The organism is Klebsiella sp. 141240, from assembly GCF_050600805.1.
GTDB lineage: Bacteria > Pseudomonadota > Gammaproteobacteria > Enterobacterales > Enterobacteriaceae > Klebsiella > Klebsiella aerogenes.
On record NZ_JAQIRK010000013.1, the window covers coordinates 57,406 to 114,413 of the forward strand.

Here is a 57,008-nt window from a genome sequence, read left to right on the forward strand (position 1 = left end):
AAATCTCAGATAGACTGCAATCGTTTTCGCAGCTGGCGCTGCAAAAAACGGAAATGGTCATTCATGAATCCGAGCAGGCGCGCGAAAAAGCCATGCAGTTTACCGGGTTAATGTGTTCCCCTCAGCATCAGCAGTACATGTTGAATATTGTTCGCGGACTACTGTACGTTGATGACCTGATTTACGCGAGCGGTAACACTTTCCTTTGTTCCACAGCGGTCCATCCCGAAGAGGGCTGGAGAATATCCGCGGCGAATTATACTCGAAATCCCGACATCTCCATCTACTACTATCGCGATACGCCGTTTTATCCCGGCTATGATATGAATTATATGCAGCGCGGGCATTATGCCGTGGTGGTTAACCCCCTCTCTTATAGTTCAGTCATTTCCAGTGATAAAGATTTAGCCTACGGCGTCTTCGACACCAAAACGAACATGTTTTTCTCCGTGAGTAAAAACGTTGATGCCAGGGAGCTTCATCGTCTTATTCGCCACGAAGACGCTTTTTTTAATCAGGATGGCCGGGTTTATACCGTCGCCCATTCGTCGATTCGGCCGATTGCGGTCATCATGTCCACCTCGCGCGCCAGCTATTATGCCAGCCTGTACGATCAGGTTACTTTGACCCTGCCGTTAGGAATTATTTGCAGCATATTGATTCTGATGGTCTGGTCGCGAAGCCGTCAGCAGTATCATTCGCCGCGCAATAAGCTGCAGCGAGCGTTAAGCCACCGCCAGCTTTGTCTGCATTACCAACCTATTATCGACATCAAGAATAACCGCTGCGTCGGCGCCGAGGCGCTGCTACGCTGGCCGGGATTTGACGGTCCGGTGATGAGCCCGGCGGAGTTTATTCCGTTGGCGGAAAACTCAGGCATGATTGCTCAGGTAACAGATTACGTGGTTGACGAGTTGTTCAACGATCTTGGTGAATACCTGGCCAGGCATCCGCAGCTCTATATCGCGATTAATCTTTCGGCATCCGACTTCCATTCCGCGCGGTTAATTGCGCAGATTACTGAGAAAGCGCGCAGCTATGCGGTTTGCGTGAAGCAAATCAAAATTGAAGTCACCGAAAGGGGATTTATCGATGTGCCGAAAACCACGCCGGTGATTCAGGCTTTCCGCGAGGCGGGCTACGAGATAGCTATTGATGATTTCGGCACCGGTTATTCCAACCTGCATAACCTCTATTCGCTCAACGTCGATATTCTGAAGATTGATAAATCCTTTATCGATACGCTGACCACCAACAGCACCAGTCATCTGATTGCTGAACATATCATCGATATGGCGCGTAGCCTGCGTCTAAAAACCATCGCCGAAGGGGTAGAAACGCTGGATCAGGTGGATTGGTTACTTAAGCGCGGCGTACAGTTTTGTCAGGGATGGCATTTTGCGAGGGCAATGCCGCCGCAGGAGTTTATGCAGTGGCTGGCCAAGTCCCCGATCTTACTGCGTACGCCGCACGACGGTCGTCAGGCGGAAATCTGATGACGGTAGTCGCTGGGAGTGCGATCGAACTCCCGGCGGAACACCCGCGAGAACGTCTGCTGCGAGACGTATCCCAAATCCATCGCAATATCAAAAATAGGACGCTGCGTGGTTCTCAGCGCTTCAGCAGCGAGCAGTAGCCGGCGCTGACGAATGTAATCACCCAGCGTTTGGTGGGTAACGGTACGGAACATCCGCTGCAGATACCATTTCGAGTATCCCGATTTTTTAGCGACTACATCAATGTTAAGTGGTTGATCGATATGTTCATCAATCCATTCAATAAGCGTTTGGATAATATCCTGATGGGACATAAAGCGGCCTCTCTCAATTCTCGATTCGTCGTTTTGTCTGTCGGCGAGTATAATTCCTCAAGTTAACTTGAGGTAAAGAGCTTTATGGAAAAGAAATCAGCCCGTATCAAAATGCTGCTTTCTCCTGGAGAAGTGGCTAAACGAACCGGCGTCGCCGTCTCGGCGCTGCACTTTTATGAAAGTAAAGGGCTTATCCGCAGCCAGCGTAATGCCGGCAATCAGCGGCGATATCGCCGTGATGTACTGCGAGCGGTCGCCATTATCAAGATTGCGCAACGTATTGGCATTCCGTTGGCGACCATCGGCGAGGCATTTGGCGTCCTGCCGGAAGGACATAATCTGAGCGCCAAAGAGTGGAAACAGCTGTCGTCGCAATGGCGGGAGGAGCTGGACCGGCGTATTCACACCCTGACTGCGCTGCGTGATCAACTCGACGGCTGCATCGGCTGTGGTTGTTTATCGCGCCGCGATTGCCCATTACGCAACCCAGGAGATAAGTTGGGTGAAGAGGGGACCGGCGCACGCCTGCTGGAAGAGGATTAATTGTGATACCTGCAAAAAACTAAAGCGCCACAACAGGGCGCTTTAGTTGTTTTCCGGTCTTTGTCTTTCGCATTATCCCGCTGGCTCACGGGAGGGTTTCCCCCGACGTCGACTCCCCTCAGGTATTGCGCAATGTGTTGAAGGAGGTTCCGGATTGCGTCGACAATGTAATTGTGGCACAGCCTGCTGATTTTGCCTGTTGGTGTTGCCGAAATTTTTCCGTCATTGGCCGCCTGTTCCTATAGTTAATTTGAACGAACAACAGGAGAGCGCCATGTTGACGGTCCATCACCTCAACCAATCCCGCTCGCAGCGCGTGCTGTGGGCGTTGGAAGAACTGCAATTGTCCTATCAGGTCGTCTGCTACCAGCGTGAAAAAAACATGCAGGCGCCGCCGAAGCTGAAAAAAATTCACCCGTTGGGTAAATCGCCGGTGCTTGAGGATCAGGGCGTAGTGCTGGCGGAGTCCGGCGCCATTCTGGAATATCTGCAGGAGACCTACGATAGCGCCCAGCAGCTGAAGCCGCAGGGGCGGGAAGATAAACTGCAATATCGCTTTTGGCTCCATTATGCCGAGGGATCGTTAATGCCCTTGTTGTTGATGAAGCTTATCTTCGCCAGCCTCGGCAAACCGCCGGTGCCGCTTGGCATGCGCACGCTGGGCGGGGCGTTGGGCAAAGGGGTGCAAAAGGCGTGGCTGGATAGACAGCTGGCGACCCATGCGGCATATATTGAACAGCATCTGGCTGGCCAGCCGTGGTTTGCCGGCGGCGCGCTGAGCATGGCGGATATTCAGATGAGCTTTCCGGTGATGGCGTTACTGGCGCGCGGCGGCATTCAAGACCTGCCGCACACCCGCCGCTGGCAGCAACAGGTTGAATCGCGACCGGGCTGGCTGAATGCTATCGAGCGCGGCGGGCCGTTTACCCTACCTGGCGGTTAATGCGCCTGAAAGCGGATTAAAACATATAAAAATGTTAATGCTTTGCGCATTGACGATAACGTTTGCGCATCGTTTGTCTATTTCCTGAGCTTTGGCGGCGAAATTTGGCAAAATACGACAAACTTCAGTTGAAAAGGGCCGTCTAAAGACAGGATAATCGTTTGCCTTTTTACTTTGCTCATTTTTTCCCCTGCTGATAGGGGGAGCAAAGACATTCCATACATCGCATTGTATGTGCGGAGTTAAACGTTTGCTTTTTCTCAGCCTCCCTCCTGGCGCCGGGAAACAGCACAAGGAGATGGCGTTTAACTGGCAGTGGATGGTCCATCACGCATGCAAGCGAACGATCAAAATTTTCAGGGGAAGTTTTCTATGTCTACGCCTTCAGCGCGTACCGGCGGTTCTTTAGACGCCTGGTTTAAAATTTCAGCTCGCGGCAGCTCCGTACGTCAGGAAATCGTTGCCGGATTAACCACCTTCCTGGCGATGGTGTACTCCGTCATCGTAGTGCCGGGAATGTTAGGCAAAGCCGGTTTTCCGCCGGCAGCGGTGTTCGTCTCGACCTGCCTGGTGGCGGGCGTCGGTTCATTAGTGATGGGTCTGTGGGCTAACCTGCCGCTGGCTATCGGCTGTGCGATTTCGCTGACTGCCTTTACCGCTTTCAGCCTGGTGCTGGGACAACACATCAGCATTCCGGTGGCATTAGGCGCCGTGTTCCTGATGGGGGTATTGTTCACCATTATCTCCGCCACCGGTATTCGTAGCTGGATCCTGCGCAATCTGCCGCAAGGCGTGGCGCACGGAACCGGCATCGGTATCGGCCTGTTCCTGCTGCTGATTGCCGCCAACGGCGTCGGCCTGGTAATTAAAAACCCGCTGGACGGCCTGCCGGTGGCGCTGGGCAATTTCGATAGCTTCCCGGTGATGATGTCGCTGATTGGCCTGGCGGTGATTATCGGCCTGGAAAAACTGAAAGTGCCGGGCGGTATTCTGCTGACCATTATCGGGGTCTCCATTATCGGGCTGATTTTCGATCCCAACGTCCACTTCTCCGGGATTTTCGCCATGCCGTCGCTGAGCGATGACAAAGGCAATTCGCTGATTGGCAGCCTCGATATCATCGGCGCGCTGAACCCGGTGGTGCTGCCAAGCGTGCTGGCGCTGGTTATGACCGCGGTATTCGACGCCACCGGCACCATTCGCGCGGTCGCCGGCCAGGCTAACCTGCTGGATAAAGACGGGCAGATCATCAACGGCGGCAAAGCGCTGACTACCGACTCCCTGAGCAGCGTGTTCTCCGGCGTGGTGGGCGCAGCCCCTGCTGCGGTGTATATCGAATCGGCGGCCGGTACGGCGGCGGGCGGTAAAACCGGCCTGACGGCAGTCACCGTTGGCGTGCTGTTTCTGCTTATCCTGTTCCTTTCCCCGCTCTCCTATCTGGTTCCGGCCTATGCGACCGCGCCAGCGCTGATGTACGTTGGCCTGCTGATGCTGAGCAACGTGGCGAAAATCGACTTCAATGACTTCGTGGATGCGATGGCGGGGCTGATTACCGCGGTGTTCATCGTGCTGACCTGCAACATCGTAACCGGCATCATGATCGGTTTTGCGTCGCTGGTGATTGGCCGCGTGGTATCCGGCGAGTGGCGTAAGCTCAATGCGGGCACCGTGATCATCGCGGCGGCGCTGGTCATCTTCTACGCTGGTGGGTGGGCGATTTAACTTTTCCTGCTAACGACGGGCGGCTTTGGCCGCCCGTTTAATTTTTCAGCCACATCCTGTTTCCTTTTGCGTTAATCTGAGTAGCGTATCATTTCGAGACATGACGCCTCGGATGTAAAAAAAGAAAACGCAGCAAACAGGGAACACATGGAAATATTCTTCACCATACTCATCATGACCCTCGTGGTCTCTCTCTCCGGGGTGGTTACACGCGTACTGCCCTTTCAGGTTCCATTACCGTTAATGCAAATCGCCATCGGCGCGCTGTTGGCCTGGCCGACCTTTGGTCTGCACGTCGAGTTCGACCCTGAACTCTTCCTCGTTTTGTTTATCCCGCCGCTGCTGTTTGCCGACGGCTGGAAAACGCCGACCCGCGAGTTTATCGAGCACGGGCGAGAAATCTTCGGCCTGGCGCTGGCGCTGGTGGTGGTCACCGTGGTCGGTATCGGCTTCCTGATTTACTGGATTGTGCCGGGGATCCCGCTGGTTCCGGCATTCGCCCTTGCGGCGGTGCTGTCGCCGACCGATGCCGTGGCGTTGTCCGGTATTGTCGGCGAAGGGCGGATACCGAAGAAAATCATGGGCATTCTGCAGGGCGAAGCGCTGATGAACGACGCTTCGGGCCTGGTGTCGTTAAAATTTGCCGTTGCCGTGGCAATGGGCACGATGGTGTTCACCATTGGCGGCGCCACCGTTGAGTTCCTGAAGGTGGCGATTGGCGGCATCCTGGCCGGTTTCGTGGTCAGTTGGCTGTATGGCCGCTCAATGCGTTTCCTCAGCCGCTGGGGCGGCGATGAACCGGCAACGCAAATTGTGCTGCTGTTCCTGCTGCCGTTCGCTTCCTACCTGATTGCCGAACATATCGGTTTCTCCGGGATCCTGGCGGCGGTGGCCGCAGGGATGACCATCACCCGTTCCGGGGTGATGCGTACCGCGCCGCTGGCTATGCGCCTGCGCGCCAACAGCACCTGGGCAATGCTGGAGTTCGTGTTTAACGGCATGGTGTTCCTGCTGTTGGGTCTGCAGCTACCGGATATCCTGTCGAGTTCGCTGGTGGCGGCAGAAGCCGATCCTAACGTTGAAACCTGGATGCTGTTCACCGATATCGTGCTGATTTACGCCGCGCTGATGCTGGTGCGTTTCGGTTGGCTGTGGACGATGCGTAAGCTTAGCCAGCGCTTCCTGAAGAAGAAGCCGATGGAGTTTGGCTCCTGGACCACCCGTGAGCTGCTGATCTCCTCCGTCGCCGGGGTGCGCGGGGCGATTACTCTCGCCGGTGTGCTGTCGATTCCGCTACTGCTGCCGGACGGCAACGTCTTCCCGGCGCGTTACGAGCTTATCTTCCTGGCCGCCGGGGTGATTCTTTTCTCCCTGTTCGTCGGGGTCATCGCGTTGCCGATTTTGCTGCGGCGTATTGAGTCTACCGACCACGTACAGCAGCGCAAAGAAGAGCGTCTGGCGCGCGCCGCGACGGCGGATGTGGCGATTGTCGCGATTCAGAAAATGGAAGAACGCCTGGCGGCGGATACCAAAGAGAATATCGACAACCAGCTGTTGACCGAGGTAAGTTCGCGCGTCATCGGTAACCTGCGTCGCCGTGTGGATGGGCGTAACGATGTCGAAACCTCGATGCTGGAAGAGAGCCTTGAGCGCCGTTTCCGTCTGGCGGCGCTACGTTCGGAGCGCGGTGAGCTGTACCACCTGCGCGCGACGCGGCAAATCAGCAACGAGACGTTGCAGAAGCTGCTGCACGATCTCGACCTGTTAGAAGCGCTGTTAATCGAAGATCAGTAACCTTAAGTCCCGGTAAGCGCGACGCTTATCGGGACTACTCGCGGTGCCGTTTTTTGTCGGGTGGCGGCTAACGCCTTACCCGACCTACAGTATATATGTAGCCCCGGTAAGCGTTAGCGCCACCGGGGTGTTACTCCAGCCAAAATGACTTACTGCACTCCAGCCACGCCTGGGCGCTACGCGACATATATACGCCTTCCCGCCAGATCATCCCTAATTCCCAACGTAATTCGCTCTCCAGTGGGATCCAGTAAAAATCCTCGGCATCCAGCCGCTGGCAAATCGGCTCCGGCAAAATCGCTACGCCAATGCCCGCCTGCACCATTGCCGCCAGAAAATCCCACTGGCCGCTGCGCACGGCGATACGCGGCTTCACGTCATGCTCGGCAAACAGGCGCATCAGCTGCTGGCTGAGGGCAAAATCTTCGTTGTAGATAACCAACGGATGCTGCGCCAGCTTCTGCGGCGAGATCGAGGTGATATCCTGCCACTGCGCCGTCTTTGGCACGAGGACGCAGAGCGGATGGCTAAAGAGCGACAGCGTGGTCAGACCGCTGGCCTCATCGACCGGTAGCGCGGTCATCGCCAGATCGAGCTCGCCGTTGCTAACCGCCTGCTGTACCGTCAGCCCGCCGAACTCGGAAATTTTCAGCTCCACGCCGGGATAACGCAGGCGAAACCGACTGATGGGCTCAGCCATCAACATGCCGACCATCGGCGGGATCCCCAGCCGCAGCACGCCTTTATTCAGATGGTTGATATCGCTGAGCTCGGCTTTTAACTGGCTGAATTCGCCGAGTATCGCCTGCCCGCGTTCGAAAACTACCCGGCCGGTATCGGTTAATAACAGCTTACGGCCATCACGGATAAGCAGAGTGCAGTTGAGCTCGTCTTCCAGATTTTTGAGCATCTTGCTGATGGTGGGCTGCGTGACGAAGAGCTTCTCCGCCGCGCGGGTAAAGCTTTGCTGGCGGACGACTTCGACAAAATATCGCAACGTACGTATATCCATGATTATTCCCTGAGACTATACCTGTGATGATTTTAATTCATTTCTGTCAGTAAGGGCGGCTCTCTATACTTCACGTCTGTCTTATTTTTAGGGAATTCCGCTCATGGCCTTCGCGCCAGCACGTGTTGCGCCTTTCGTGGCGCGACGTCTTCAGGTACCGGTTCAGGTACTGCTCTATGCCGGGCTGTTTGTCTGCGCTGAATATCTGGTTAATTGGCTTCATCTCCCGCTTCCGGCCAATCTTGTCGGCATGTTGATGCTGCTGATGCTTATCGTCTGCCGGGTGATACCGCTGAACTGGGTGCGCGCAGGCGCGCGCTGGCTGCTGGCGGAGATGCTGCTATTTTTCGTCCCGGCGGTGGTTGCCGTCGTTAACTATGCGCAACTGCTGATGGTGGACGGCTGGCGTATCTTCCTCGTCATCGCGCTAAGCACCACTCTGGTATTGGGCGCCACGGCGTGGGTAGTGGATAAGGTTTATCGCTACGAAGTGAGCAGGTTGAAAGATGAGTGATTTTACCCTGAGCGTGTTGTGTCTGGCGGTCACCCTCGTGCTCTATTTTGCCAATAAGCGTCTCTATCGCCGCTTCCACAAACTGCCGTTGATGCCGCTGGTGCTGACGCCGGTATTGTTGGTGCTGATCCTCGTCTTTGGTCATATTTCCTACCAGAGCTATATGGGCGAGTCGCACTGGCTATTGTGGCTATTGGGGCCAGCCACCATCGCCTTCGCCGTGCCGGTCTATGACAACATGGCGATTATCAAGCGTCACTGGATGTCGTTGACTGCCGGGGTGGTGACGGCTTCGCTGGTGGCGGTAACCACTTCCGTCTGGCTGGCGCGTCTGTTTACTCTTTCAGATGAGATCCAGCGAAGCCTGGCGGTGCGCTCGGTGACCACGCCGTTTGCGCTGGCGGCAGCGAAACCGCTCGGCGGTCAACCCGACTTAGTGGCGCTGTTTGTGGTGGTTACCGGAGTCTTTGGCATGGCGATTGGCGACGTGCTGTTCTTACGCTTGTCGATAAGCGCCGGCATGGCGAAAGGAGCCGGCTTTGGCGCGGCGTCCCACGGCGCCGGGACCGCCCGTTCTTACGAGCTCGGGCAGCAGGAGGGCGTGGTCGCCAGCCTGGTAATGATGCTTTCCGGCGTAGTGATGGTACTGGCGGCGCCTTTGGTGCGCTGGGCGATATTTTGAACTTCAGCAGTTTTACCCCGAAGTACAGCGGGTAAGGCTGCTGATATTAGAATGAGTTAAGAAACTACGTATATATAAGATGTTTGGCGTAATTAATATTTAAAGTGTTTAGGCTTTATTCCGAATCCATCAGGATACATTAATTTTCTTTCTGATTGAGTGTATATCTAATTTGTTGATGTTTATGATTTTATGCTTTGTGATGCCTGATGATAAATTTCTGCTAATAAGTGATGTTAGCTCTTCTTATTGAAAAATATTTTCTGCACGATATTCTTTTTCCGTGGGATATTATTATTGAATGGATTCAATGAGTGACCACGTGGTGAAGTATGACGGGTATAAATTGATCTTATCATTATTTGCATGACGCATTTGTAATGCGAATATTGAATTCCATTCTCTAATATACCTGCATGAAGCAATTGACGGATTGATTGTCATTTTACAATGGATATGGGAATTCATATGAAAATCAGTAAAAAATATTTATTCAGCGCGCTGGCGATTTCCGCCTCCTGTATGTTGTCTACTATTACGCAAGCGGCGCCGAATACCATTACCTTCACCGGTACCGTTTCAGATACAACCTGCACCGCAACCATTGACGGCGGCGTAACTGCGATTGCCATGGGGACCGCATCGGTTGCAGATTTAAAAGCCTATACCTACGGTGCGGCGAAAAACTTTTCCTTTAAGCTGGCTGATTGCCCAACCACTGAAGAGGGAGGGAGCACTATCGCTCGCGTAACATTTGGTGGTGAAGCAGACAGCGCTAATAGCGATTATTTTAAAAACCAGGCAGGCTCGGAAGCGGCATCAGGCGTTGCCGTTGCTATCTTCGACAATGCGGGAAATTTACTCAAAAATAACGTTGAGGGCGCCGATGTTGATATCTCCTCTGGTGAGGCGACCATCCCTTTTACGGTAAAAATGGCTAAATCAGGAAGCGCTGACCCAACTAAAGGCGCAGTACAAACCACTGTGACTTATAACGTGACTTACTATTAATATTATTCATGGAGCAAGGGGAATCTATCCTGATTCCCCTGGAATAAAATCAGATGAGATATTTTCTGTTATTTTTCGGGTTATTATCTATCACCAGCGCGCAAGCGAGCGTAGTGGTTGGCGCAACTCGCGTGATATTTGACGGTGCAAAAAATAATGCCGAAGTAGCTGTAGAGAATAAAGATAATAGCTCTGATATTGTTCAGTCGTGGGTCTCATTGGTGGATGCCACATCTCCGGCGAAAGACTCATTTATCATTACCCCTCCGCTTTTTCGCTTAAAAGCGGGAGAAAAAGGTTTCGTGCGAATAGTGCGTTCCGGTAAGCCTCTGGCCGCCGACCGTGAATCCATGTTTTGGCTTAACATTAAAGGTATTCCGGCAATGAATAATATGCCTGATACTAATATGGTTCAGTTTGCTATCAATTCAAAGATAAAACTTATCTATCGTCCCGCTGAGCTTAAAAACAGTTCGCCAGAAATGTATGCCGGGAAATTACAATGGCAGCGCCTGGGAAGCTTTATTAGTGTAAAGAACAACTCACCACTTTATATGAACTTCTCGCAGATTGGCATTAACGGTAGGAATATTTCTGGCGGATGGTTTGCCGCCCCGTTTACGACGTTAAAAATACCAGCTGAAAGTAATTTATCCTCGACAGGGAAACAATCGATCACATGGAGCGTGATTAATGATTATGGTATGTCAGGAAAGAAATACACTGCGATCGTACAATAGTTCGAAGTTAATATACTGCCGTATTATTTTAATCCTGTCCGCTGCCGCGTTGAGCGTTAGCGTACAGGCGAGTGAATATTTTAATCCCCATCTCCTTGAGGTTACGGAAAGCCAATCAACTGCTGTCGATTTATCCTATTTTTCTCAGGAAGCGGTGCCGCCGGGCCGCTATAGCCTGGATGTTTATATAAATGATAAATTTGTTTCTTCTGAATCTATTGATTTTAAAAAACATTCCGGCGATGCCGCGATGGCGGTTCAACCTTGCATTCGGCTTGAGCTTCTTAAAACGTGGTTAATTAATACCGAGAGTTACCCGCAGCTTGCTGCCGCGGGAACGGAATGCGCTCGCCTGTCTGCCATTCCGGGGCTGGAGTACACCGTCGAACTCGCCCAGCAGCGGATTAATTTTTCGATTCCACAGGCCGCGTTACTGAATCGGCCAAGAGACTATGTGCCGGAAAATCAGTGGCAGCAAGGCATCAATGCCGGTGTACTCAATTACAGCCTATCCGGCCAGCGTAGCATTCCGCGTCATGGCGGCGCCGCGACGGAGAGTCAGTTTGTCAGCCTGCAGCCAGGTATTAATTGGGGAGCGTGGCGTATACGCAACTACAGCACGCTTAACCATAGCGATGATGGCAGCCGGTGGGAATCGATTTATAGCTATCTTGCGCGAGATATTCATCGGCTGAAAAGCCAGTTGGTGATGGGCAATACCTATACCGCCTCGGATATTTACGACAGTTTGAACTTCACTGGTCTACAGCTAAGTTCGGACAAAGAAATGCTACCAGATAGCCTGCATGGTTTTGCGCCGACGATTAAGGGAATTGCGCGGACAACGGCCGAAGTCTCTGTTTATCAAAACGGCTATAGTATTTATAAAACGACGGTTGCCCCCGGCGCCTTTGAGATAAAAGATCTGTACTCTACCGGTAGCGCTGGCGATTTGTACGTCAATATTAAAGAGTCAGATGGCAGTCAGCAAAGTTTCGTCGTTCCTTACGCATCATTGGCGATTTTGCAGCGCGAAGGGCAGTTGGATTACACGTTTAGCAGCGGTAAGACCCGCTCGGCCAATTCAGGCGGTAAAGAATATAATTTTGTCCAGTCAACTTTGGCTTACGGGCTTTCCAGCAACGCCACGCTCTATACCGGGTTTCAGCAAGCTGAAGATCGGTATACGAATATACTCGTAGGTACCGGGTTCAATCTCGGTGTTGTTGGCGCTCTTTCTCTGGATGCTTCCGGCTCTTTGGCTGAGATGAAAAATAACGATAACTCGCTCTTTGCAACTAAAGAGAAAGGGCAATCCTATCGCCTGCGTTTTAATAAAAGTTTTATGCAATCGGGGACCAGTTTTTCCGTCGCGGGTTATCGCTATTCCACTTCCGGATATTATTCTTTTGCCGACTTTATTGATGAGACTACCGCTGATAGTGACCGCACTTCATTAACCGGTCGCAAAAAAGGTCGTTTTGATGCGTCAATTTCGCAAACGCTATCTGGCTACGGCTCACTGTCGCTTTCACTGGTCAATGAAACGTATTGGGATAACTCAAGAATGGCCTCCTTAGGCGTTGGTTATAGCGGTACTATCGGCAAAGTGTCTTACTTTGTTAATTACTCATACAACCGTAATGTCCAAAGTACAGACGATAGCGGGGAGAGCAATCCAGACAGCGACACTATCGTATCACTCACGCTGAGTGTGCCGCTCGGCGAAACGATGTCAGCCAATTACAGTATGAGCGCGGGCCGTAAAAGCGATACCACGCACAGTGTCGGTCTTAACGGGATGATGCTTGCCGATCGTTCGCTGAACTGGAACGTTCAGCAAGGCTATGACGCCAGTGATAAAAGTATCTCCGGAAATATTGGCGTGGGTTATCAAGGATCAAGGGGCGAAGTGACCGCCGGATATGGTTACGATCGCTATAGCAACCGCTACAACTATACGCTGCGTGGCGGCATGGTTGCTCATTCAGGTGGCCTTACGTTTTCTCGTTTTCTGGGGGAAAGCTCGGCGCTGGTTGAAACGCCAGGCGTCAGCGATGTGACGGTGCGCGGTCAAACGAACGTCAGCACCGATTCGGCGGGTTACGCTATTGTGCCTTATATCCGCCCTTATCATAGCAACAACTTGTCATTAGATGAGCAGCAGGTCACTGGCGCCGAAGTGGATAACGTGGTGAGAACCGTGGTGCCGACGCGCAACGCCATCGTGAAAGTAAAATACGATACCTATATTGGCTATAAGGCAATGATTACCTTAAAAACGAAGTCTGGAATTGTTCCATTTGGCGCCATCGTGTCTCTGGATAATAATAATGGACGAGCCAATGATATCCGCAGCAATATTGTTGGTGATGGCGGGCAGGTATATGTAACGGGTCTCCAGAAAAAAGGTGCGCTGCTTGTGAAATGGGGCAGCGGTAGCAATGAGCAGTGTCGGGCAGTTTATGACTTTAGCGGCCAGGTTTCGGACCAGGATATCATTTTCTATCAGGCTGTTTGTTATTAACTTATCACGCTGAGAGTAATCAATGAGTAAAGTTAAAAAAATAACTTCGATATTAACTTGCGCCCTTGTTTTATTGCCCGGCAGCTTTTTTATCGCGCCTTGCGCGCTGGCATATGATGAGTCGAGTACGCTTAATATTAACGTCACGGGAAGTATCGAGGAGCCCTCCTGCGAGGTGGCGGTTAAACCGTCAACCACCATCGACTTAGGCACGGTGTCCTATCAAACTCTGACGGGGAAAGCAGGATCCCATGGGCAAAGTACGCCGGTTAAATTAGAGTTTACTAACTGTGCTGCGGGCTTAACGTCGGTCACGCTGTCATTCAGTGGTTCATCTTTTGATGATACTTATCCTTCAATCTACAAAAGTAATCAAACAGGCAGTAATGGCGCCAGCGGCGTCGGAATGCAATTGCTTAGCCAAACCGACCAACAAACCTTAGGCCCCAGCGAACGCTATCTCTATACCTTTGATAACACTGATACGCATACTTTTAATATGCTTGCTCGAATTTATTCACCCTATGGAAAAATAAGCGCTGGCGTAGTGGGTTTTACGGCCACGTTTGATGTGGCCTATAAATGATATTTATGCAGGGAAGAGTATGAAAAAATACATTTTACTGTTACTGGTTATTATCTTTCCTGTTTATGGTTGGGCCTGTGATGGGATTAACTATGGCAGCGTCTCTATGACCAATTTGCCGGAGAAAATCCTCGTCAATGCCGGTAGCTATTCGGCTGGTACTATTTTATATGACTCCGGCAAAATTACGCGCGCGCAGACAACGTTATTAAATTGTGAAGGTGAAACCTACGCGCTTTTTAAGTGGGCATCAGACAATGCGGGTACGCTAATTGGCGATAATATCTATACCACCTCGGTTTCAGGCGTTGGTATTCGTGTGAAAGTCTGGCTAAATATCACTGGTGAGTACGGTGGCGATACCAATGATTTTAGCAGTGATTATCAAACGCATTATATTGGCGATGCGAACTATTATCTGGGCAAGCCTACGGGATTTGGTGATAGCTTCGCGACAACCAATTACTCGCCCGCGTATCAACTACAGTTGGTCGCCACCGGCGGGCCTATCGCCAGCAATAGTACTTTAACGTTTGGCGATCCGATTTCCAGGGTATCGGTTCAGGATAATATCGGCACCACCAGTATTTCTCCCTTGCATATCAGCGGCACCACCACGATTCAACTGATCCCGATGGGCTGCGTGACCAACAGCTCGGGGCTCAACTTCGCGATGGGGACGGTCAGCGCCTCGGCGTTTAATACCGCGACGAAAGTGGGCGCCGCCCAGCAATCTGTCACGCTCTCCTGCGAACCCGGGACCAACGTATCGATGCGGGTGACGGCGACGGAAGCGGGCGGTGATAACCCGGATAACACGGTGATGGCGCTGACCACAGATAGCAATGTCGCCACCGGCGTTGGCGTACAGCTTAATCTGAATGGCGAGGCTCTACCGCTGAATACGGATATCAGCTTGTATTCTTCAAGCCGCACCACGGTGACCAATAGCGATGCGGATGCCGGTTATACCGTCTTTACTAATCCTGATAGCCCCGGTGGCGCCTATGCCATACAGTCGTTGCAGTTTTCCGCCAATTATTACAAAACAGGGGCGACGGTGACGGCGGGCTCGGCAAATGCGGCCGGGGTGATAACTTTTACCTATAACTAAACTGCAGCCTCTTCCTCAATGCGAGGAAGAGGCTGATACGCTTAGTGCGCCTGACCGCGTTCGATACCGATACCGGTTTGCGAACGGATGAACTGAGCGCGGAACTGCTCGCGCTCGCGCATCCCTTCGGCGGAGTTATCGGTAATCGAGAACAGCCAGATGCCGATGAACGCGATGGCGATGGAGAACAGCGCCGGGTATTCATACGGGAAGACGGCTTTCTCGTGTCCGAGGATCTGCACCCATATGGTCGGGCCGAGGATCATTAGAATCACCGCGGTCAGCAGGCCGAGCCAGCCGCCAATCATCGCGCCGCGGGTGGTCAGTTTCGACCAGTACATCGACAGCAGGATAATCGGGAAGTTACAGCTGGCGGCGATAGAGAACGCCAGGCCGACCATGAAGGCGATATTCTGGTTTTCGAACAAAATCCCCAGCAGGATCGCCACCACGCCAAGGATCAGCACGGTGATTTTCGATACTTTCAGCTCCTGACGTTCGGTTGCGCCTTTACGGAACACGTTAGCGTAAAGATCGTGAGAGACCGCCGATGCCCCCGCCAGCGTCAGCCCGGCGACTACCGCCAGAATTGTGGCGAACGCCACCGCCGAGATAAAGCCGAGGAACAGGTTACCGCCGACGGCATCCGCCAGATGTACCGCCGCCATGTTGTTGCCGCCGATAAGCTGTCCGGCCGCGTCTTTAAACGCCGGATTCGCCCCCACCAGCATGATCGCGCCAAAGCCGATGATAAAGGTCAGGATATAGAAGTAACCCATGAAACCGGTGGCGTAGAACACGCTCTTACGCGCTTCTTTGGCGTCGCTGACGGTGAAGAAACGCATCAGAATATGCGGCAGGCCCGCGGTACCGAACATCAAGCCGAGACCGAGCGACAGCGCCGATATCGGGTCTTTCACCAGCCCGCCAGGGCTCATGATCGCCGCCCCTTTCGGGTGGACCGCCATCGCTTCAGTGAACAGATTATTGAAACTGAACCCGACGTGCTTCATCACCATAAAGGCCATAAAGCTGGCGCCGAACAGCAGCAGGACCGCTTTGATAATCTGCACCCAAGTGGTGGCAAGCATGCCGCCGAACAGCACGTACAACACCATCAGCACGCCGACCAGCACCACCGCCACGTGGTAGTTGAGGCCGAACAGCAGCTGGATGAGCTTACCGGCGCCAACCATCTGCGCGATCAGATACAGCGCCACCACCACCAGCGAACCGCAGGCGGAGAGGGTGCGGATCGGCCCCTGCTTCAGGCGATAAGACGCCACGTCGGCAAAGGTATAACGGCCGAGGTTACGCAGGCGTTCGGCGATCAGGAACAGAATAATCGGCCAGCCGACAAGGAAGCCGAGCGAGTAGATCAGACCGTCGTAGCCGGAAGTGTAAACCAACGCGGAAATGCCGAGGAACGAGGCCGCGGACATAAAGTCGCCGGCAATCGCCAGACCATTCTGGAAACCGGTGATATTGCCGCCTGCGGTGTAGTAATCGCTACGCGAACGTACGCGTTTTGACGCCCAGTAAGTGATATACAGCGTCAAGGCGACGAAAATCACGAACATGATAATCGCCTGCCAGTTGGTCGGCTGACGCTGCACCGCGCCGGTAATGGCATCGGCGGCGTTGGCGGCGAAAGGGAGCGTGGCGGCAAGCGCCGTCAGGACTTTTTTCATGATGCTTGCACCTCGCTAATCACGCTTTTGGTCAACTTGTCGTATTCGCCGTTTGCCCGCCAGACGTAAATCCCGGTCAGAACGAAGGAGATGATAATGACGCCGATGCCAATAGGGATGCCGCGGGTGACGCTGGTGCCTTCATGCAGCGGCGTTCCCAGCCAGCCTGGCGCGAAGGCGATAAGCAAAATAAAACCTACGTAAATGACCAGCATAATGACTGACAGAATGGCGGCAAACCGTTGCCGTGATGCTACTAACTCCCTGAAATGCGCACTATTTTCTATCCGCTGACAAATTTGTTCATTCATCTTAGCGTCTCCAGAGGTAACCCTTATGTCATCCATCGGCTATCCGTCGGCAACAGTGACCCGCCCGACGTTATTACGTCGAGTAGCCGCTGGTTTACCGCTTTCCTGCTGAACAGAATCCTTGGGGGGAGTTTATGTTTTTAACCTCTCCCTCCTAAGAGGGAGAGGGGGGTAGGTATCGTGTTAAGAAGGCATCGCAATGGCCTGCTTCTCTTCGAGCAGTTTGTCCACTACGCCCGGATCGGCCAGCGTCGAGGTATCCCCGAGATTACTGGTATCGCCAGCGGCAATCTTACGCAGAATACGGCGCATGATTTTGCCGGAGCGGGTTTTCGGCAACGAGTCGGTCCAGTGCAGTACATCCGGCGTCGCCAGCGGGCCAATCTCTTTGCGCACCCAGTTACGTACTTCGGCATACAGTTCCGGCGTCGGCTCTTCACCGTGATTCAGCGTCACGTAAGCGTAGATGGCCTGGCCTTTGATGTTATGCGGAATGCCGACCACCGCCGCTTCGGCGATTTTCGGATGCGAAACCAGCGCGGATTCAATTTCCGCGGTGCCCAGACGGTGGCCGGAGACGTTCAGTACGTCATCGACGCGACCGGTTATCCAGTAGTAACCATCTTCGTCGCGACGGGCGCCGTCGCCGCTAAAGTACATATTTTTAAAGGTCGAGAAGTAGGTCTGCTCGAAGCGTTCATGATCGCCAAACAGGGTACGCGCCTGGCCAGGCCAGGAGTCGGCGATCGCCAGGTTGCCCTCGGTCGCGCCTTCCAGCGGCGTCCCTTCGTTGTCCACCAGCACCGGCTGGACGCCGAAGAATGGACGCGTGGCGGAACCGGCTTTCAGCTCGGTGGCGCCCGGTAGCGGGGTAATCATGAAGCCGCCGGTTTCGGTCTGCCACCAGGTGTCCATCACCGGGCACTTCTCGTTGCCGATCTTCTTCCAGTACCACTCCCAGGCTTCCGGGTTAATCGGCTCGCCGACCGAGCCGAGAATGCGCAGTGAGGAACGATCGGTACCTTCGATAGCTTTGTCGCCTTCCGCCATCAGCGCGCGGATCGCCGTCGGCGCGGTGTACAGAATATTGACCTGATGTTTGTCCACCACCTGGCACATGCGCGCCGGGGTCGGCCAGTTTGGCACGCCTTCAAACATCAGCGTGGTGGCGCCGCAGGCCAACGGGCCGTACAGCAGGTAGCTGTGACCGGTGACCCAGCCCACATCGGCGGTGCACCAGTAGATATCGCCCGGATGATAATCAAAGACGTATTTGAAGGTGGTCGCCGCATACACCAGATAGCCGCCGGTGGTGTGCAGTACGCCTTTCGGCTTGCCCGTTGAACCGGAGGTATAGAGGATAAAGAGCGGGTCTTCGGCGTTCATTTCCACCGCTTCATGCTGGTCATCCGCTTTTTCAATCAGATCGCTCCACCACAGATCGCGACCTTCCTGCCAGTCGATTTTGCCACCGGTGCGTTTGAGTACCACCACGTGCTCGATGCTGGTGACGTGCGGATTTTTCAGCGCATCGTCGACGTTTTTCTTCAGCGGGATGGCGCGACCGGCGCGTAATCCTTCGTCAGAGGTGATCACCAGGCGAGCGCTGGAGTCGATAATACGACCGGCAACCGCTTCCGGCGAAAAGCCGCCGAAGATTACCGAGTGGATGGCGCCGATGCGCGCGCAGGCCAGCATGGCGACGGCGGCTTCCGGCACCATCGGCATATAGATAGCGACAACATCGCCCTTTTTAATGCCCAGATCGAGCAATACGTTGGCAAAACGGCAAACATCGCGATGGAGCTGACGATAAGTGATGTTTTTGCTCTGGCTGGCGTCGTCGCCTTCCCAGATGATCGCGGTCTGGTCGCCGCGCTCGTGCAGATGACGGTCGAGACAGTTGGCCGCGAGGTTCAGGGTGCCATCTTCATACCATTTAATGGAGATGTTTCCCGGGGCGAAAGAGGTATTTTTCACCTGCGTGTAGGGCTTAATCCAATCGAGGATTTTGCCTTGCTCACCCCAGAAGGCATCTGGGTTGCTGATGGATTGTTGGTAGTTCACCTGGTACTGTTGCGGATTCATCAGGCAATGTTCCGCAATCTCTGCGGGAATAGGGTGTTTATGTATTTGGCTCATGGCTTTTTTTCTCCTTTAACTTGTTAAATATATGTCAAATAACCGTTAAGAATAGGGGCTTTATGAGCTTTGTTTACTATTTGGGGGGCAGATCACGCATTGATTAAACTGAATGAAATTCAATCAAATGAAACTTTGAAGTGAAATAATTCATTTACTGTATTTATAGAAACTGAATGTGTTAAATATTTTTTATAACAAATACTTATGCAATGTAATGCGCTGAAATGGGCGGATTTATGCAGAAAACCAGAGGAAAGCGCTGTTCTTAAAGGCTTGCGCAGCATGCCGTGCAAATGATACTGATATTGCGCGTTAAATAACCCCATAAAGCAACGCAACACAATTCATACCCCTTTCAGTGGGTGCCATTACCTCCCGGAATGGTGCCTTTCATTGAGGAAGTCAGTAGTGATGAAAAAAACAAAAGTCAGCCTGGCCTGGCAGATTTTGCTAGCCCTGGTGCTTGGCATACTTCTGGGCAGCTACCTGCATTACCACGCCGAAAGCCGTGATTGGTTAATCTCAAACCTCCTGACCCCGGCGGGCGATATCTTTATCCACCTGATTAAAATGATTGTCGTCCCGATTGTCATCTCGACGCTGGTGGTGGGCATTGCGGGTGTAGGCGACGCCAAGCAACTGGGCCGCATCGGCGCCAAGACCATTATCTATTTTGAAGTGATCACCACGGTGGCGATTGTGCTGGGGATCACCCTGGCGAACGTCTTCCAACCGGGCAGCGGCATTGATATGTCGCAGCTGGCGGCGGTCGATATCTCGAAATATCAGAACACCACCGCAGAGGTGCAGAGCCACGCTCACGGCCTGATGGGGACTATCCTGTCGCTGGTGCCGACCAATATCGTCGCCTCGATGGCGAAAGGCGATATGCTGCCGATTATCTTCTTCTCGGTGCTGTTCGGTCTGGGGCTTTCTTCCCTGCCGTCTACTCACCGCGAACCGCTGGTGACCGTGTTCCGCTCCATCTCCGAAACCATGTTTAAAGTGACGCACATGGTAATGCGCTATGCGCCGGTCGGGGTCTTTGCCCTGATCTCGGTGACCGTCGCCACCTTCGGCTTCGCTTCGCTGTGGCCGCTGGCTAAGCTGGTTATCCTGGTTTACTTCGCGATTCTGTTCTTCGCGCTGGTGGTGCTGGGTATCGTGGCGCGGGTATGTGGGCTGAGCATCTGGATCCTGATTCGCATCCTCAAAGATGAGCTGATTCTGGCTTACTCCACGGCGAGCTCCGAGAGCGTGCTGCCGCGTATCATTGAGAAAATGGAAGCCTACGGCGCGCCGGCCTCAATCACCAGCTTCGTGGTGCCGACCGGCTACTCCTTTAACCTCGATGGTTCGACGCTATATCAGAGCATCGCGGCGATCTTCATCGCCCAGCTGTACGGTATCGACCTCTCCCTGTGGCAGGAAATCACTCTCGTGCTGACGTTGATGGTGACTTCAAAAGGCATCGCGGGCGTACCGGGCGTCTCCTTCGTGGTGCTGCTGGCGACCCTGGGTAGCGTGGGGATCCCGCTGGAAGGGCTGGCGTTTATTGCCGGCGTCGACCGTATCCTCGATATGGCGCGTACCGCGCTGAACGTGGTCGGCAACGCGCTGGCGGTGCTGGTTATCGCTAAGTGGGAACATAAGTTTGATCGCAAGAAAGCGCTGGCGTATGAACGCGAAGTGCTGGGCAAGTTTGATAAAACCGCCCAATAAGACGTCAGAGCCCGGCCATTCGCGCCGGGCTTTTTTTAGCCTTTGGTTATCCTGTCGAACTCTTCACATCCGGTATCAAACCCCTCCTGACAGCTGACGTTAAGCCAATGCAGCGCTTTTTGCGGGTTTGGTTCGATAAAACCTTTCTCTCCCTGCTGGAACATCATCCCAGCCCAGTATTCGGCATAGCCGGTGCGCGAAAGCGCCGAGCTGCCTTTGAAGTACTGCGCGGCCTTGAGGTCATCTTCCGGCGGCAGCACGCCGCTGGCGTAGATAAGCCCCAGCAGCATCTGCGCATCGACGGCAGAGTCGCTCTCTTCATCTTTGGCCGCATCCTGCAGCAGCCTGATGGCGTGCGCATAATCGGTGGGGCCAGCCTGCTGATTGACCAGCACGCGGGCGAGGATAATCTCGCCGGCCTTGCTGCCGGCCTGCACGGATTTTTCCGCTAGCTGTCGGGCCTGTTGATAGTCGGCCTGCTGCGGATTACGGATTTTAAGCTGAGCCAGCAGCGCCAGCGCGTCGCCATCGCCCTGCGCCGCCGCTTTCTGCGCCCAGTATTCAGCCTGTTGATAGTTGCCGGAGCTAACCCAGGTATCCGCCAGATAAAACTGCGCGCGCGGGTCGCCAGCTTCGGCCTGCTGTTGGTATTGGCTGCCCGGATCTGCAGCGTCTGCGGCGAAGCTTGTCAGCGCCAGCAGTAAATAGAGGTATTTCATTTTTTTATTATCAGTAAGGAAGACCCCCGCAGTATAAAGGGAGGCGGAAAAGAAGAAAATGGCGGGAATTAGCGGGGTGAATACCCGGATAGCGGCGCGTAGCGCCTTATCCGGGCTACGGTTCGGTATTCGGTTGGTAGCCCCGGTAAGCGTAAGCGCCACCGGGGAGGGTTCCCGGATATCGGGTATGGCCGCTGAACCTTAACCCATCGCGCTTTCGCGCAGCCGGGCTTTCAGCTTGTTGTACTCGTCGATCACGTACTGCTCCGCCGCGCGCTGATCGGCAATCCGCTCAACGTTAACCGCGCAGTACTTGTACTCCGGCGTTTTGGTTATCGGGCTCAGGTTCTCCGACACCAGCTCGTTACAGGCGCCGATCCACCACTGGTAGGTCATGTACACCGCGCCTTTATTCGGTCGATCGCTGACCTGCGCGCGGGTGATGATGCGCCCCTTACGCGAATTGACCCACACCAGCGCTTCATCCTCGATGCCTAACCGTTCGGCGTCGGCGGTGTTGATTTGCGCATAGCCCGGTTCATCCGCCAGCGCCGCCAGCGCCGCACAGTTGCCGGTCATCGAACGGCAGGAGTAGTGACCGACTTCGCGTACCGTTGAGAGCACCATCGGGTACTCGTCGGTGAGCTTATCGATCGGCGCGACCCAGTCGCAGGTGAAGAACTGCGCCAGCCCGTTCGGGGTATCGAACTTCTCTTTAAACAGATACGACGTCCCCTGGTCGGCGTCGGACTCATCGCGGCATGGCCACATGACATAGCCGAGCTCGCCCATTTTTTCATAGGTAGCGCCGTAGAAGTCCGGGCACAGATGCCGCAACTCATCCCAGATCTCCTGGGTGTTGTTGTAGTGCATCGGATAGCCCATCCGGGTGGCGATTTCGCTGATGATCTGCCAGTCGGTTTTCAGGTCCCACTTCGGCTCCACCGCTTTAAAGAAGCGCTGGAAGCCGCGGTCCGCTGCGGTATACACGCCTTCGTGCTCGCCCCACGAGGTGGACGGCAGGATGACGTCGGCCGCGGCGGCGGTTTTGGTCATGAAAATATCCTGAACGATAACCAGTTCCAGCTGTTCAAACGCCTTGCGCACCGCGGAAAGCTCGGCATCGGTCTGCAGCGGATCCTCGCCCATAATGTACGCCGCGCGGACTTCACCGTGTTCGGCGCGGTGCGGCAGCTCGCTGATGCGATAGCCGGTATGTTCCGGCAGGCTGTCGACGCCCCAGGCTCTGGCGAACTTCTCGCGGTTTTCCGGGAACTTAACGTACTGGTAGCCCGGATAGGTATCCGGTAGCGCGCCCATATCGCAGGCGCCCTGGACGTTGTTCTGCCCGCGTACCGGGTTGACGCCGACGCTCGGCTTGCCGAGGTTGCCGGTAAGGATCGCGAGGCTGGTCAGCGAGCGCACGGTCTCCACGCCCTGGTAGAACTGGGTGACGCCCATGCCCCACAGGATGGCGGCGGATTTGGCGCTGGCGTACATCCGGGCGCAGGCGCGGATCTCCTGAGCGCTGACGCCGGTTATCTCTTCCACCGACTCCGGCGTGTAGCCTTCGACGATTTTGCGATACTCCTCGAAGCCTTCGGAACGGCTGGCAACGAAGGATTTATCGTACAGATCCTCTTCAATAATGACGTGGCCAATGGCGTTGAGCAGCGCGATATTCGAGCCGTTCTTCAGCGCGATGTGCATGTCGGCGATGCGCGCGGTTTCAATTTTGCGCGGGTCGCAGACGATGATTTTCGCCCCGTTGCGTTTGGCGTTAATGACGTGATTCGCCACGATAGGGTGGGAATCCGCCGGGTTGTAACCGAATATAAACACCAGATCGGTGTTATCAATCTCCGTGATGGCATTACTCATGGCGCCGTTACCGACCGACTGGTGCAGACCTGCAACCGAAGGGCCGTGTCAGACGCGAGCGCAGCAGTCGACGTTATTGGTGCCAATAACGGCGCGCGCGAATTTTTGCATCACGTAGTTGGTTTCATTACCGGTCCCGCGGGAGGAGCCGGTGGTCTGGATCGCGTCCGGGCCATATTTTTCTTTAATGGCGCCAAGGCGGGTGGCGACGTAATCGAGCGCCTCATCCCAGGAGACGGCTTCCAGTTTGCCGCCACGCTGGCGACGGATCATGGGGGTTTTGAGACGCGGGGTCAGGATCTGGGTATCGTTAATGAAGTCCCAGCCATAATAGCCTTTCAGACACAGGGTTCCCTGATTGGTTTTCCCCTGCGCCGCCTCAGCCCGGACGATTTTGCCGTTATCGACCACCAGGTTGATTTTGCAACCTGATGCGCAATACGGGCAAACCGTGACGACTTTTTTCATCGGTTTTGCTCCAGTTAATCAATTAGCGCTGACGCGCAATCGACCGTCACTATGCATCTTCTATGCCATGTTTTCATTGTGGGTATTGACGGATAGTACGCGGCTTTTTTGGGCGAAATGCTGACGAAAAACAGGTCATCGTCAGTTTTGACGTGACGAAAAGCCCGGAGATGTGACGCCGATTATAAAAACGGCAGCGAAAAATGGATTTGTCGTCGCCTGCTTGCACAATCGACCAGACTGACACTATTCCCGCCAGGCAGAGGTAAACCATGAAACCGGTCATTTTAGTGATTGATGATGACGCTGCGATCTGCGAGCTGCTGAGCGACGTGCTCGGCGCCCACGCGTTCGAGGTGGTGGCCTGCCAGAACGGCGGCGAAGCGCTGGCGACGGTCGCCCGGCGCGCAGATATTGCGCTGGCGCTGCTGGATATGATCTTGCCGGATACCAATGGATTGCTGGTGTTGCAACAGCTGCAGCGCACGCGGTCTGAGCTACCGGTGATAATGCTTTCCGGCCTGGGAAGCGAATCGGATGTGGTGGTCGGGCTGGAAATGGGCGCCGACGATTACATCGCCAAGCCGTTCAACGCGCGGGTAGTGGTGGCGCGCGTCAAGGCGGTGCTGCGGCGCAGCGGGGCGATCGGCACGGAAAGCCTCGTACTGGGCGGAGATCATGGCCTGTTGTTTAACGGCTGGCGGCTGGATACCCGCCGTTGTGAGCTGTTTAATCCCCAGCAGCAGAGCGTGGCGTTAACCCAGGGGGAATATGGATTGTTGCTGGCGCTGGCGCAAAACGCCCGCCGGGTTCTGAACCGTGAACAGCTGCTGGCGCTGACCCATAATGAGAGCATGGAGGTATTCGACCGCACGATCGATGTGCTGATCATGCGCCTGCGGCGTAAAATTGAGGTCAATCCGCACCAGCCCACGTTGATTAAAACCCTGCGCGGGCTGGGCTACGTTTTCTCCGCTGACGTTATCCATAACGACAAAGCGGCCTAAGGGGAGACCCGTCAGCCGCTTTGCAGCGTTATTTCACCGTCCAGCCCTTATAGCTGCTGACGTTATTTTTATCGATCATCTTCACCGGGATCAGCACCGGCGCGGTCGGCGCGGGCTTGCCCTGCAAAATGTCATAACCGATTTCCACCGCCTTCGCCGCCATGACCTGCGGGTCCTGCGCCGGCGTGGCGACGAATAGCGAATTCTTACGCTTCAGCGCCTCTTCGCCGTCCGGGCTGCCGTCGACGCCCACGATAAAGAACTCGCTGCGTTGCGCCTGTTTCGCCGCCAGATCGGCGCCAATCGCCGTCGGATCGTTAATCGCGAACACGCCGTCAATCTTCGGATTTGCCGCCAGCAGCGACGTCATCACCTCCAGTCCGCCTTCGCGGCTGCCTTTAGCGTTCTGGTTGGCGGAGAGGATTTTGATATCCGGATGTTTTTTGAATTCGGTTTCGCAGCCTTCGACGCGGTTCTGCACGGCGGAAACCGGCGGCCCGTTAATAATCACCACGTTGCCTTTGTTGTTCAGGCGATCGCTAATGTATTTACAGGCCATAGCGCCCGCTTGGGTGTTATCGGAGGTGATGGTGGCATCCGCGCCTTCGGCGGCGACGTCAACCGCCACCACCACGATCCCGGCCTCTTTCGCCCGTTTCACCGCCGGGCCGATACCTTTTGAATCAGCGGCGTTGAGGATGATCATATCGACTTTGGCGGCGATAAAGTTATCTATCTGCGCCACCTGCTGTCCCAGGTCGTAGCCGCTCGACACCAGCGTGACCTTCACTTTATCCCCCGCCAGCTTGCGCGCTTCCAGCTCGGCCCCCTTGGTAATTTGCACGAAGAACGGGTTGGCGAGGTCGCCTACCGTCACGCCTATCGCTTGTAGATCTTTGGCCGACGCAAAAGGGGAGGCGGCCAGCAGCGCGCCGGCACACAGCGCGGTCACTATCGGTTTTAAACGCATTCGCTTTTCCTCGCAGGTAAGATGTTGTTGTTATGCACTTTGGTGGTGTCGGGTACGGTATTTGTCGATCAGCACCGCTATGATGATCACCGCCCCTTTGATCACCAATTGCCAGAAGTAGGAGACGCCCATCAGCGTCATGCCGTTGTTGAGGGTGGCGATAATCAGTGCCCCCACCAGCGTACCGGTGATGGTGCCGATACCGCCGACGAAACTGGTACCGCCGAGGATCACCGCGGCAATGGCGTCCAGCTCATAGCCGACGCCGAGGTTGCCGTTGGCGCTGTACAGCCGGGAGGCGCTCATCACCCCGCCGAGCCCGGAAAGCAGCCCGCTCATGCCGTAGACGAACAGCAGTACCAGCCAGACTTTAATCCCCGTCAGCCGCGCCGCCTGCATATTGCCGCCGACGGCGTAAATATGAATACCGAGGGTGGTGCGGCGCAGGATAAACCAGCACACCGCCACGACCGCCAGCGCAATCACCACCAGCCACGGCACCGGGCCGAGATAGTTATTGCCGATCCATTCAAAACTAATATCGGAGTTGATCACCGTGGTGCCGTCGGCTAGCAGATAGGCGGCGCCGCGCAGCGCGGTGTAGGTGCCAAGGGTGACAATAAACGGCGGTAGTCCGGCGAAGGCCACCAGCGCGCCGTTGAACAGCCCGAGCAGCAGGCCGAGCATCAGGGCCGCCGGAATCGACAGCATCGCGAATTGTGGGATGAGCGATACCACCATCGCCGCAACCGCGGTGGTGCCGAGAATTGACCCCACCGACAGATCGATACCGCCGGTCAGAATAATAAAGGTCATCCCCGCCGCCAGCACGATGTTGATGGAGGACTGGCGGGTAATATTCAGCAGGTTGCTTTCAGTAAAGAAATTCGGCGCGACGAAGCCGAACACCGCGACGATCAGGATTAAAATCGGCAGGATGCCGACGGTTTGCATCAGGTCGCCCATCAGCATTTTTTTTGCCGAGGCGGATTTCGCCGCCGGCGCGGAGGTCTCTTTCGGTATGCTCATGCTTGTCCTGCCTTAAGGTGAGAATCGTTCACGCCGGTCGCCAGCGTCATAATGCTTTCCTGACTAATCTCGCCAACCTGCAACTCGCCGGCGATAGCGCCTTCGCGCATCACGTATACCCGGTCGCTCATGCCTACGATTTCCGGCAATTCGCTGGAGATCATTAAAATGGCGACGCCCTGGCGGGCCATCTGATTCATGATGCGGTAAATCTCGCTTTTGGCGCCGACGTCAACGCCGCGGGTCGGCTCATCCAGAATGAGAATGCGCGGGCCGATCGCCACCCAGCGTGAAATCAGCAGCTTTTGCTGATTGCCGCCGGAAAGCCCGCCGGCGCGTACCTGGGCATGTGGGACGCGGATGTTCAGCAGCTGGATGGCGTCATCGGAGATGGTTTGCGCCTTCTTACGGTCGAGCATCCCCCAATTGGCGTCGCGCTCAAGCGTCGCCATGGTGATGTTCTCCTGCGCCGCCAGTTCGAGAAATAGACCCTGTTCCTTACGGTTTTCGGTCAGAAAGCCGATCCCGAGGTCGATCGCTTCGCGCGGCGAGTGAATAACAACCGGTTCGCCGTCGATTTCAATCACCCCGCCCGTCGCTTTGCGGACGCCGAAAATCAGCTGCGCCAGCTCGGAACGCCCGGCGCCGACCAGCCCGGCCAGGCCAACGATTTCCCCGGCGTGCACCACCAGGCTGCTGGGATGCACTTTGCCGCCGTCGCTGAGATCCTGCACCCGCAGGCGCGGCTGGCCGCGCGGGATATCGCGCTCTTTATTGAACAGATCGCTGAGCGGACGGCCAACCATCATGCGTACTAATTCGGGGGCGCTAAGGTGGTCGCGGGTGAGGCTGCCGACATACTGGCCATCGCGCAGCACGCTGACCCGGTCGGAGAGTTCATACACCTCCGCCATGCGGTGGCTGATGTAGATGATTGCCATCCCTTCATCGCGCAGGCGCAAAATCAGCTCAAACAGGCGCTGCGTTTCCCGCGAGGAGAGGGCGGCGGTAGGTTCATCCATCACCAGAATGCGGCTGTTGCGATGCAGCGCGCGGGCGATTTCCACCTGCTGCTGTTCGGCGATAGTCAGCTTCATCACCCGGTCGCTGGCTTTGAACTGCGCGCCGAGCCGGTCGATAACCGCCTGCGCCTGGGACTCCATCTCTTTACGTTGTACCAGACCGCCGCGGGAAAGCTCGCTGCCGAGGAAAATGTTTTCCGCGACGGTGAGGTTAGGCGCCAGCTGCATCTCCTGATAGATCAAGGTGATCCCTGCCGCCAGCGCATCCTTCGGGCCTCTGATCGTCTGTGGTTGTCCGTCGATCAGGATCTCGCCGCTGGAGGCGGTATAGGCGCCGGCGAGGATCTTCATCAACGTGCTTTTTCCCGCGCCGTTTTCGCCCATCAGCGCGTGGATCTCGCCGGGCCAGACCGTCAGATCCACCCCTTTCAGCGCATAAAACTTGCCGAAAACTTTGGCGATGTTGCGCATGGATAGCACCGGTGTTCCCTGCATGCCTGCTCTCCTGGCTGCGTTGTCGATGTCGGCACTTCATCACCGCAACGTAAATGAGTGATGTCATCGGCCATTCATAATTGTCATATTTTTGAATAGTTAATACAGATCACAATTACGCCGAGAAATTTTCTTCACCTTCGGCGATAGTCCGGGAATGATGGGAGAAAACGCCTGACCGGAGTCGCCATGTCTTCTCGCCATCCGTACTTTTTCGTTAGCGCCCGCGGTCGCCTGCTGTCATTTAACTTGTTGATGGTGGCGGTGACGTTAATGGTCGCCGGAGTGGCGATTTTCGGTTTTCGCCATGCCAGTCAGTTGCAGGAGCAGGTGCAGCTGCAAACGCTTACCGACATGAGCGGCAGTATGAATCTGGCGCGTGATACCGCGAACGTCGCCACCGCGGCGGTACGGCTGTCGCAGGTAGTAGGCGCGCTGGAGTATAAAAGCGAAGCGGAACGGCTGCTGGAAACCCAACAGGCGCTGAAGCATTCTCTTGGACAACTGGCCTCGGCGCCGCTGGCACGGCAGGAACAGACGCTGGTGGCGAGCATTATTCGCCGCAGCAACGAGCTGCAGCAGAGCGTCGGCGGCATGCTGGAGCGCGGGCAGCGTCGCCATCTGCAGCGCAATGAACTGCTGAGCGCGCTGTATCAAAACCAGAGCTATTTGCGTCATTTGCAGGATCTCAACGATCGCGAGGGTAAACCGGCGATCGATCCTCAGCGTTTAAACGAGATGGACCGGCTGATCGTCGCCGCGATACACACTGCGACGCCGCGTTCAATCGTCCTGCAGCTCGATGACATCAGACGCTTTTTACCGCGCAACGATAGCGATTCAGAGCGGGCGTTTATCCTGCCGGATTTCAACGCCGAGTTGGCGCGGCTGGCGCCGCTATCGGCGCAGCTTGAAGAGAGCGATCTGGCGATAGGCTGGTATATGTTTCATATCAAAGCGCTGGTTGCGCTGCTTAATGATGATATTAATCAGTACGTTGCCAGAGTAGCCCAGGCATCTGAGGCACGGGCGGCGCAAAGCCACCAGCAGTTGCGCTCCATCAGCACATTTATCCTGCTGGCCGCGCTGCTGGCGCTGGCGATTACCGGCTGCGCCGGTTGGTATATTTATCGTAATCTCGGCCTTAATCTGAACGCGATATCCGGCGCGATGTCGCGGCTGGCGCACGGCGAGCAGAATGTGACGGTGCCGGCTCTGCAGCGGCGCGATGAGCTTGGCGAACTGGCGCGCGCCTTTAACGTTTTCGCCCGTAATACCGCTTCCCTTGAGCACACCACCCGCCTGCTGCGGGAGAAAACCACCCAGATGGAAATTGACCGCATTGAGCGACAGGGGCTGGAAGAGGCGCTGCTGCATAGCCAAAAAATGAAAGCCGTCGGCCAACTGACCGGCGGCCTGGCGCACGATTTTAACAACCTGCTGGCGGTTATTATCGGCAGCCTCGAACTGGTACAGCCGGATGAGCGCGATGCGCCGCGGATATCGCGGGCGCTGAAGGCCGCCGAACGCGGCGCCTTACTTACTCAGCGGCTGCTGGCCTTTTCGCGTAAACAGGCGCTGAACCCGCAGGCGGTGGCGCTACAGCCATTGCTGGAGAACGTCTGTGAACTGATGCGCCATTCGCTCCCCGCATCGTTGCGTCTCGAAATTGAAGCGCAGTCTCCCGCCTGGCCGGCGTGGATCGATGTCGGGCAACTGGAAAACGCGATTATCAACTTGGTGATGAACGCCCGCGACGCCATGGAGGGACGGCCAGGCGTTATCGCGCTGCGCACCTGGAACCAGCGGGTTACCCGTAGCGATGGACGACGTCAGGATATGGTGGCGCTGGAGGTGATTGATCACGGCTGCGGCATGTCGCAGGAGATAAAAACGCAGGTCTTCGAGCCCTTCTTTACCACCAAACAGACCGGTAGCGGCAGCGGGCTTGGGCTGTCGATGGTGTACGGTTTTGTGCGCCAGTCGGGCGGGCGTGTGGCGATTGAAAGCGCGCCGGGGCAGGGCACCACCGTACGTTTACAACTGCCGCGAGCCACGTCAGCGGCGGAGGATGAACGAGCACCGTTGGATAGCGAACCGATAACGAGCGGCGAGCGGCTGGCTTTGGTGCTTGAGGATGAAGCCGATGTGCGCCAGACGTTATGCGAGCAGTTGCATCAGCTGGGCTGGCTGACGCTGGAGGCGCAAAGCGGCGAGCAGGCGCTGCAGATGCTGGCGGCCTCCAGGGATATCGCGTTGTTGATTAGCGATTTAATGCTCCCCGGCGGGCTGAGCGGCGCCGAGGTGATTCACGAAGCGCAACGCCGTTTCCCGGCGGTGGCGCTGCTATTGATTAGCGGCCAGGATTTGCGCCCGGCGCATAACCCGGCGTTGCCGGAGGTGGAACGGCTGCGCAAGCCTTTTACCCGTACGCAGCTGGCGCAGGCGTTGCGTGCGGCGATGGCGCGGATTTGAGATTCCTCCGCTACACGCCGCACATACGGTTGATTAAGGTACCGCCAGTACCCTGATGAGACTGGCCCCGATGAAACGTTACGCAACCGCTCTGTTTTTTTGCACGCTGGCGCTGAGCAGCCAATTGGCCCACGCCGATATTATTGATGACGCTATTGGTAATATTCAGCAAGCCATCAACGATGCCTACAATCCGGGCAGCAGCCGTTCCGACGACGACGACGGGCGCTATGACGACGGACGCTACGATGACGGCAGCTATCAGGGCAGCCGCCAGCAGCGTAGGGATAATCAGCAGCAATATAACGATCGCCAGCGCCAGCTTGACGACCGCCGTCGCCAGCTGGATGAGCGCCAGCGCCAGCTCGATAGCGATCGCCGCCAGTTGGAAAGCGATCAGCGCCGTCTCGACAACGATTACTGATTTTCCATTGCCATGACGCCGGTTACTCCAGCACGATCTCCATGCCGTCGTATCCCGCCTCGAAACCTTTCGGCAGCGGGTTAGTCATCATCCAGCGGTCGAACTGATGGCTGATATGGGTGAGGATCACCCGCGGGCAGCCAAGTACCTGGTTCAGTGCGCGCACGGTATTCAAGTCGCTGTGGTTGCGCGGCGTCTGCGCCCTGGGCTCGTAGCTGCAATCGATGACAATCACCTGCGGCTGATTATTAAGTAAAAACTTCAGCGTCTTCTCCGGCAGCCCGGCGGTATCCGCAAGCCATGCCACCCGGCTGTGCGCCGACTTCAGCAGATAGCCGTAGGTCAGCTTCGAATGGATTAACGGCAGCGGCGTGACCTGTAGCCCCTGTAGTTCAAATACCGTGAAGGGGGTAACGGCGTGGCTAAAATCGAGGATGCCGGGATGTTTAAACAGATCGTCGCAGCCGATGTCATCCGGCGGGCCGTACACCGCAATCGGATCGCCCACGCCCCAGCGCAGGGGGAACAGCCCCTGTACGTGGTCCATATGGTAATGCGTCAATAAAATCTGCTGGAAGCTGCCCGCGGGCTGGCGTTCCGCCAGATCCGCCAGCCCGGCGTCGAGCAGCGTGACCGCATGGTTAAAGCGCACCACCGCGCTGCAGGGGCGGCGGCGATAGCGCGCATCGACGCGAGCGCGCTGGCAGGCGGCGCAGTCGCAGCCGAAGACCGGCACCTGCTGGGCGCCGCCGGTGCCGGTCAGGCGGATCGTCAGGCTCATCGTATTACCTTATCCTCAGGCATGCTGATTCTCTTCACGCCCGGCGTGCTGGCGCAACAGCTGGAAGAAACGCTCTACCGATTGCCCGAGGCTGCCGTCGTTATTCAACGTCAGGCAGTCGGCCGGTTTATAACGCGCGGCGCGTTGCAGGCGTTGGGCGATTTCCACGGCATTTTCCCGGCCGCGCTGTTCAAGCCGCTGGCGCAATACCTGTGGCGAGACTTCGAGACAAATTGGTACCAGTACGTCATCGTAACGTTCCCGTGCCTGCGCCAGATGCGCGCGCGAGCCGTTGGCGACGACATCAAAACCGGCATGCAGCCAGAGGTCGATCTCCACGCCGACGCCATAGTAATTATTGTTGGCATGCCAGCTTAGCGCGAAAAGATTACGCTCGGCGCGGGTGAAAAACTCATGCTCGCTCAGCGCAATATGGTTCTCGCAGCCCGCCTGGTGCGGGCGGGTGATGTAGCGATGCGCGACCAGCAGTTGCGGATGCTCACGCTGGCGCAGCGCGGCCAGCAGGCTATCTTTTCCCGACCCGGAGGGGCCGACCAGCCAAATCAGTTTTCCAGGCATTAAAAGACCCTCTTTCCCTGACGCCAGACGTGGTCGATATGGACGTGCTCGCCGCGGCGGTGCGCCAGCACCAGATCGGCGCGTTTGCCTTCGGCGATGACGCCGCGGTCATGCAGACCCAGCGCCTGCGCCGGATGTTTGCTGACCAAACGGACAGCCTGCGCCAGCGTAAAAGCGTTGTCGTCGCTATCGGCGATGCGGAAAGCGGCATCAAGCAGGCTGGCGGGGTAGTAGTCGGAAGAGAGAATATCTAACAGGCCGCTGGCGGCCAGTTTATGCGCGGCGACATTGCCGGAATGAGAGCCGCCGCGCACGATATTTGGCGCCCCCATCAACACATTCATTCCATGCTGGCGCGAAGCCTGCGCGGCGGCCAATGTGGTGGGAAACTCGGCGATCACGCTGCCAAGCAGGTGGGATTCGGCGACATGTTCATGAGTGGCGTCGTCGTGGCTGGCGAGAGCGATTTGGCGCTCCCGGCACATCGCGGCGATAGCCTGGCGATTAGGCTGCGACCAGGCCGCCGCCAGCGCCATTTGCTCCTCTTCGAAGCGTAGCATCTGCTCGCTGCTGAGCTGATATTTACCCTGATAATATTCGCGATATTTTTCGCGGTTGGCGAACTGGCGTTGACCTGGCGAGTGATCCATCAGCGACACCAGAGTGACCGGCTCGCGGTCGACCAGCTTTTCAAACAGCGGCAGAGTGGTGTGGTGCGGCAGTTCACAGCGCAGATGCAGGCGATGCTCGGCGCGGTTAAGCCCGCGCTTTTGCGTCTCTTCCACCGCGTTGATCATCTTTTCCAGATTCTCAAGGCGGTCGCCGCCGTCGCGCACGTCGCCAATCGCCACGGCGTCGAGTACGGTGGTGATGCCGCTGGCGACCATCAAAGCATCGTGGCTGCTCATCGCCGAGTGTGCAGGCCAGTCAACCTTTGGCCGCGGGGTGAAGAATTTATCCAGGTTATCGGTATGGAGTTCGATAAGCCCCGGCAGCAGCCAGCCGCCTTCGCCATCGAGGGCGCCGGGCAGCCGGCTCTGGCTTTCGGCAAAGGCGTAAATCCGCCCCTCCTGCACTTCCAGCGAACCGTCGATGGTTTCGTCTTCCAGTACCAGCTTTACGTTATTGATTATCATACTGTGATACCCATTGGGTGCAGGCGGTCGGCGACCTGACCGCGTACCGTTTCATCATGGAAAATACCGACGATGGCCGCGCCGCGGGCTTTAGCCTGCTGGATCAGCGCCACCACCGCGGCGCTGTTGTTGGCATCCAGCGAGGCGGTGGGTTCATCAAGGAGTAAAATCGGATAGTCGACCGCAAAACCGCGGGCGATGTTGACCCGCTGCTGTTCGCCGCCGGAAAAGGTGGATGGCGCCAGATGCCACAAACGCTCCGGCACGTTGAGATGGCTCAGCAGACGGGCGGCTTTAGCGGCGCTCTCTTCGCGCGGTGTACCTAGGTCGAGCAGCGGCTGCATGACGACTTCCAGCGCGGATATCCGCGGGATCACCCGCAAAAATTGGCTGACCCAGCCGATGGTGGTTTTACGCACTTCCAGCACCTTGCGCGGCGTGGCGGTCACCAGATCTACCCATTCGTCGCCGTGGCGGATATGAATATGACCGCTGTCCGGCAGATAGTTAGCGTACAGCGAGCGCAGCAGCGTCGATTTACCGCTGCCGGAATGGCCGTGCAGCACCACGCATTCCCCGGCGTTAACGGTGAGCGAAGCGTCGGCGAGCACCGGCAGACGTACGCCGTGCTGTTGGTGCAGAACAAAGGTTTTATGGATGTTTTCAACGCGGATCATTTTAGCCCTCTCGGGGTTGGAGTGCCGGGTGGCGCTTCGCTTACCCGGCCTACGAATAACGCACCTGTAGGCCGGATTAAGGCGCAGCCGCCATCCGGCAAAACAGCATCAATTCTGCAACACCGACGACACCAGCAGCTGGGTGTAAGGATGATGCGGATCGTCGAGCACCCGGTCGGTTAAGCCACTTTCCACCACCTGTCCTTGTTTCATCACCAGAAGACGGTTCGCTAGCAGGCGGGCGACGCCGAGATCGTGGGTGACGATCACCGCCGCCAGCCCTAACTCCACCACCAGCCCGCGCAGGAGATCGAGCAGGCGCGCCTGTACCGAGACGTCCAGCCCGCCGGTGGGTTCATCCATAAACACCAGTTTCGGCTGCGTCACGAGGTTGCGGGCGATTTGCAAGCGCTGCTGCATGCCGCCGGAAAAGGTGGTCGGCAGGTCGTCGATGCGGGAAGGCGGGATCTCCACCTCCTGCAGCCAGCGTTCGGCGGTGGCGCGAATGTCGCCGTAGTGGCGGGCGCCGGTCGCCATCAGCCGTTCGCCGATGTTGCCGCCCGCCGAGACCTGGCGACGCAGGCCGTCCATTGGGTGCTGATGCACGACGCCCCATTCGGTGCGCAGCAGGCGGCGGCGTTCGGCTTCGCTCATGGCGTACAGGGAGCGCTGTTGATACCGCACTTCACCCTGTTGCGGCGCCAGACGAGCGGAAATCGCTTTCAGCAGCGTGGTTTTACCGGAGCCGGATTCGCCCACGATGCCGAGCACTTCGCCCGGCCACAGCTCGAAAGAGACATCGCTAAAACCTTTGCCCGGCGCATAGAGATGGGTCAGGTGATTGACTGCAAGTAACGGCTGGCTCATTTTTTCTGCGCCTCGCTCTGTTGGCGGCAATAGTCGGTATCGGAGCAGACAAACATCCGCTGGCCGCTGTCATCCAGCACCACTTCGTCAAGATAGCTGTGACGCGAACCGCAAATGGCGCAGGGTTCATCCCACTCCTGCACGCTAAACGGGTGATCGTCGAAATCGAGGCTTTCGACTGCGGTATAGGGCGGCACCGCGTAGATACGTTTTTCGCGCCCGGCGCCGAACAGCTGCAGCGCCGGCATCATGTGCATTTTGGGGTTATCGAATTTCGGGATCGGCGAAGGGTCCATCACGTAGCGGCCGTTCACCTTCACCGGATAGGCGTAGGTGGTGGCGATATGGCCGAAGCGAGCGATATCCTCATACAGCTTCACCTGCATTACGCCGTACTCTTCCAGCGCGTGCATGGTGCGGGTTTCGGTTTCGCGCGGTTCGATAAAGCGCAGCGGCTCCGGGATCGGCACCTGATAGATCAGGATCTGATCTTCCACCAGCGGCGTTTCCGGGATCCGGTGGCGGGTCTGGATCAGGGTGGCGTCTTCGGTGCGTTCGGTGGTGGCGACGCCGGTTACGCGTTTAAAGAACTGGCGGATCGACACCGCGTTGGTGGTGTCATCGGCGCCCTGATCGATGACCTTCAGTACGTCGTTCTCGCCGATAACGCTGGCGGTCAGTTGGATCCCGCCGGTACCCCAACCGTAGGGCATCGGCATTTCGCGGCCGCCGAAGGGCACCTGATAGCCGGGAATGGCCACCGCTTTCAGTATCGCCCGGCGGATCATGCGCTTGGTTTGCTCATCAAGATAAGCAAAGTTATAGCCAGTCAGTGGGTTAGCCACGTTCGTTCTCCCGTTGCAGGCGTTTCAACAGCGCCAGTTCGGCCTGGAAATCGACATAGTGCGGCAGTTTCAGATGCGAGACGAAGCCGGCGGCTTCAACGTTATCGGCGTGCGCCAGCACGAACTCTTCGTCCTGGGCCGGGCCGCTTATCTCTTCGCCGTATTCCGGCGCCTGAAGGGCGCGGTCGACCAGCGCCATGGCCATCGCTTTACGCTCGCTCATGCCAAACGTCAGGCCGTAGCCGCGGGTGAAGTGCGGCGGCTCATCCTTTGGATCGACAAAGCCGTTGACCATTTCGCATTCGGTCAGCAACAGCTCGCCAATATTGACGCTAAAGCCCAGCTCTTCCGGCACGATTTCCACCTGTACGTAGCCGCTGCGGATCTCGCCGGCAAACGGATGGTTGCGGCCATAGCCGCGCTGGGTTGAGTAGGCCAGCGCCAGCAAATAGCCTTCATCGCCGCGTACCAGTTGCTGCAGCCTTGAGGAGCGCGAGCAGGGATAGACCGGCGGGGTGCGGGTGATATCGTCAGGCGGCGCGCCGCAGTCTGCTTCCGCTTTTGCCAGCCCCTGCTGCGCCAGCAGGTTGAAGACGTGCGGCGTCGGCTGCGTTTCGCTACCGGCTTTCTGCACCGACGGCGGTTCGCCGTTGGCCAGCAGGGCAAAATCGAGCAGGCGGTGGGTATAGTCGTAAGTGGGGCCCAGCAACTGGCCGCCGGGGATATCTTTGTACACCGCGGAGATCCGGCGCTCGAGGCGCATCCCGGCGGTATCAACCGGTTCGCTGACCGCCAGCCGCGGCAGGGTGGTGCGGTAGGCGCGCAGCAGGAAAATGGCTTCGACGTTATCGCCGCTGGCCTGCTTCAGCGCCAGCGCCGCCAGTTCGCGGTCGGCAATACCGCCTTCGGTCATCACCCGGTCCACCGCCAGGCTGAGCTGTTCGCTTATCTGGTCAACGCTCAGTTCGGGAAGCCGTCCATCGCCCCGTCGTTTCTGCTCTTGCAAAGCGTGAGCGGCGCTAATCGCCTTCTCGCCGCCTTTGACGGCAACATACATTTAGCACACCTCCACGTGGGTGGTACGCGGGATAGCCAGCAGGCGCTCGCCGCAGGTCAGGATCAGGTCAATGCCCAGTGGGAACGGGTGCGGGCGTTCGGTTAATTCGTCGATGATGCAGTCTGGCAGCTGTGGGGCGATCATTCGCTCCTCGGCAATGCCCGCGCCGGTCAGGCGCAGCATGCGTCCGCCGCTCAGGCTGGCTAGTTGAACAATCAGCGTGACGCCGGTTTCCGGCGCCGCCACGGTACCGGCGGAAAGGGCATTAAGCTGTTCGGCGCTGATGGTGTCGCAGGCGACGGCAAATACCGCCTGCTGCGGCTGTTCCACCAGCGTCGCGCCGGTATGGAAGCGCAGATTTTGGCTGACCAGATCGTTATGCAGCGCGGCGGCCATCCATACCGGGGTGTCGTGATCGGCCAGCGTCAGCAGCAAGCTGGTGGAGGCGATATTCAATGGCTGCCAGCCGTGCTGAAGCTGCTGCAGAGAGACAATCACTCCCGGCTCGCTCATTGCTTTCAGCAGGCGGCGGAAACTGTGTTGGGCATCCTGCACCGGTAGGGTAAAGGCGGTTTGTAATGTCATGCGTTATCTCCGCGAACCAGAGTAAAGAAGTCGACCCGGCTGGCGTTGACTTCGGCGCGGCGAGCATCAAGGCGCGCGCTGCGTTGTGCTTCCAGCGGGGTAATGAGGGTTTCCATTAAGGTGTGAAAATAGTGAGGCGATTGCAGCAGGCCGTCGATCGCCGCGCAGCGCTCGGCGTGTGGGCGATTGCGGCCTAAAATCCAGCTGTAGCCGAGGGTGCCATCGGCCAGGCGTACGGCGGCGCGGGTCAGGGTGGCGTCGCCGGCAAAGAAGCGATCGCCGATGCCGCCCATGCGCGCCTGGAGCTGTACCAGTCCGGTTTCCGGGGCGCGAATTAATTCATACTCCGGCGCCAGCCGCAGCGATTGCATGCGCGCCAGAAGGTCCTGCGGTTCACTGTGGGCCAGCACGGACATCCAGCGCTGGCGGGTGGCGGTATCGAAGTGCATTCAGTGCTCCATGGTGAATTCAATCATGTCGGCGCGGGTCAGGCTGACGGAGTACTCCGTCGTGACTGTCTCGCCCTCGCGGCTATTGAGCGTACGTACGCACAGCAGCGGCGCCATATTGGGGATTTCCAGCAGCTTGCTCTCTTTCGCCTGCGCGCGGCGGGCGCTGATTTTGGTGCGCACGCGGGTCAGTTCGACGGCGAGTTGGTCGCGCAGCAGGTCGTGTAGCGAACCGTGGGTGAAGGTTTGCAGCACCGGCCAGAAGCGCAGGTCGGCGAAGTAGTGGTCAATCAAACACAGCGCCACGCCGTTGACCCGGCGCAGGGTGCGCAGATGAATGACGGTTTCACCTTCGGCAATGCCAAAGGCTTCGGCGACATGGCTGCTGGCCGGGCGCAGCACCGACAGCAGTTTCTCGCTGGTCGGGTGGCTGCCTTGTTCCAGCAGATTCTGGCTGAAACGCGCCTGGGCGTTGAGCGGGTAGTCGATGGGGCGCATCAATACCAGCACGCCGACGCCCTGGCGGCGCTGGACCCAGCCGCGTTCCACCAGCTGATCGATGGCGCGACGTAGGGTGTGGCGGTTGACTTCAAAGCGCGCCGCCAGCTGCTGTTCCGCAGGCAAATAATCGCCGCAGCGATAGTGATGGCGCAGCTCCTGTTCAAGCCTGGCGGCAATTTCCTGATACCGGGTGGGGTAACTGGTCGGATGTCTGGATAAGTACATGGTTATCGAGCCTCACTAAGCACCTTGGGGATCCCCGTTGAGCGTGGGCCGATACTGACGCGTTTTTGTTACATTTCTGTTAAGTCACGATGACCGCAGGATGAAGAGTTGATGCCGGTGAGATGACAGGGCGGAGAAGCCGCCCTGTGGAGAAGATTAGGGTTGTTTGACGACGTTAACCATCCACGGCACGCCGAAGCGATCGACCACTTTGCCGAAACCGTGGGCCCAGAAGGTCTCCTGCCACGCCATTTCGATGCGCCCGCCATCGGCCAGCGCCTCAAACCAGTGTTTGCCTTCAGCAATATCTTTTGGCTCCAGCACGAGGACGAATCCCGCGTAATGTTCCATGTCGCTACTGGGGCTATCGCTCAACATCAAAATACTGTCGGCGACCTGCAGGCTGGCGTGGGCGATGCAGTCGGCGGCAAGATGTTGCCCGGAGGCGCAACCATCTTCGGCATCCTGGGCGCTCTGCGGCATCTCGCCGTAGGTGATTTGGTGGATAAGCTGCGCCCCCAGCGCCTGCTGATAGAAGGCGATGGCGGCAGCGCAGTTGCCGCTAAAAGCAATGTAAGGACTCAGGGACATAACCATGACCTCAGATAATCAATGACCCATAAAGCGTAGTTGGTGACGGGCAAAAGAAGCCAGGCGGCAAAGCAGGGTGAATTTTTCTGAAAATGCGTCGCCGCGTGGCGGGAAGGCAGAGACGAAATGAGAATTGATCGCGCGGTTTGGCTGGAAGGATTCGGGAATAATTTTCGTGAAATTAGCAAAATAACTTCGCCGCGATCCGCCGCTGATATTCGGACGCGCCGGCGAGGTTGCCGCCAGCGCCGGAAAAATAATGGCGCTGGCGTAAAAAAAATTAATTAGTTCTTTTTGACGAATTCAGATTTCAGCTTCATCGGACCAAAACCGTCAATTTTGCAGTCGATGTTGTGATCGCCTTCGACCAGACGGATATTCTTCACTTTGGTGCCGATTTTCAGCATAGAAGAACTGCCTTTTACCTTCAGATCTTTCACCACGGTCACGCTGTCGCCATCGGCAAGTAAGTTGCCGTTAGCGTCTTTTACGATCAGCGCGTCGGTGTCGTCGGCCGGCTCGGCATTGTTCCACTCGTGGGCGCATTCCGGGCAGATGTACATGCCGTTATCTTCATATGTGTATTCAGAATGGCATTTTGGGCAGTGTGGAAGTTGCATGGCGTTCCTCGTGATTACTGGGAAAAACAGGACGTTGGTCCGTTAAATAGCGGCTATTAGCCGAAAGTGCGGCTGATTATAGCGCAATTCCGCACTTTTGTCGGGTATTTTTTCCAGGAAATAACGCAGGGTAATTATTTTGGCTTTGCGGAGAATATGCTGAAAAATGGACGTTAATAAAGTCCATAAATAAACATCGGCGGCGAAACAGAGATTGAACTTATTCATTTTATTTGGCTCTGTAATTAAGCTGGGCGAATTTTTCGTGAAGTTGATCCCAAATTTAAACGCTGGTAGGGTAAAAAGGGATGTAAGTAAATTCGTCACTGCTTATTTGGTAAGTGAATTATTAATTTAAGGCCAGAGCAGGCGTCAACAGGTTCGGTTGTACACTCTGTCAGAAAGACAGTGCAGGCAAACCTGCTACGCTTGAAATGTGGAGCACAGCACTTCGCCGCTCCCAACGTACGTCGCGAATGACCTCGTCATTTGGCGAGGAGTCGTGCGCTCAAGGCGATAGCACAGAGGAAAAGTATGCTTAAAAGGAAAAAAATAAAGCCGATCACGCTTAGGGATGTCACCATCATCGATGATGGTAAGTTGCGAAAAGCCATCACCGCGGCCTCGCTCGGTAATGCGATGGAGTGGTTCGATTTCGGTGTGTATGGTTTTGTGGCTTATGCCCTTGGTAAAGTCTTCTTCCCCGATGCCGATCCCAGCGTGCAGATGATTGCCGCGCTCGGTACTTTCTCGGTTCCCTTCTTGATTCGTCCGCTCGGCGGCCTGTTCTTCGGGATGCTCGGCGATAAATACGGTCGACAAAAAATCTTAGCGATCACCATCGTTATTATGTCGATAAGTACATTCTGTATCGGTCTTATTCCGTCGTATGCCACTATTGGTATCTGGGCGCCGATTCTGCTGCTGCTGTGTAAAATGGCGCAGGGCTTCTCGGTGGGCGGCGAATATACCGGGGCGTCGATCTTCGTGGCCGAATACTCGCCTGACCGTAAACGCGGGTTTATGGGCAGCTGGCTGGACTTCGGTTCGATTGCCGGCTTCGTGATGGGCGCAGGCGTGGTGGTACTGATTTCCAGCGTCGTGGGTGAAGAGAACTTCCTCGACTGGGGCTGGCGTATCCCGTTCTTCCTGGCGCTGCCGCTGGGGATTATCGGCCTGTACCTGCGTCACGCGTTGGAAGAGACCCCGGCGTTCCAGCAGCACGTGGATACCCTTGAACAGGGCGATCGCGAAGGCCTGCAGGAAGGTCCTAAGGTCTCCTTTAAAGAGATTGCCACCAAGCACTGGCGCAGCCTGCTGACCTGTATTGGCCTGGTGATTTCCACCAACGTGACCTACTACATGCTGTTGACCTATATGCCGAGCTACCTGTCGCATAACCTGCACTACTCGGAAGATCACGGCGTACTGATTATTATCGCCATCATGGTCGGCATGCTGTTTGTTCAGCCGGTTATCGGCATGCTGAGCGACCGTTTTGGCCGTCGTCCGTTTATCCTGGTGGGTAGCGTCGCGCTGTTCACGCTGTCTATCCCGGCCTTTATCATGATTAACAGCAACGTGATTGGCCTGATTTTCGCCGGTCTGCTGCTGCTGGCGGTGGTGCTGAACTGCTTTATCGGCGTGATGGCCTCATCGCTGCCGGCGATGTTCCCGACCCACATCCGTTTCAGTGCCCTGGCCAGCGCCTTTAACATCTCGGTGCTGATCGCCGGTCTGACGCCGACGCTGGCGGCATGGCTGGTGGAAACCACCCAGAACCTGATGATGCCGGCTTACTATCTGATGGTGATTGCGGTGATTGGCCTGATTACCGGCCTGTCGATGAAAGAGACCGCTAACCGTCCGCTGAAAGGGGCGACGCCGGCGGCGTCCGATATCCAGGAAGCGAAAGAAATTCTGGGCGAGCACTACGATAACATCGAACATAAAATCGAAGATATCGATCAGGAAATCGCCGACCTGCAGGAAAAACGCGCCCGTCTGGTACAGCAGCACCCGCGTATCAACGACTAACCGCTTTTCACTGTTCACGATGCCGCCTGGGGAGACCCAAGCGGCATTTTTTATGGCTGCGGCGGCGCGAGGCTGTGGCGGCGCTGCTGGCTCAATTTACGGTACTGCTGCGGCGGCATGCCGACGTAGCGGGTAAAGGTGCTGTAGAAGCGGCTGCTGGAACGGAACCCGGCGGTGAGGGCGATATCAAGGATGGTCTTATCGGTGTCGCTCAGCAGCGCGCGCACGTGATTGATGCGCATGGCGGTGATGTACTGCTTCATGGTCTGCTGCATTACCCGCTGAAAAACGCCCATCGCGTAGTTTGGGTTGAGTTTAACGTGCTCGGCGACGGCATCGACGGTCAGCGCCTGGTCATAATGGGCGGCGATAAATTCCAGCATCTGGCTGACATAAAATTGCGCGTGGCGCGAGACGCTGTTCTTGTGCGTGCGCGAGGTCTTATTGACCAGAATCGGCTGCCAGCCGGCGAGGCTCAGCCGCTTGAGCATCAGGGCGATTTCATCGATCGCCAACTGGCGAATCTGTTCATTCTCGTGATTCAATTCCTGCTGCCAACGGCGTACTTCAAAAGCGCTTAACTGCTGGGCGGCAAGAGATTTAATCACCATCCCGTGGGTGACGTGGTTTATCAGTTCGCGATCCAGCGGCCACGACAGAAACAGATGCATCGGCAGGTTGAATATTGCCATCTGCTGGCAGTCGCCCGGGCGGGTCAACTGATGCGGCGTACAGGCCCAAAACAGGGTGATATAGCCTTTCTCAATGCGCACTACTTCATTGTTAATCAAGTACTCCACGTCGCCATCGAACGGCACGTTGACCTCTACCTGGCCGTGCCAGTGGCTGGTGGCCATGGCGTGCGGGGGGCGCAGTTCGATATCCATGCGCTGATACTCGGAATAGAGCGCCAGCGGGCTGCGGCTGTGCTTTTCATCGCTGCTGCACATGTGCGGGTCGGGGGGCAGGGAAGTGAAGCGGTGTTCCATCATGGGCGGATTCCTGGATCGTCAGAGTGGCTGCGTTTTTAGCCTGAACTGATTACAGCTTAGCGGAATCATCGGCCCGTTTTCTCTCCTTTTAAGCCGATCTATTCCCAAAAGCTCAGATTTTGTGGCGCTTAATGGCCGATCTGAGTTTCCGGGAATGCTCCGGCGGGAACGGGGCAGCGTAGCGGCGAGCGGCATGCCACTCTGAAAGTGTTCAATGACCTGATGGAGAGAGCGCGATGTCCGCCCCAAAAATTACCTTTATCGGCGCCGGTTCGACGGTGTTCGTCAAAAATATTCTCGGTGATGTTTTCCAGCGCCCGGCGCTGAAATCGGCGCATATCGCGCTGATGGATATCGATGAAACCCGGCTGGAAGAGTCACATACCGTGGTACGAAAGCTGATGGATTCCGTCGGCGCGAATGGCGAAATTAGCTGCCATTGCGATCGTAAAACCGCCTTGCGGAACGCCGATTTTGTTGTTGTCGCTTTCCAGATTGGCGGCTACGAGCCCTGCACCGTGACTGACTTTGAAGTCTGTAAACGCCACGGCCTTGAGCAGACCATTGCCGATACGCTGGGGCCGGGAGGCATTATGCGCGCGCTGCGCACCATCCCGCACCTGTGGGCTATCTGCGACGATATGAGCGAGGTCTGTCCGGACGCCACCATGCTTAACTACGTTAATCCGATGGCGATGAACACCTGGGCGATGTACGCCCGCTACCCGCATATCAAGCAGGTGGGTCTGTGCCACTCGGTGCAAGGCACAGCGGAAGAGCTGGCGCGCGACCTTAACCTCGACCCGGCGGATTTACGTTACCGCTGCGCGGGGATTAACCATATGGCGTTCTATCTGTCGCTGGAGAAAAAGCTCGCGGACGGCAGCTACGTCAGTATCTATCCCGACCTGCTGCAGGCCTACGCCGAAGGACTGGCGCCGAAGCCGAACCTGCATGGCAATCCACGCTGCGAGAACATCGTCCGCTATGAGATGTTCAAAAAGCTGGGCTACTTTGTCACCGAATCGTCGGAGCATTTCGCCGAATACACGCCATGGTTTATCAAGCCGGGGCGCGACGATCTTATCGCCCGCTATAAAGTGCCGTTGGATGAGTACCCTAAACGCTGCGTCGAGCAGTTGGCCAACTGGCATAAAGAGCTGGAGAGCTATAAGAGCGGCGAGCGTATCGAGGTTAAACCTTCGCGCGAATATGCCAGCACCATCATGAATGCCATCTGGACCGGCGAGCCAAGCGTGGTGTACGGCAACGTGCGCAACGATAATCTTATCGACAACCTGCCGCAGGGTTGCTGCGTGGAAGTTGCTTGCCTGGTGGACGCCAACGGCATCCAGCCGACGAAAGTAGGCGCGCTGCCGGCGCATCTGGCGGCGCTGATGCAGACCAACATCAACGTGCAGACGCTGCTAACGGAGGCCATCCTGACGGAAAATCGCGATTACGTTTATTACGCCACGATGATGGATCCGCACACCGCCGCGGTGCTGGGGATCGAAGAGATCTACACGCTGGTGGACGATCTGATCGCCAGCCACGGCGACTGGCTGCCGGCCTGGCTGCACCGTTAATTTTCTCATGCCGCCGGGGGATCTGGCCCGGCGGCGCCTGCCATGCTCTATCAAACGCTAAAGGAGGCGCTGGCGACAGCGACCTGTACCCTATGAGTATTTCAATGACAACAAAGCTCAGCTACGGATTTGGTGCCTTTGGTAAAGATTTCGCTATCGGTATCGTTTACATGTATCTGATGTATTACTACACCGATATTGTTGGCTTATCGGTTGGGGTGGTTGGCACCTTGTTCCTGGTGGCGAGGATCCTCGATGCGATAGCCGATCCGATCATGGGATGGATCGTCAACTGCACGCGATCGCGATGGGGGAAGTTCAAGCCGTGGATCCTGATCGGGACTATCACCAACTCGGTGGTGCTGTATATGCTGTTCAGCGCCCATCACTTCAGCGGAGGGGCGCTACTGGCGTGGGTGTGGCTGACCTACCTGCTGTGGGGCTTCACCTATACCATCATGGATGTGCCGTTCTGGTCGCTGGTGCCGACCATTACCCTTGATAAACGCGAACGTGAACAGCTGGTGCCTTACCCGCGCTTTTTCGCCAGCCTTGCCGGGTTTGTGACCGCCGGGGTCACACTGCCGTTTGTCAGCGCCGTCGGCGGCGCCGATCGCGGCTTCGGTTTCCAGATGTTTACCCTGGTGCTGATTGCCTTTTTCGTAATTTCCACCCTCGTTACCTTGCGCAACGTCCATGAGGTTTACTCGTCGGATAGCGGCGTAAGCGAGGATTCCAGCCATCTCTCACTGCGCCAGATGGTGGCGCTCATCTATAAAAACGATCAGCTGGCCTGCCTGTTGGGCATGGCGCTGGCCTATAACACGGCGGCGAATATCATTGCCGGCTTCGCGATTTATTACTTTACCTACGTGATTGGCAGTGCGGAGATGTTCCCGTATTACATGTCCTACGCGGGGGCGGCGAATTTGCTGACGCTAATCCTGTTCCCACGGCTGGTGAAAGGTCTGTCGCGACGCATTCTGTGGGCGGGGGCATCGATCATGCCGGTGCTGGGCTGCGGCGTACTGTTGCTGATGGCGCTGAGCGGGGTTTACAACATTGCGCTGATTTCGCTGGCTGGAGTGTTGTTGAATATTGGAACCGCGCTGTTCTGGGTGCTGCAGGTCATTATGGTGGCCGATACCGTTGACTACGGCGAATATACGATGAATATCCGCTGCGAAAGTATCGCCTACTCGGTACAGACGCTGGTGGTCAAAGCCGGTTCGGCGTTTGCGGCCTGGTTTATCGCCATCGTGCTCGGTATCATCGGTTACGTGCCGAATGTGGTGCAATCATCCCACACGCTGCTGGGGATGCAGGCGATTATGATTGCGCTGCCGACGATCTTTTTTGCTCTGACGCTGTTTCTTTATTTCCGCTATTACAAACTGAATGGCGATATGTTGCGACGTATTCAGATTCACCTGCTGGATAAATATCGTCGGGTACCGGAAAATGTCGTCGAGCCGGAACGGCCGATCGTGGTACCCAATCAGGTGTAAAAAGCGTGCGAAAACCGCTGGCGAAAGAGGGGAGGGATGCTCTCTTTTTGCACAAAAAAAGCGTTTAAAATAGACAGAAATGAAAACTTTTAGTTCTCTTATTTATCTCTTATAGTTCTCTCTTTGAACTCAATGAGTTAATTGAAATCTCCATTGTTTCTCAAATAAAACTCAGAATTGTCTCTTTTTCGTGCTCTTGCGCTGCTTTTTAACTCTTGCTACTCTTTTTGGGTCTTACATTTTCTCTTATTTGTCTCAGTGATGGAGCAATGCGATGCGCATTTTTATCGATGATGGTTCAACCAATATCAAAATGCTGTGGGAGCAAGATGGCGAAACTTTCACCCATATCAGCCCCAATAGTTTCAAGCGCGGCTGGTCTGCCACTTTCGGTGCCGGGAAGCCATTTAACTACACCGTGGATGATGAAAAGTACTCTTTCGACCTGATCACCCCCGATGCGTTACCCACCAACAATATTGATTGGCAATACAGCCCGTTGAACTCCATCGCTGTTCACCATGCTCTGCTGACCAGCGGCCTCGAACCGCAGGATGTCGAGATTGTGGTCACCCTGCCGCTGACTGAATTTTATGATGAAGATGCGCAATATCGTCTTGATAACATTGAGCGTAAGAAAAAGAGCCTGCTGCGCGAAGTTAAACTGAATAAAGGCGTGGTGTTCAATATCACTAAAGTCACCGTGCGTCCGGAATCCATTCCGGCGGGTATCAGCCTGTGCGATGAGCTGAAACCGTCGCATTCGGTGCTGATTGTCGACCTCGGCGGCACCACGCTGGATATTTCGATGGTGGCCGGGCAAATGACCTCGGTTTCGCGTATTTACGGCGACCCGAAGCTGGGCGTATCGCTGGTGACCGACGCCGTTAAGCTGGCGCTGGCGCGGGCGAATACCGATACCTCCAGTTATAACGTTGATCAGATAATCATCAACCGCCACGACGAAGAGTATCTGACCGATAACATCAACGATCCGGATGCGGTATCTGAAGTGAAAAAGGTTATCTCCAACAGCATCGAACGCCTGACGACTCGCGTTCTGACGGCGATTGATAGTTTTAAAGGCTATTCTCACGCCATCGTGATTGGCGGCGGCGCGCCGCTGGTTGCCGATGCGATTCGCGAACGCATGGGTCTGCGCGAAGATCGCTTTGTGGTGGCCGACGAGCCGCAGTTCGCCCTCGTGCGTGGTCTGAAAATTATTGGTTAAGGAGCGTCTATGACTCTGGATCGCAGAAAGGTTCTGATATACCTGCGCCCGGATATCAGCGCCAGCGAGCGCTTTGCGGACGCGAAAATTGAAGCCCATCATCGTGGCGATCGCGGGGATATGTCGCGTACGGCGCTGCTGGCAGGGTTAGCGTTGGGTGAAGTAGATAGCCGGCTGCCGTCAATGCTGGCGGCGCTGCTGGCGGAAGATACGCCACCGGAGACGCTGCGTAGAATGCTGGCCTCGTTTCTTGAGATTCAGCCAGCCTCTTCCGCTGCGGCATCTACGCCAGCGGCCGCGCCGGTTAAGGCGCCCGAGCCGCCAGCGCCGGTGAGCGAGAGCGTCTCCGCGCGTAATCTCGCCGGCTCGCTGCCGGATTAAGCGCTTTTCCCGGCTTTCGCTACGCGCAGCCGGGCTACGGTTTGCGCCGTGAGCGAGCTGTAGCCCGGGTAAGGCGGAACGCCGCGACCCGGGAAATTTCCCGGCTTACGCTACGCTCAGCCGGGCTACCGTTTGCGCTGTGAGCGACCTGTAGCCCGGGTAAGGCGGAACGCCGCGACCCGGGAATTCCGCTTAGCTATGGGTCAAAAAGCGGGCCAGACGCTGCTGCAGTAGCCGATTTTCGCGGGTGAGTCGCGCATTTTCATCCAGCAGCGTCAACGCCACCGCAATCCCCGGCCAGTCCAGCTCCAGCTCGTTACGCAGGCGCACTGCGCGATGCACAATCGTCACCGCGCTGTCGTCAAACAGCCAGGTTTCAGCCTGCGGCTGGTGCGGCTCAATCATCCCTAAGCCGACGATCTCCGTCAGCTCCTCTTCCGACACCCCGGTGCGCAGGCACAACTCGGTGATGGTAAACGTCACTGTTACTTTAGCCATCAGGCTTTCCCCCATGTCTTACGCGGATCGAAGCTGGCTTCGCTTTCGGCGAGCTGCTGCCAGAGCTCACGCGCTTTTTCATCTGGTTTTGGCGGCATAACGATTTTGATGACGGCGAACAAATCGCCGGTGTGGGTTTTGCTTACCAACCCTTTGCCCTTGATGCGCAGCCGTTGTCCCGCCTGGCTACCCGCCGGAATTGTCAGCAGAATGCTCTCTTTTAACGTCGGTACGGTGACTTTCGCCCCCAGCGCGGCTTCCCACGGCGCCAGCGGCAGTACGATCTCCAGGTTATGACCGTTGATGTCGAACAGCGGATGCGGCGCGATGTGAATCACCAGCCACAGATCGCCATTCGGGCCGCCGTTTTCGCCTGGCGTCCCCTGACCTTTCAGGCGAATTCGCTGGCCATCGCTGACCCCCGCCGGAATTTTCACATTCAGCGTTTTCGGCGTTTCACTCTCAACCATGCCGAAGACGTTATAGACCGGCAGCTTGTAGCTGATGGTACGAGTCTGTTCGGCGAGGGTTTCTTCGAGGAACACCGCCACTTCGATTTCGACATCGTGGCCGCGCTCGGCGCGCTGGCGGCGGGCGTGATGCGCCTGCTGGCCGAACATCGAGGAGAAGATATCGTCGAAGTCTTGCTGGCTGTAGCTTTGTTCGTGGGCGTGCTGTTGGCGGTTGAACTGCGGATCGTTGCGGTGCTGCCAAAGTTGGTCATATTCGGCGCGACGCTGATCGTCTTTGAGGACTTCCCATGCTTCGGCGAGATCCTTGAATTTTGCTTCGGCATCGGGCTCTTTGCTGACGTCGGGGTGATATTTACGAGCCAAACGGCGGTAGGCGGTCTTGATGGTTTTCAGATCGTCCGTTGGCTTAACCCCTAGAATGGTATAATAATCCTTTAATTCCATGGTGTTATCTCATTTATGCTCAAAAATCTGGTCACAGAATCCCTGGATCAGGCGGCTCTATTAAGAGTAGGGCAAATGAGAAAGGGTGGCGGAGAAAAGTGGCAAAAACTTGACGCCGTCGGGGATGACGGCATCCAGTGATTATTCTGGGGTGCCGGAGCGGTAGTTGCGCCGCCATCCTTCCAGCAGCACCAGCGCCGCACCAATGGCCCCGGCAACAAAATGTAGATAATTCGGAGAGTTGGGGAACAGCTGAACAAAGGTCGGGTCGGTTATCATCATTGAACCGGCAATCCAGCCAATCAACGCGCCGCCCAGCAATACGACCGAGGGAAAGCGAGTCAGTATGGCCAACACCAGCTTACTGCCCGCGACAATAATCGGGATGCTGATTAATACCCCCAGCGCCACCAGCAGGAGATGGCCTTTACCGGCGGCTGCCACGGCTAGCACGTTATCCAGCGACATGATCACATCGGCGACGGTGATGGTGACGGCGGTGCGCCACAGGCTACTGGAGCTGCTGATATCGCTCTCTTCTTCCTCGTTGGCGACCAGCTTAATGCCAATCCACAGTAGCAGTAACGCGCCGACGATTTTTAGCCACGGCAACGACAACAAATAAATCGCCACCGCCAGCAGCGTGACCCGGGCGATAATCGCGCCGAGAGTACCGATAACAATGGCTTTGGTGCGCAGATGCGCCGGCAACTTGCGGCAGGCCATGGCGATGACCACCGCGTTATCGCCGCCTAATAACAAATCGATGGCGATGATTTGTAGCAAAATAACGGCGAAGTCCCACTGACTCAATATTTCGTTCATGCCTGGCTCGTATTGCAAATAATGTCGATCAAAAAAGATGGGCGCAGGGTACTCCCGTTCTTCGCCCCTGACCACCCTTCAGGCCGTAGGGGGAATCGAGGCGTCTGACAAATAAAGTTACGAATCAATGCATAGACTGACAATGATTCGCCGCTAAAGGATGATATTTTGTCCGATTAGGCTCACCTGCCGTCTACTTTTCGTAAGGACTTTTCAATATGTCTGGCATCAAGAATCTACTTATTCTCGCCCTGGCGGGCGCTTCCCTGCTGCCGGCGCTGGCCAGCGCCGCTGACGCGCCGGCCGCGACGTTCACCGCGGAGCAGGAAGCGCGTATCGGCAAAATCGCCGCTGATTACCTGGTCGCCCATCCGGAAGTGCTATTGCAGGCCAGCCAAAAGCTGCAGCAAATTCAGGCGGAGCAGCAGGCCAGCGCCGCTACCCAGGCGGTAATCAAGAATGCCGACAAGCTGACGCAGGATAAGGCCACGCCAACCTACGGCCCGGCTAACGGTAAAGTCACCGTTATCGAGTTCTTCGATTATCAATGCATCTACTGTAGCCGCCTCGCGCCGGTTATGGAGCAGGTGATTAAAGACCATCCGCAAACCCGTTTTGCCTTCAAAGAGTGGCCGATTTTCGGCAGCCGCTGGGCAACTTCGCTGGATGCGGCGAAAACCGGCCTGCAGATTTATCAGCAGAAAGGGGCAGAAGCCTATCTGACTTACCACAACGGCGTTTACGCCACCGGGCATAACGAAGGCAAACTGACGGCGGCGGACATCCAGCAGCAGGCGAAGAAGGTGAACTTTGACGCCAAAAAAGCGGCGGACGTCGAACCGGTGCTGGAAAACATTAACCAGCTGGCGCAGGAGATTGGCTTAAGCGGTACGCCTGGCGTGATTGTCATGCCGACAACTGGCGCAACCGAAGCGACCATTACCGTCTTCCCGGGACTGGCTGACAAAGCCTCGCTGGATGCGGCGATTAAGAAAGCCGGCGGTAACTAATTTCACCGCCCCGTAAGCACAAAGGCCGCAAGCGATGCGGCCTTTTTTGTGGTTCCGTTAGCGTTCGTCTTCCTCGCTCTGATTGATTTTTAAATCAATGATTCTGCCAATCTGGTCGTGATATACCGTCAGCAGGTTATATTGGCTCATCTCGGAAATGATTTGCGGTGCGATATTAAAGCTCTCCGCTAGCTCTTCATGGCGCAGCGAGGCCATGCTGCCGTGTCGCCGGGCGTTATAACGGCGTAGATTGTACTGATACCACAAAATCAGCAGCCAGCCGTTAATTGCCGCCACCAGTAAATAGACCAGTACGGTATTAAACGACGCCATAATCGCGTCCCAGCTGTCGTTACCGTGCTGGGTAAACTGCATCAGCAAATTGGCATACAGAAAAAAGGCGAAGCCGGCCCACGCGATAGCGGTTAATACGCCGTCAAAGATGCGCGGCAACACGCGATGCTCGGTTAAGATCAGGGTTTGTTCGTTCATGACATTCTTCCTTTACCTCTATCGGGGCTGACCCAGCGAGCCCTGGCGCGTTTACGTTTCAACATGACTTTGGGGAAGGCAACGATGGTGGTTAACAGGCCAATCATCCAGTACACCATCGGAAACCAGATCACCCAGAACAGCGAGCCGGCGACGCCGCGTTCATAGCGCCGTTCGATGTACAGACTGGCGATAAACTGCAGCAGACACATCACCCCCAGCAGCAGCCCGGTAAATTCCGGCGGAAAAAGGCTGCGGACGGTCAGATTCTCCGGCAGCGGGGCAAAATGGCTGGCGATGAACAGCAAAATGGTGACCGCATAGGCGAAGGCCCACAGCGTGGAGAGGGCATATTCGAGAAACAGCGGCCACATCCGGTGATGCTCCCAGCGAAACAGGCGGCGCAGATTGACCAGAAAAACCTCGGCGCCGCCTTGCGCCCAGCGTAACCGCTGTTTCCACAGCCCCTTCAGCGTCTCCGGCATCAGGATCCAGCACAGCGCTCGCGGCTCGAAGAAAATCGCCCAATGGCGTAGCTGCAGCTTCCAACTGATATCGATATCTTCGGTGATCATATCCGGGCTCCAGTAGCCGACGTCCGCCAGCGCCTGGCGACGAAAAGCGGCAATCACACCGGAGACGGTAAACACCCGGCCGTAAATACGCTGGGTGCGCTTAATCAGCCCGATTATCGAAGAGAATTCGCCGACCTGAATGCGGCCAATCAGCGTCGAGCGGGTACGAATTCGCGGGTTGCCGGTCACCGCGCCGACGTGGGGATACTGAATCAGCGGCGCTACCAGGTAGGCGGCGGTATCACGGTCGAGCAGGGCATCGCCGTCGATGCACACCAGCAAGTCCCCACGCGCGGCGGCAGCGCCGGCTTTCAGCGCTACCGCTTTCCCCTGATTTTCGGCTAGATGAATCACCCGCAGCAGGTCGTACTCTTCCGCCAGTTGATTCAGCACCCTGGCGGTATCGTCGGAGGAGCCGTCGTTGATGGCGATCACCTCAATGTTGCGATAGCGCTGAGCCAGCGCGGCTTCGATGGTCTCGCGGGCATTTCTCTCCTCGTTAAAGCAGGGAATCAAAATAGAGATCAGCGGATCGCCGTCGAGTTTCGGCGGCGGCGTCTCTTTACCCCACGGCCAGTGGCGTTCCAGTTGAAACCAGAAGTAGAGCCCGCCGGTTATCCACAGCACCGACATAAACAGCGGCCAGAAGAAGACGAAATCCAGTATCAACTCGCCGGTGAAAACGGCGGCCACGCCCAGCGGTAGCCCGAAAACCAGGCATAAAATCGAAAATGCGATAATGCGATCAGTCATTGTTGGGATACCAGTACGATGAAAACAGGGGCCTGATTTTTGAGATATCAGGCTGATTATTAAGAAAATCGTCGGGGTAGTAGCCGTAATTGTTGACGCCGTTGAGCTGTAATGTCCGCATCCAGTCGACCAGCTGTTGGTCAGGGATGGCGTTTTGCTGCGGGAGACTCCAGTCTTTAGCCTGTAGCTCAAAAATGGTTTTCTTCAGTGCGCCCGGCCTGGCGCTGATGGCGCGCACCAGACGCGCCAGCCACGCATCGCTTTCCGCAACCGGAACGGATTCCATCAGCGGCATCGCCATCGGCACCGTCCAGTCGTAGGCCGCCAGAAAATCATCCAGATTCTGCGCGAACCAGGCCTCGCTTTCCGGTTGCAGGATCGGCAGGGCGAAGATATTGCGCGCGGTTCTCACCTGCGGGCCGCGAATCGCTTTCACGCTCTGGCTGAGCGTGCGGGTGAAGTCGATAAGCGTCTGACTTTTAAATCGCGTCCAGGCGTGCAGCGTGGCGGGGTTTTGGCGGATCTGCGCGATATCCTCCCGATGGCCCGCCGCACGCCAGGCAGCCATCGCCCCGGCGCCGGCATCTTCGTAATCCGTCAGTACCGCGTCGTCGTGGAACAGCACGCCGTCAAAGGTCGCGTAGCGGGCAAGGTCCTGATAAATATCGCGGATCTCATCGCGCACCTGGCTATTCCATGGCGACAGACGTACATAGGGGTGAGTAGCCTGGCGCAGCGTGTTGCTTTGTGTATCCCAGCGCTGTACGCGCGGTAGCGAACCGTCCAGATCGAACGCCAGCACTGGCATCCACGCATACACTTTGGCGCCGCCGCGCGTCTGCAATTGCCAGGCGACGAAATTAAACAGATCGGCGCGCATCGGCAGGCGGCGGTTGGGGAAGTAGAGCGCTTTCACCGTGCCGTCGCCGAGCGGATCGGAAAAGGCCTGTAGGAAAACGTGAGTGATTTTCATGTCATAGACGCGCTGGATCAGCTTATCGATATTTTTGCGCTGCTGAGCCGGGTCTTTATCGTAGACATAATCGAGATCGACGTGCATCACCCGAACCGGTTCACGCTCCTGGATTTGCGTCACCTGGCTGGCGAAGGCCTTGATCGACGGGTTACCGGAGATAAGCAGACGGGGAATGTTATCCAGATCGCGCACGTCGCCCAGACCATCGCCTAGGGTAAACGCCAGTTGATAGCCGCGATTTTTGGCAATAGCCAGCGATGTGCCGTTGGCCGCGCCGTAGGGCCATACCCAGGCGCGCGGCGCTTTGCCGGTGACGTCGGCGATTTTGTCGCTCACTTTGCGCACGTCGGTATCGATGCGCTGGTGAAACTGCTGGTCGCTTTCGTAGCGCCCACTGGCCTTATCATAAAAGCGGTTGGCAACCGCCGGTTCGCGGCTACCCTGTGGATTGGCCTGAATACCATAGTGCGAAGCCCAGGTATGCGCGCCGATTTCAACCAGCGGTGATTGCGCGAGCTCGCGCACCATCTCCCAGGTGGCGAAACGTTCGCGCGGGGTCATCAGACCGCCGAAATCGACTTTTTTCTGCTCCGGCGTATCGACCCAACTGCCTACCGGCGCCCACAGTGCCGGGACGTTCCAGGCTTTTAACAGCGGCCAGACCCGGGTGTAAAAACTGCTGTAGCCATCATCGAAACTCAGCAGAAATGCCTTCGGCGGCAGTGTGATTAACCCCGCGTTGGCGTCGAGAATATTTTGCACGCTGATGGCCTTATAACCATTGTGCAGCAGCCAGCCGATTTGATCGTTGAGCGCGCTGGTACGCACCGCCAGATAGCGCTGATCGGCGGCATCGTCTTCTACATCGTGATAGGCCAGTACCAAAAACTTATTATGCGGCCAGGGCTTATTCGCCTCCGGTTGCGGCCGCGCGTCCGGCGGCAGAAAAGGAATCGTCTCTGCGCGAAGCGCGCAGGTCATCAGGAGCCAGCCGATAACCATCAGGCTGATGCGGATACTTTTGTTGACCATGTTTATCCTTAAAACCGTAAATTCGCATCAAGGGCAATGGAGAGATTGCTTTCGCGTTTGCCGTCGTAAGGGCGCTTGTCCCAGTTCAGCATCACGCCGGTGTCGATCACGTTGTTCCAGCGAATACGCTGGCCGTAGCCGAGCATGGCGATAGCGCCGGCCGAATATGCTTTTTGCCAGTAGGCGCCGCCGCCTGCCGCAAGCTGCTGGCTCCAGACGGTATCGTAGTGCTGATACATGACGTGATCGGCGACCAGCGCCGAGGTGGCGGCGAAGTCGCGTTTCGGGTTGTAGTACAGGGTATCCGTCCGGCTGTTGGCGCTGGCGGAAAGCCCAGGTTCCAGATCGAGCGTGATGGTTGGCGATTGCCAGAGCCGCTCTTTGCCGGTGAAGGTGTATTCCTGACGACGGTTGTGGTCGGAGAAGCGGCTGGCGGCGGCGCTAAAGCGATATTCGCGTCGCTCGTTTTGATACCAGCGAACCCATCCCTCGCCGCGGTTGGCGCTGATACCATTGCGCAGCGCGCGCAGCGGCGTCTGGCGCGACAGGCGTTCGACCTCGCCGCCAATCTGCCAGCGATCGTTGAAACTTTGCCAGGCGGAAAGCCGGGCACCGGGTTTGTCGTCGCCGGCAAAATTGTTGTTGGAGATTTCCAGTTCAGCCCAGGCATCACGCGGGCGCCATTCGATGCCGCCAAAGAGCTGGCGGCTGGAGCCTTTTCCTTCATCAAAATTCCCTTTGGCGAAGCGATTACCGGCGAAAAGCCGCCAGTTATCAGCGATTGGCGGGCCGTAAATCGCTGCATCCCAGCTAAAGTCGTGGCTACCGCTGACCGGGTTATCCGAGTGGATCCCCTGAGTACTGTTGAGACGCAATTCCGACATATGGTGCACCTCGCGAGCGCGAGCTAATTTTTGCGTGCTCAGGTCTTCAGGGCTGCGCGCCAGCAGGTCATCGGTTAATAGCTCCATCTGCCGCCACTCCTGAAGATCCATCGCCACGTAGGCCTGCTGGCGTTCGAGGGGAATATTCGACGGCTCCAACGCTTCCGCCGCTTTCAGTTCCCGTTCGGCGGCGCGGGGTAAACCGCGCGCCTGCAGTATCGCCGCGTAGTCAATGCGCAGCCCCTGATTACCGGGCGCGGTAGCGGCCAGTCGGCGGGAGAGACGCTCGGCTTCCGGCAATGCGTTAGTACTCAGTAAATACTGTACCTTCAGCGATTGGGCGTTCAGCCACGGGTCGTTTGGCTGCGGCGTCGGCGAGCCGTAAAGGCGGCGGGTGTAGGGAACACCGTTAGTCACTTTGGCGAGATAGTCGCGGGCGGCCTGATACTGGCCGCTGTCCAGCAGCGCGTAAAATAACTCATGCTGATCATCTTGCGGATCAGGGCGATAAAGGGGATGTTGGCGGGCGATCGCCTGCGCGGCCCCGACGTTCTGTTGCGCAAGATAAGAGGAGATAACCCAGCCGATGGCCCAGTCAGGAACGGGCTGCTGAGCGGCGGTCAGCGACTGATATTCACTGATGACCTGAGTGTAATAGCCGCGGGTGTATAGCGCGCCGAGGCGGTCAATACGCGCGCGGGCAAGATCCTCTGCGGCCTGCGGATCCTGACGCCAGCGGGCGAACAGCGCGTCGTAGCGGTTGAGCGCCATTTGCGCCAGGCGAAAGCGCTCCCGTTCACCGCGGGCAGGGGTGTCCGCCAGCCGTACCCACTCCGCCGCTGCGTCCATTTCCAGCTTTCGCTGCTGTGCGGGCGTTAAGGTGGTTTTGGCTGACCATTGCAGCGCAGGCGAATTGATGCGATTGCTGCTCAGGCTTTCAATCAGGCTATTGAGCGTCTCTCTGTTTTGCGGCGCGAGCTCCTGCGCGCGCATATCGGTGAGTAGCTGGTCCCAGCTTTTTCCCTGACGTAAATAGAC

Annotated in this window: 52 protein-coding genes and 1 pseudogene (2 of these 53 only partly in view); 23 read left to right on the forward strand and 30 right to left on the reverse strand. The window is 56.5% G+C overall.

Annotation, left to right across the window (positions count from 1 at the left end; genetic code table 11):
* A protein-coding gene (locus PGQ95_RS20010; protein ID WP_113375004.1) for an EAL domain-containing protein crosses the window boundary here: on the forward strand, positions 1–1,496 show its 3' portion. The gene continues 109 nt to the left of window position 1, outside the view; only the last 1,496 of its 1,605 coding nucleotides appear in the window; its start codon lies off the left edge, out of view; its stop codon occupies positions 1,494–1,496.
* On the opposite strand, the gene soxS is transcribed toward PGQ95_RS20010, so the two are convergent.
* On the reverse strand, positions 1,481–1,810 hold the full coding sequence (soxS, locus tag PGQ95_RS20015) for a superoxide response transcriptional regulator SoxS (protein WP_015368734.1): 330 nt from the start codon (positions 1,808–1,810) through the stop codon (positions 1,481–1,483). The two genes, PGQ95_RS20010 and soxS, sit on opposite strands and share 16 nt — an antisense overlap.
* A gap of 84 nt (positions 1,811–1,894) precedes the next feature.
* On the opposite strand from soxS, the gene soxR reads away from it, so the two are divergent.
* From soxR to PGQ95_RS20035, 4 genes are all read left to right on the forward strand, one after another.
* On the forward strand, positions 1,895–2,353 hold the full coding sequence (soxR, locus tag PGQ95_RS20020) for a redox-sensitive transcriptional activator SoxR (RefSeq protein ID WP_087858828.1): 459 nt from the start codon (positions 1,895–1,897) through the stop codon (positions 2,351–2,353).
* 274 nt (positions 2,354–2,627) lie between these two features.
* Positions 2,628–3,296 carry a glutathione S-transferase family protein gene (locus tag PGQ95_RS20025; protein WP_430919125.1) on the forward strand — a complete coding sequence of 223 codons (669 nt, stop codon included), beginning with the start codon at positions 2,628–2,630 and terminating at the stop codon, positions 3,294–3,296.
* A gap of 372 nt (positions 3,297–3,668) precedes the next feature.
* Positions 3,669–5,018 (forward strand): NCS2 family permease, encoded by a 1,350-nt coding sequence (locus PGQ95_RS20030; protein WP_015368730.1) that lies wholly within the window; start codon positions 3,669–3,671, stop codon positions 5,016–5,018.
* Between the two features lie 147 nt (positions 5,019–5,165).
* On the forward strand, positions 5,166–6,812 hold the full coding sequence (locus PGQ95_RS20035) for a Na+/H+ antiporter (protein ID WP_015368729.1): 1,647 nt from the start codon (positions 5,166–5,168) through the stop codon (positions 6,810–6,812).
* Between the two features lie 130 nt (positions 6,813–6,942).
* Here PGQ95_RS20035 and PGQ95_RS20040 read toward each other — a convergent pair whose 3' ends face one another.
* Positions 6,943–7,824, reverse strand: coding sequence for a LysR family transcriptional regulator (locus PGQ95_RS20040; RefSeq protein ID WP_087858825.1), 882 nt, complete (start codon positions 7,822–7,824; stop codon positions 6,943–6,945).
* A gap of 103 nt (positions 7,825–7,927) precedes the next feature.
* On the opposite strand from PGQ95_RS20040, the gene PGQ95_RS20045 reads away from it, so the two are divergent.
* The 7 genes from PGQ95_RS20045 to PGQ95_RS20075 all read left to right on the forward strand — a co-directional run bounded on the left by PGQ95_RS20045 (position 7,928) and on the right by PGQ95_RS20075 (position 14,998).
* The gene (locus PGQ95_RS20045) at positions 7,928–8,338 is read left to right on the forward strand and encodes a CidA/LrgA family protein (RefSeq protein ID WP_113375005.1); all 411 of its coding nucleotides are present in this window, start codon (positions 7,928–7,930) and stop codon (positions 8,336–8,338) included.
* On the forward strand, positions 8,331–9,020 hold the full coding sequence (locus tag PGQ95_RS20050; protein ID WP_087858823.1) for an LrgB family protein: 690 nt from the start codon (positions 8,331–8,333) through the stop codon (positions 9,018–9,020). The genes PGQ95_RS20045 and PGQ95_RS20050 overlap by 8 nt, the downstream gene beginning before the upstream one ends.
* A 450-nt stretch (positions 9,021–9,470) precedes the next feature.
* Positions 9,471–10,031: a fimbrial protein gene (locus PGQ95_RS20055; protein WP_162750243.1), complete on the forward strand. Its 561-nt coding sequence runs from the start codon at positions 9,471–9,473 to the stop codon at positions 10,029–10,031.
* A 53-nt stretch (positions 10,032–10,084) separates the two neighbouring features.
* Positions 10,085–10,771 (forward strand): fimbrial assembly chaperone, encoded by a 687-nt coding sequence (locus tag PGQ95_RS20060; RefSeq protein WP_087858822.1) that lies wholly within the window; start codon positions 10,085–10,087, stop codon positions 10,769–10,771.
* Positions 10,725–13,298, forward strand: a complete 2,574-nt coding sequence (locus PGQ95_RS20065; RefSeq protein WP_430919127.1) for a fimbria/pilus outer membrane usher protein — start codon at positions 10,725–10,727, stop codon at positions 13,296–13,298. The genes PGQ95_RS20060 and PGQ95_RS20065 overlap by 47 nt, the downstream gene beginning before the upstream one ends.
* A 22-nt stretch (positions 13,299–13,320) precedes the next feature.
* Positions 13,321–13,884, forward strand: coding sequence for a fimbrial protein (locus PGQ95_RS20070; protein WP_430919129.1), 564 nt, complete (start codon positions 13,321–13,323; stop codon positions 13,882–13,884).
* Positions 13,885–13,903: 19 nt separating this feature from the next.
* Complete coding sequence (locus PGQ95_RS20075; RefSeq protein WP_430919131.1) at positions 13,904–14,998, forward strand: type 1 fimbrial protein; 1,095 nt, start codon at positions 13,904–13,906, stop codon at positions 14,996–14,998.
* 41 nt (positions 14,999–15,039) lie between these two features.
* On the opposite strand, the gene actP is transcribed toward PGQ95_RS20075, so the two are convergent.
* The 3 genes from actP to acs all read right to left on the reverse strand — a co-directional run bounded on the left by actP (position 15,040) and on the right by acs (position 19,142).
* Positions 15,040–16,689, reverse strand: coding sequence for a cation/acetate symporter ActP (gene actP / locus PGQ95_RS20080; protein WP_045398148.1), 1,650 nt, complete (start codon positions 16,687–16,689; stop codon positions 15,040–15,042).
* Complete coding sequence (locus PGQ95_RS20085; RefSeq protein WP_045398145.1) at positions 16,686–17,000, reverse strand: DUF485 domain-containing protein; 315 nt, start codon at positions 16,998–17,000, stop codon at positions 16,686–16,688. Before PGQ95_RS20085 ends, actP begins: the two co-directional genes overlap by 4 nt.
* 183 nt (positions 17,001–17,183) lie before the next feature.
* Positions 17,184–19,142, reverse strand: coding sequence for an acetate--CoA ligase (gene acs / locus PGQ95_RS20090; protein ID WP_032709622.1), 1,959 nt, complete (start codon positions 19,140–19,142; stop codon positions 17,184–17,186).
* A gap of 414 nt (positions 19,143–19,556) precedes the next feature.
* Here acs and gltP point away from each other — a divergent pair, with 414 nt between their 5' ends.
* Positions 19,557–20,867, forward strand: coding sequence for a glutamate/aspartate:proton symporter GltP (gene gltP, locus PGQ95_RS20095; RefSeq protein WP_045398139.1), 1,311 nt, complete (start codon positions 19,557–19,559; stop codon positions 20,865–20,867).
* 35 nt (positions 20,868–20,902) lie between these two features.
* Here the strand turns inward: gltP and PGQ95_RS20100 are convergent, their stop codons facing one another.
* Both PGQ95_RS20100 and fdhF read right to left on the reverse strand, forming a co-directional pair.
* Positions 20,903–21,586, reverse strand: coding sequence for a tetratricopeptide repeat protein (locus PGQ95_RS20100; protein WP_087858852.1), 684 nt, complete (start codon positions 21,584–21,586; stop codon positions 20,903–20,905).
* A gap of 201 nt (positions 21,587–21,787) precedes the next feature.
* Positions 21,788–23,935, reverse strand: a complete 2,148-nt coding sequence (fdhF, locus tag PGQ95_RS20105; protein ID WP_077598920.1) for a formate dehydrogenase subunit alpha — start codon at positions 23,933–23,935, stop codon at positions 21,788–21,790.
* Between the two features lie 272 nt (positions 23,936–24,207).
* Between fdhF and PGQ95_RS20110 the strand changes: the two genes are divergently transcribed.
* Positions 24,208–24,942, forward strand: a complete 735-nt coding sequence (locus PGQ95_RS20110) for a response regulator (RefSeq protein ID WP_430919134.1) — start codon at positions 24,208–24,210, stop codon at positions 24,940–24,942.
* A gap of 28 nt (positions 24,943–24,970) precedes the next feature.
* Here the strand turns inward: PGQ95_RS20110 and PGQ95_RS20115 are convergent, their stop codons facing one another.
* The 3 genes from PGQ95_RS20115 to PGQ95_RS20125 are packed head-to-tail and all read right to left on the reverse strand — an operon-like array spanning position 24,971 to position 28,458.
* Positions 24,971–25,912, reverse strand: a complete 942-nt coding sequence (locus PGQ95_RS20115) for an ABC transporter substrate-binding protein (RefSeq protein WP_087859227.1) — start codon at positions 25,910–25,912, stop codon at positions 24,971–24,973.
* Positions 25,913–25,942: 30 nt separating this feature from the next.
* Complete coding sequence (locus tag PGQ95_RS20120; RefSeq protein WP_045380370.1) at positions 25,943–26,941, reverse strand: ABC transporter permease subunit; 999 nt, start codon at positions 26,939–26,941, stop codon at positions 25,943–25,945.
* A complete protein-coding gene (locus PGQ95_RS20125) occupies positions 26,938–28,458 on the reverse strand; it encodes a sugar ABC transporter ATP-binding protein (protein WP_032713455.1) in 1,521 nt (506 codons plus the stop codon). The genes PGQ95_RS20120 and PGQ95_RS20125 overlap by 4 nt, the downstream gene beginning before the upstream one ends.
* Positions 28,459–28,647: 189 nt before the next feature.
* On the opposite strand from PGQ95_RS20125, the gene PGQ95_RS20130 reads away from it, so the two are divergent.
* Both PGQ95_RS20130 and yjdP read left to right on the forward strand, forming a co-directional pair.
* Positions 28,648–30,933, forward strand: a complete 2,286-nt coding sequence (locus PGQ95_RS20130) for a hybrid sensor histidine kinase/response regulator (RefSeq protein WP_213317923.1) — start codon at positions 28,648–28,650, stop codon at positions 30,931–30,933.
* A 70-nt stretch (positions 30,934–31,003) separates the two neighbouring features.
* Positions 31,004–31,357, forward strand: coding sequence for a DDRRRQL repeat protein YjdP (yjdP, locus tag PGQ95_RS20135; RefSeq protein WP_045396524.1), 354 nt, complete (start codon positions 31,004–31,006; stop codon positions 31,355–31,357).
* 22 nt (positions 31,358–31,379) lie between these two features.
* Here the strand turns inward: yjdP and phnP are convergent, their stop codons facing one another.
* From phnP to PGQ95_RS20195, 12 genes are all read right to left on the reverse strand, one after another.
* Positions 31,380–32,138, reverse strand: coding sequence for a phosphonate metabolism protein PhnP (gene phnP / locus PGQ95_RS20140; protein WP_430919138.1), 759 nt, complete (start codon positions 32,136–32,138; stop codon positions 31,380–31,382).
* A 15-nt stretch (positions 32,139–32,153) separates the two neighbouring features.
* Entirely contained in the window at positions 32,154–32,717 is a 564-nt protein-coding gene (gene phnN / locus PGQ95_RS20145) for a ribose 1,5-bisphosphokinase (RefSeq protein ID WP_087859234.1), read from the reverse strand.
* Entirely contained in the window at positions 32,717–33,853 is a 1,137-nt protein-coding gene (phnM, locus tag PGQ95_RS20150) for an alpha-D-ribose 1-methylphosphonate 5-triphosphate diphosphatase (protein ID WP_430919140.1), read from the reverse strand. Before phnM ends, phnN begins: the two co-directional genes overlap by 1 nt.
* Positions 33,850–34,530, reverse strand: a complete 681-nt coding sequence (phnL, locus tag PGQ95_RS20155; protein ID WP_430919142.1) for a phosphonate C-P lyase system protein PhnL — start codon at positions 34,528–34,530, stop codon at positions 33,850–33,852. Before phnL ends, phnM begins: the two co-directional genes overlap by 4 nt.
* Before the next feature lie 108 nt (positions 34,531–34,638).
* Positions 34,639–35,397 (reverse strand): phosphonate C-P lyase system protein PhnK, encoded by a 759-nt coding sequence (phnK, locus tag PGQ95_RS20160; RefSeq protein ID WP_042894298.1) that lies wholly within the window; start codon positions 35,395–35,397, stop codon positions 34,639–34,641.
* Positions 35,394–36,242, reverse strand: coding sequence for an alpha-D-ribose 1-methylphosphonate 5-phosphate C-P-lyase PhnJ (locus tag PGQ95_RS20165; RefSeq protein WP_015368699.1), 849 nt, complete (start codon positions 36,240–36,242; stop codon positions 35,394–35,396). Before PGQ95_RS20165 ends, phnK begins: the two co-directional genes overlap by 4 nt.
* Positions 36,235–37,299 carry a carbon-phosphorus lyase complex subunit PhnI gene (locus PGQ95_RS20170; RefSeq protein WP_430919144.1) on the reverse strand — a complete coding sequence of 355 codons (1,065 nt, stop codon included), beginning with the start codon at positions 37,297–37,299 and terminating at the stop codon, positions 36,235–36,237. Before PGQ95_RS20170 ends, PGQ95_RS20165 begins: the two co-directional genes overlap by 8 nt.
* A complete protein-coding gene (gene phnH, locus PGQ95_RS20175; protein WP_430919146.1) occupies positions 37,300–37,884 on the reverse strand; it encodes a phosphonate C-P lyase system protein PhnH in 585 nt (194 codons plus the stop codon).
* Positions 37,881–38,333: a phosphonate C-P lyase system protein PhnG gene (gene phnG / locus PGQ95_RS20180; RefSeq protein WP_045396504.1), complete on the reverse strand. Its 453-nt coding sequence runs from the start codon at positions 38,331–38,333 to the stop codon at positions 37,881–37,883. The genes phnH and phnG overlap by 4 nt, the downstream gene beginning before the upstream one ends.
* The gene (gene phnF, locus PGQ95_RS20185) at positions 38,334–39,059 is read right to left on the reverse strand and encodes a phosphonate metabolism transcriptional regulator PhnF (RefSeq protein WP_047065952.1); all 726 of its coding nucleotides are present in this window, start codon (positions 39,057–39,059) and stop codon (positions 38,334–38,336) included.
* Positions 39,060–39,215: 156 nt separating this feature from the next.
* Positions 39,216–39,650, reverse strand: coding sequence for a VOC family metalloprotein YjdN (gene yjdN / locus PGQ95_RS20190; protein WP_015704080.1), 435 nt, complete (start codon positions 39,648–39,650; stop codon positions 39,216–39,218).
* A 284-nt stretch (positions 39,651–39,934) separates the two neighbouring features.
* The gene (locus PGQ95_RS20195) at positions 39,935–40,270 is read right to left on the reverse strand and encodes a zinc ribbon domain-containing protein YjdM (RefSeq protein WP_015704081.1); all 336 of its coding nucleotides are present in this window, start codon (positions 40,268–40,270) and stop codon (positions 39,935–39,937) included.
* A gap of 534 nt (positions 40,271–40,804) precedes the next feature.
* Here PGQ95_RS20195 and proP point away from each other — a divergent pair.
* Positions 40,805–42,307, forward strand: a complete 1,503-nt coding sequence (gene proP / locus PGQ95_RS20200; protein WP_020079848.1) for a glycine betaine/L-proline transporter ProP — start codon at positions 40,805–40,807, stop codon at positions 42,305–42,307.
* A 50-nt stretch (positions 42,308–42,357) separates the two neighbouring features.
* On the opposite strand, the gene melR is transcribed toward proP, so the two are convergent.
* Positions 42,358–43,296, reverse strand: coding sequence for a transcriptional regulator MelR (gene melR / locus PGQ95_RS20205; RefSeq protein WP_430919159.1), 939 nt, complete (start codon positions 43,294–43,296; stop codon positions 42,358–42,360).
* 239 nt (positions 43,297–43,535) lie between these two features.
* Here melR and PGQ95_RS20210 point away from each other — a divergent pair, with 239 nt between their 5' ends.
* The 5 genes and pseudogenes from PGQ95_RS20210 to PGQ95_RS20230 all read left to right on the forward strand — a co-directional run bounded on the left by PGQ95_RS20210 (position 43,536) and on the right by PGQ95_RS20230 (position 48,008).
* Positions 43,536–44,888: an alpha-glucosidase/alpha-galactosidase gene (locus tag PGQ95_RS20210; RefSeq protein WP_430919150.1), complete on the forward strand. Its 1,353-nt coding sequence runs from the start codon at positions 43,536–43,538 to the stop codon at positions 44,886–44,888.
* A 92-nt stretch (positions 44,889–44,980) separates the two neighbouring features.
* Positions 44,981–46,396 (forward strand): melibiose:sodium transporter MelB, encoded by a 1,416-nt coding sequence (melB, locus tag PGQ95_RS20215; protein WP_113374726.1) that lies wholly within the window; start codon positions 44,981–44,983, stop codon positions 46,394–46,396.
* 5 nt (positions 46,397–46,401) lie between these two features.
* Positions 46,402–46,466: pseudogene (locus PGQ95_RS20220) on the forward strand (hypothetical protein); the annotation flags it as partial.
* 204 nt (positions 46,467–46,670) lie between these two features.
* The gene (locus PGQ95_RS20225; protein ID WP_015368687.1) at positions 46,671–47,627 is read left to right on the forward strand and encodes a plasmid stability protein StbA; all 957 of its coding nucleotides are present in this window, start codon (positions 46,671–46,673) and stop codon (positions 47,625–47,627) included.
* A gap of 9 nt (positions 47,628–47,636) precedes the next feature.
* A complete protein-coding gene (locus PGQ95_RS20230; RefSeq protein ID WP_087859243.1) occupies positions 47,637–48,008 on the forward strand; it encodes a plasmid partitioning/stability family protein in 372 nt (123 codons plus the stop codon).
* Between the two features lie 192 nt (positions 48,009–48,200).
* Here the strand turns inward: PGQ95_RS20230 and cbpM are convergent, their stop codons facing one another.
* The 3 genes from cbpM to PGQ95_RS20245 all read right to left on the reverse strand — a co-directional run bounded on the left by cbpM (position 48,201) and on the right by PGQ95_RS20245 (position 50,248).
* Positions 48,201–48,506, reverse strand: a complete 306-nt coding sequence (cbpM, locus tag PGQ95_RS20235) for a chaperone modulator CbpM (protein ID WP_015368685.1) — start codon at positions 48,504–48,506, stop codon at positions 48,201–48,203.
* The gene (gene cbpA, locus PGQ95_RS20240) at positions 48,506–49,423 is read right to left on the reverse strand and encodes a curved DNA-binding protein (RefSeq protein WP_047057455.1); all 918 of its coding nucleotides are present in this window, start codon (positions 49,421–49,423) and stop codon (positions 48,506–48,508) included. The genes cbpM and cbpA overlap by 1 nt, the downstream gene beginning before the upstream one ends.
* 141 nt (positions 49,424–49,564) lie before the next feature.
* Complete coding sequence (locus PGQ95_RS20245; RefSeq protein WP_430919152.1) at positions 49,565–50,248, reverse strand: TerC family protein; 684 nt, start codon at positions 50,246–50,248, stop codon at positions 49,565–49,567.
* Between the two features lie 218 nt (positions 50,249–50,466).
* Between PGQ95_RS20245 and PGQ95_RS20250 the strand changes: the two genes are divergently transcribed.
* A complete protein-coding gene (locus tag PGQ95_RS20250; protein ID WP_213795074.1) occupies positions 50,467–51,258 on the forward strand; it encodes a DsbA family protein in 792 nt (263 codons plus the stop codon).
* Positions 51,259–51,315: 57 nt separating this feature from the next.
* Here the strand turns inward: PGQ95_RS20250 and pgaD are convergent, their stop codons facing one another.
* The 4 genes in view from pgaD to pgaA are tightly spaced (at most 38 nt apart) and all read right to left on the reverse strand, a layout consistent with a single transcriptional unit that may run on beyond the window.
* Positions 51,316–51,750, reverse strand: a complete 435-nt coding sequence (gene pgaD, locus PGQ95_RS20255) for a poly-beta-1,6-N-acetyl-D-glucosamine biosynthesis protein PgaD (RefSeq protein ID WP_087859247.1) — start codon at positions 51,748–51,750, stop codon at positions 51,316–51,318.
* Positions 51,747–53,078 (reverse strand): poly-beta-1,6-N-acetyl-D-glucosamine synthase, encoded by a 1,332-nt coding sequence (pgaC, locus tag PGQ95_RS20260; RefSeq protein WP_308958323.1) that lies wholly within the window; start codon positions 53,076–53,078, stop codon positions 51,747–51,749. The genes pgaD and pgaC overlap by 4 nt, the downstream gene beginning before the upstream one ends.
* On the reverse strand, positions 53,071–55,056 hold the full coding sequence (pgaB, locus tag PGQ95_RS20265) for a poly-beta-1,6-N-acetyl-D-glucosamine N-deacetylase PgaB (protein WP_430919161.1): 1,986 nt from the start codon (positions 55,054–55,056) through the stop codon (positions 53,071–53,073). Before pgaB ends, pgaC begins: the two co-directional genes overlap by 8 nt.
* Positions 55,057–55,094: 38 nt before the next feature.
* On the reverse strand, positions 55,095–57,008 hold the 3' portion of the coding sequence (gene pgaA / locus PGQ95_RS20270) for a poly-beta-1,6 N-acetyl-D-glucosamine export porin PgaA (RefSeq protein ID WP_430919155.1). 534 nt of this gene lie beyond the right edge of the window; 1,914 of the gene's 2,448 nt are visible here — the last part of the coding sequence; its start codon lies beyond the right edge, outside the window; the stop codon is at positions 55,095–55,097.

Excerpts from the sequence above, each read along its gene's own strand:
- PGQ95_RS20125 (WP_032713455.1), bottom strand. The coding sequence starts at position 28,458 with ATGCAGGGAACACCGGTGCTATCCATGCGCAACATCGCCAAAGTTTTC.
- phnL (WP_430919142.1), bottom strand. The coding sequence starts at position 34,530 with ATGATCCGCGTTGAAAACATCCATAAAACCTTTGTTCTGCACCAACAG.
- PGQ95_RS20120 (WP_045380370.1), bottom strand. The coding sequence starts at position 26,941 with ATGAGCATACCGAAAGAGACCTCCGCGCCGGCGGCGAAATCCGCCTCG.
- melB (WP_113374726.1), top strand. The coding sequence starts at position 44,981 with ATGAGTATTTCAATGACAACAAAGCTCAGCTACGGATTTGGTGCCTTT.
- phnF (WP_047065952.1), bottom strand. The coding sequence starts at position 39,059 with ATGTACTTATCCAGACATCCGACCAGTTACCCCACCCGGTATCAGGAA.
- yjdN (WP_015704080.1), bottom strand. The coding sequence starts at position 39,650 with ATGTCCCTGAGTCCTTACATTGCTTTTAGCGGCAACTGCGCTGCCGCC.
- pgaD (WP_087859247.1), bottom strand. The coding sequence starts at position 51,750 with ATGAACGAACAAACCCTGATCTTAACCGAGCATCGCGTGTTGCCGCGC.
- cbpA (WP_047057455.1), bottom strand. The coding sequence starts at position 49,423 with ATGGAATTAAAGGATTATTATACCATTCTAGGGGTTAAGCCAACGGAC.
- PGQ95_RS20025 (WP_430919125.1), top strand. The coding sequence starts at position 2,628 with ATGTTGACGGTCCATCACCTCAACCAATCCCGCTCGCAGCGCGTGCTG.
- PGQ95_RS20225 (WP_015368687.1), top strand. The coding sequence starts at position 46,671 with ATGCGCATTTTTATCGATGATGGTTCAACCAATATCAAAATGCTGTGG.
- PGQ95_RS20100 (WP_087858852.1), bottom strand. The coding sequence starts at position 21,586 with ATGAAATACCTCTATTTACTGCTGGCGCTGACAAGCTTCGCCGCAGAC.
- phnP (WP_430919138.1), bottom strand. The coding sequence starts at position 32,138 with ATGAGCCTGACGATCCGCCTGACCGGCACCGGCGGCGCCCAGCAGGTG.
- melR (WP_430919159.1), bottom strand. The coding sequence starts at position 43,296 with ATGGAACACCGCTTCACTTCCCTGCCCCCCGACCCGCACATGTGCAGC.
- gltP (WP_045398139.1), top strand. The coding sequence starts at position 19,557 with ATGAAAAAAACAAAAGTCAGCCTGGCCTGGCAGATTTTGCTAGCCCTG.
- soxR (WP_087858828.1), top strand. The coding sequence starts at position 1,895 with ATGGAAAAGAAATCAGCCCGTATCAAAATGCTGCTTTCTCCTGGAGAA.
- pgaB (WP_430919161.1), bottom strand. The coding sequence starts at position 55,056 with ATGGTTATCGGCTGGCTCCTGATGACCTGCGCGCTTCGCGCAGAGACG.
- PGQ95_RS20045 (WP_113375005.1), top strand. The coding sequence starts at position 7,928 with ATGGCCTTCGCGCCAGCACGTGTTGCGCCTTTCGTGGCGCGACGTCTT.
- PGQ95_RS20055 (WP_162750243.1), top strand. The coding sequence starts at position 9,471 with ATGGATATGGGAATTCATATGAAAATCAGTAAAAAATATTTATTCAGC.
- PGQ95_RS20030 (WP_015368730.1), top strand. The coding sequence starts at position 3,669 with ATGTCTACGCCTTCAGCGCGTACCGGCGGTTCTTTAGACGCCTGGTTT.
- PGQ95_RS20035 (WP_015368729.1), top strand. The coding sequence starts at position 5,166 with ATGGAAATATTCTTCACCATACTCATCATGACCCTCGTGGTCTCTCTC.
- PGQ95_RS20245 (WP_430919152.1), bottom strand. The coding sequence starts at position 50,248 with ATGAACGAAATATTGAGTCAGTGGGACTTCGCCGTTATTTTGCTACAA.
- PGQ95_RS20110 (WP_430919134.1), top strand. The coding sequence starts at position 24,208 with ATGAAACCGGTCATTTTAGTGATTGATGATGACGCTGCGATCTGCGAG.
- PGQ95_RS20195 (WP_015704081.1), bottom strand. The coding sequence starts at position 40,270 with ATGCAACTTCCACACTGCCCAAAATGCCATTCTGAATACACATATGAA.
- PGQ95_RS20050 (WP_087858823.1), top strand. The coding sequence starts at position 8,331 with ATGAGTGATTTTACCCTGAGCGTGTTGTGTCTGGCGGTCACCCTCGTG.
- acs (WP_032709622.1), bottom strand. The coding sequence starts at position 19,142 with ATGAGCCAAATACATAAACACCCTATTCCCGCAGAGATTGCGGAACAT.
- cbpM (WP_015368685.1), bottom strand. The coding sequence starts at position 48,506 with ATGGCTAAAGTAACAGTGACGTTTACCATCACCGAGTTGTGCCTGCGC.
- PGQ95_RS20070 (WP_430919129.1), top strand. The coding sequence starts at position 13,321 with ATGAGTAAAGTTAAAAAAATAACTTCGATATTAACTTGCGCCCTTGTT.
- PGQ95_RS20060 (WP_087858822.1), top strand. The coding sequence starts at position 10,085 with ATGAGATATTTTCTGTTATTTTTCGGGTTATTATCTATCACCAGCGCG.
- PGQ95_RS20210 (WP_430919150.1), top strand. The coding sequence starts at position 43,536 with ATGTCCGCCCCAAAAATTACCTTTATCGGCGCCGGTTCGACGGTGTTC.
- PGQ95_RS20075 (WP_430919131.1), top strand. The coding sequence starts at position 13,904 with ATGAAAAAATACATTTTACTGTTACTGGTTATTATCTTTCCTGTTTAT.
- PGQ95_RS20170 (WP_430919144.1), bottom strand. The coding sequence starts at position 37,299 with ATGTATGTTGCCGTCAAAGGCGGCGAGAAGGCGATTAGCGCCGCTCAC.
- phnN (WP_087859234.1), bottom strand. The coding sequence starts at position 32,717 with ATGCCTGGAAAACTGATTTGGCTGGTCGGCCCCTCCGGGTCGGGAAAA.
- PGQ95_RS20085 (WP_045398145.1), bottom strand. The coding sequence starts at position 17,000 with ATGAATGAACAAATTTGTCAGCGGATAGAAAATAGTGCGCATTTCAGG.
- soxS (WP_015368734.1), bottom strand. The coding sequence starts at position 1,810 with ATGTCCCATCAGGATATTATCCAAACGCTTATTGAATGGATTGATGAA.
- phnG (WP_045396504.1), bottom strand. The coding sequence starts at position 38,333 with ATGCACTTCGATACCGCCACCCGCCAGCGCTGGATGTCCGTGCTGGCC.
- PGQ95_RS20040 (WP_087858825.1), bottom strand. The coding sequence starts at position 7,824 with ATGGATATACGTACGTTGCGATATTTTGTCGAAGTCGTCCGCCAGCAA.
- PGQ95_RS20065 (WP_430919127.1), top strand. The coding sequence starts at position 10,725 with ATGATTATGGTATGTCAGGAAAGAAATACACTGCGATCGTACAATAGT.
- pgaC (WP_308958323.1), bottom strand. The coding sequence starts at position 53,078 with ATGACTGATCGCATTATCGCATTTTCGATTTTATGCCTGGTTTTCGGG.
- actP (WP_045398148.1), bottom strand. The coding sequence starts at position 16,689 with ATGAAAAAAGTCCTGACGGCGCTTGCCGCCACGCTCCCTTTCGCCGCC.
- proP (WP_020079848.1), top strand. The coding sequence starts at position 40,805 with ATGCTTAAAAGGAAAAAAATAAAGCCGATCACGCTTAGGGATGTCACC.
- phnM (WP_430919140.1), bottom strand. The coding sequence starts at position 33,853 with ATGATAATCAATAACGTAAAGCTGGTACTGGAAGACGAAACCATCGAC.
- phnH (WP_430919146.1), bottom strand. The coding sequence starts at position 37,884 with ATGACATTACAAACCGCCTTTACCCTACCGGTGCAGGATGCCCAACAC.
- yjdP (WP_045396524.1), top strand. The coding sequence starts at position 31,004 with ATGAAACGTTACGCAACCGCTCTGTTTTTTTGCACGCTGGCGCTGAGC.
- PGQ95_RS20250 (WP_213795074.1), top strand. The coding sequence starts at position 50,467 with ATGTCTGGCATCAAGAATCTACTTATTCTCGCCCTGGCGGGCGCTTCC.
- PGQ95_RS20230 (WP_087859243.1), top strand. The coding sequence starts at position 47,637 with ATGACTCTGGATCGCAGAAAGGTTCTGATATACCTGCGCCCGGATATC.
- PGQ95_RS20115 (WP_087859227.1), bottom strand. The coding sequence starts at position 25,912 with ATGCGTTTAAAACCGATAGTGACCGCGCTGTGTGCCGGCGCGCTGCTG.
- phnK (WP_042894298.1), bottom strand. The coding sequence starts at position 35,397 with ATGAGCCAGCCGTTACTTGCAGTCAATCACCTGACCCATCTCTATGCG.
- PGQ95_RS20130 (WP_213317923.1), top strand. The coding sequence starts at position 28,648 with ATGTCTTCTCGCCATCCGTACTTTTTCGTTAGCGCCCGCGGTCGCCTG.